48 protein-coding genes (2 of these 48 cut by a window edge) are annotated in these 57,671 nt (G+C 64.1%); 15 read left to right on the top strand and 33 right to left on the bottom strand.

All coding sequences use genetic code 11. The features are described from left to right. Together BRAS3843_RS33910 and BRAS3843_RS39080 are read right to left on the bottom strand one after the other, a co-directional pair. Positions 1–5,245, bottom strand: partial view of a filamentous haemagglutinin family protein gene (locus BRAS3843_RS33910; RefSeq protein WP_139025055.1) — the start only. It extends 6,800 nt beyond the left edge of the window; 5,245 of the gene's 12,045 nt are visible here — the first part of the coding sequence; it begins with the start codon at positions 5,243–5,245; its stop codon lies off the left edge, out of view. Positions 5,246–5,639: 394 nt separating this feature from the next. After that, positions 5,640–6,164, bottom strand: a complete 525-nt coding sequence (locus BRAS3843_RS39080; protein ID WP_008973751.1) for a hypothetical protein — start codon at positions 6,162–6,164, stop codon at positions 5,640–5,642. Between the two features lie 307 nt (positions 6,165–6,471). Between BRAS3843_RS39080 and BRAS3843_RS33920 the strand changes: the two genes are divergently transcribed. From BRAS3843_RS33920 to BRAS3843_RS39085, 3 genes are read left to right on the top strand one after another with little or no spacing between them, the layout of a single operon-like run. Continuing rightward, positions 6,472–8,616: a hypothetical protein gene (locus BRAS3843_RS33920; RefSeq protein ID WP_008973752.1), complete on the top strand. Its 2,145-nt coding sequence runs from the start codon at positions 6,472–6,474 to the stop codon at positions 8,614–8,616. Between the two features lie 48 nt (positions 8,617–8,664). Further along, on the top strand, positions 8,665–11,025 hold the full coding sequence (gspD, locus tag BRAS3843_RS33925; protein ID WP_008973753.1) for a type II secretion system secretin GspD: 2,361 nt from the start codon (positions 8,665–8,667) through the stop codon (positions 11,023–11,025). Between the two features lie 12 nt (positions 11,026–11,037). Beyond that, on the top strand, positions 11,038–11,703 hold the full coding sequence (locus tag BRAS3843_RS39085) for an ATP-dependent Clp protease proteolytic subunit (RefSeq protein WP_008973754.1): 666 nt from the start codon (positions 11,038–11,040) through the stop codon (positions 11,701–11,703). Positions 11,704–11,737: 34 nt separating this feature from the next. Here the strand turns inward: BRAS3843_RS39085 and BRAS3843_RS33935 are convergent, their stop codons facing one another. The 6 genes from BRAS3843_RS33935 to BRAS3843_RS41085 form a co-directional block, all read right to left on the bottom strand. Beyond that, positions 11,738–12,733 carry a FecR domain-containing protein gene (locus tag BRAS3843_RS33935; RefSeq protein ID WP_244425541.1) on the bottom strand — a complete coding sequence of 332 codons (996 nt, stop codon included), beginning with the start codon at positions 12,731–12,733 and terminating at the stop codon, positions 11,738–11,740. Positions 12,734–12,997: 264 nt separating this feature from the next. Then, complete coding sequence (locus BRAS3843_RS33940; protein WP_008973756.1) at positions 12,998–13,540, bottom strand: sigma-70 family RNA polymerase sigma factor; 543 nt, start codon at positions 13,538–13,540, stop codon at positions 12,998–13,000. Positions 13,541–13,726: 186 nt separating this feature from the next. Continuing rightward, positions 13,727–14,413, bottom strand: a complete 687-nt coding sequence (locus BRAS3843_RS33945; RefSeq protein ID WP_175361179.1) for a TonB family protein — start codon at positions 14,411–14,413, stop codon at positions 13,727–13,729. 38 nt (positions 14,414–14,451) lie between these two features. Beyond that, entirely contained in the window at positions 14,452–15,321 is an 870-nt protein-coding gene (locus tag BRAS3843_RS33950; RefSeq protein ID WP_008973758.1) for a secretin and TonB N-terminal domain-containing protein, read from the bottom strand. 524 nt (positions 15,322–15,845) lie between these two features. Then, entirely contained in the window at positions 15,846–16,154 is a 309-nt protein-coding gene (locus BRAS3843_RS41770; protein WP_008973759.1) for a hypothetical protein, read from the bottom strand. 568 nt (positions 16,155–16,722) lie between these two features. Beyond that, positions 16,723–17,202 carry a hypothetical protein gene (locus tag BRAS3843_RS41085; protein WP_008973760.1) on the bottom strand — a complete coding sequence of 160 codons (480 nt, stop codon included), beginning with the start codon at positions 17,200–17,202 and terminating at the stop codon, positions 16,723–16,725. 309 nt (positions 17,203–17,511) lie between these two features. On the opposite strand from BRAS3843_RS41085, the gene BRAS3843_RS33955 reads away from it, so the two are divergent. Further along, positions 17,512–17,826, top strand: coding sequence for a YrhB domain-containing protein (locus BRAS3843_RS33955; protein WP_008973761.1), 315 nt, complete (start codon positions 17,512–17,514; stop codon positions 17,824–17,826). 311 nt (positions 17,827–18,137) lie between these two features. Here the strand turns inward: BRAS3843_RS33955 and BRAS3843_RS41090 are convergent, their stop codons facing one another. Further along, the gene (locus tag BRAS3843_RS41090; protein WP_008973762.1) at positions 18,138–18,452 is read right to left on the bottom strand and encodes a hypothetical protein; all 315 of its coding nucleotides are present in this window, start codon (positions 18,450–18,452) and stop codon (positions 18,138–18,140) included. 286 nt (positions 18,453–18,738) lie between these two features. Between BRAS3843_RS41090 and BRAS3843_RS33965 the strand changes: the two genes are divergently transcribed. After that, complete coding sequence (locus tag BRAS3843_RS33965; RefSeq protein WP_008973763.1) at positions 18,739–19,161, top strand: hypothetical protein; 423 nt, start codon at positions 18,739–18,741, stop codon at positions 19,159–19,161. A gap of 167 nt (positions 19,162–19,328) precedes the next feature. Here BRAS3843_RS33965 and BRAS3843_RS33970 read toward each other — a convergent pair whose 3' ends face one another. Further along, positions 19,329–19,721: a hypothetical protein gene (locus BRAS3843_RS33970; protein ID WP_244425542.1), complete on the bottom strand. Its 393-nt coding sequence runs from the start codon at positions 19,719–19,721 to the stop codon at positions 19,329–19,331. Next, positions 19,718–20,710, bottom strand: coding sequence for an NAD-dependent epimerase/dehydratase family protein (locus BRAS3843_RS33975; protein WP_008973766.1), 993 nt, complete (start codon positions 20,708–20,710; stop codon positions 19,718–19,720). Before BRAS3843_RS33975 ends, BRAS3843_RS33970 begins: the two co-directional genes overlap by 4 nt. 266 nt (positions 20,711–20,976) lie before the next feature. Between BRAS3843_RS33975 and BRAS3843_RS33985 the strand changes: the two genes are divergently transcribed. Continuing rightward, positions 20,977–22,251, top strand: coding sequence for a DUF2130 domain-containing protein (locus tag BRAS3843_RS33985; RefSeq protein WP_008973767.1), 1,275 nt, complete (start codon positions 20,977–20,979; stop codon positions 22,249–22,251). Positions 22,252–22,482: 231 nt separating this feature from the next. Continuing rightward, a complete protein-coding gene (locus BRAS3843_RS39090; protein ID WP_175361180.1) occupies positions 22,483–23,499 on the top strand; it encodes an adenylate/guanylate cyclase domain-containing protein in 1,017 nt (338 codons plus the stop codon). A gap of 31 nt (positions 23,500–23,530) precedes the next feature. Here BRAS3843_RS39090 and BRAS3843_RS33995 read toward each other — a convergent pair whose 3' ends face one another. The 12 genes from BRAS3843_RS33995 to BRAS3843_RS34050 form a co-directional block, all read right to left on the bottom strand. Then, a complete protein-coding gene (locus BRAS3843_RS33995; RefSeq protein WP_008973769.1) occupies positions 23,531–24,433 on the bottom strand; it encodes a hypothetical protein in 903 nt (300 codons plus the stop codon). Positions 24,434–24,623: 190 nt separating this feature from the next. Then, positions 24,624–25,958, bottom strand: a complete 1,335-nt coding sequence (locus BRAS3843_RS34000; protein ID WP_244425543.1) for a hypothetical protein — start codon at positions 25,956–25,958, stop codon at positions 24,624–24,626. Positions 25,959–25,995: 37 nt separating this feature from the next. After that, entirely contained in the window at positions 25,996–27,186 is a 1,191-nt protein-coding gene (locus tag BRAS3843_RS34005) for a glycosyltransferase (RefSeq protein ID WP_008973771.1), read from the bottom strand. Then, on the bottom strand, positions 27,179–28,201 hold the full coding sequence (locus tag BRAS3843_RS34010; RefSeq protein ID WP_008973772.1) for a polysaccharide deacetylase family protein: 1,023 nt from the start codon (positions 28,199–28,201) through the stop codon (positions 27,179–27,181). Before BRAS3843_RS34010 ends, BRAS3843_RS34005 begins: the two co-directional genes overlap by 8 nt. Continuing rightward, positions 28,198–29,718, bottom strand: a complete 1,521-nt coding sequence (locus BRAS3843_RS34015; protein ID WP_008973773.1) for a lipid II flippase MurJ — start codon at positions 29,716–29,718, stop codon at positions 28,198–28,200. The genes BRAS3843_RS34010 and BRAS3843_RS34015 overlap by 4 nt, the downstream gene beginning before the upstream one ends. Beyond that, positions 29,715–31,094, bottom strand: coding sequence for an O-antigen ligase family protein (locus tag BRAS3843_RS34020; RefSeq protein ID WP_008973774.1), 1,380 nt, complete (start codon positions 31,092–31,094; stop codon positions 29,715–29,717). The genes BRAS3843_RS34015 and BRAS3843_RS34020 overlap by 4 nt, the downstream gene beginning before the upstream one ends. Next, positions 31,091–32,245 carry a glycosyltransferase family 4 protein gene (locus tag BRAS3843_RS34025; protein ID WP_035983710.1) on the bottom strand — a complete coding sequence of 385 codons (1,155 nt, stop codon included), beginning with the start codon at positions 32,243–32,245 and terminating at the stop codon, positions 31,091–31,093. The genes BRAS3843_RS34020 and BRAS3843_RS34025 overlap by 4 nt, the downstream gene beginning before the upstream one ends. Further along, positions 32,245–34,494: a polysaccharide biosynthesis tyrosine autokinase gene (locus BRAS3843_RS34030; RefSeq protein WP_008973776.1), complete on the bottom strand. Its 2,250-nt coding sequence runs from the start codon at positions 34,492–34,494 to the stop codon at positions 32,245–32,247. Before BRAS3843_RS34030 ends, BRAS3843_RS34025 begins: the two co-directional genes overlap by 1 nt. A gap of 43 nt (positions 34,495–34,537) precedes the next feature. After that, the gene (locus BRAS3843_RS34035) at positions 34,538–35,692 is read right to left on the bottom strand and encodes a glycosyltransferase (protein ID WP_008973777.1); all 1,155 of its coding nucleotides are present in this window, start codon (positions 35,690–35,692) and stop codon (positions 34,538–34,540) included. A 336-nt stretch (positions 35,693–36,028) separates the two neighbouring features. Continuing rightward, positions 36,029–36,445, bottom strand: coding sequence for a winged helix-turn-helix domain-containing protein (locus BRAS3843_RS39095; protein ID WP_008973778.1), 417 nt, complete (start codon positions 36,443–36,445; stop codon positions 36,029–36,031). A gap of 326 nt (positions 36,446–36,771) precedes the next feature. Then, complete coding sequence (locus BRAS3843_RS34045; protein WP_008973779.1) at positions 36,772–39,639, bottom strand: winged helix-turn-helix domain-containing protein; 2,868 nt, start codon at positions 39,637–39,639, stop codon at positions 36,772–36,774. A gap of 471 nt (positions 39,640–40,110) precedes the next feature. Next, the gene (locus BRAS3843_RS34050; RefSeq protein WP_244425544.1) at positions 40,111–41,070 is read right to left on the bottom strand and encodes a cytochrome P450; all 960 of its coding nucleotides are present in this window, start codon (positions 41,068–41,070) and stop codon (positions 40,111–40,113) included. On the opposite strand from BRAS3843_RS34050, the gene BRAS3843_RS42415 reads away from it, so the two are divergent. Then, on the top strand, positions 41,044–41,331 hold the full coding sequence (locus BRAS3843_RS42415) for a hypothetical protein (protein WP_244425545.1): 288 nt from the start codon (positions 41,044–41,046) through the stop codon (positions 41,329–41,331). The two genes, BRAS3843_RS34050 and BRAS3843_RS42415, sit on opposite strands and share 27 nt — an antisense overlap. Positions 41,332–41,460: 129 nt before the next feature. Here the strand turns inward: BRAS3843_RS42415 and BRAS3843_RS34055 are convergent, their stop codons facing one another. The 7 genes from BRAS3843_RS34055 to cyoA form a co-directional block, all read right to left on the bottom strand. Beyond that, positions 41,461–41,994 carry a response regulator transcription factor gene (locus BRAS3843_RS34055; protein WP_035983749.1) on the bottom strand — a complete coding sequence of 178 codons (534 nt, stop codon included), beginning with the start codon at positions 41,992–41,994 and terminating at the stop codon, positions 41,461–41,463. Next, the gene (locus BRAS3843_RS34060) at positions 41,984–43,327 is read right to left on the bottom strand and encodes an ATP-binding protein (RefSeq protein ID WP_008973782.1); all 1,344 of its coding nucleotides are present in this window, start codon (positions 43,325–43,327) and stop codon (positions 41,984–41,986) included. Before BRAS3843_RS34060 ends, BRAS3843_RS34055 begins: the two co-directional genes overlap by 11 nt. A gap of 114 nt (positions 43,328–43,441) precedes the next feature. Continuing rightward, positions 43,442–44,179: an SURF1 family protein gene (locus BRAS3843_RS34065; RefSeq protein ID WP_050886579.1), complete on the bottom strand. Its 738-nt coding sequence runs from the start codon at positions 44,177–44,179 to the stop codon at positions 43,442–43,444. 56 nt (positions 44,180–44,235) lie between these two features. After that, positions 44,236–44,622 (bottom strand): cytochrome o ubiquinol oxidase subunit IV, encoded by a 387-nt coding sequence (cyoD, locus tag BRAS3843_RS34070; RefSeq protein WP_008973784.1) that lies wholly within the window; start codon positions 44,620–44,622, stop codon positions 44,236–44,238. After that, complete coding sequence (cyoC, locus tag BRAS3843_RS34075; RefSeq protein ID WP_008973785.1) at positions 44,619–45,248, bottom strand: cytochrome o ubiquinol oxidase subunit III; 630 nt, start codon at positions 45,246–45,248, stop codon at positions 44,619–44,621. Before cyoC ends, cyoD begins: the two co-directional genes overlap by 4 nt. After that, positions 45,245–47,251: a cytochrome o ubiquinol oxidase subunit I gene (cyoB, locus tag BRAS3843_RS34080; RefSeq protein WP_008973786.1), complete on the bottom strand. Its 2,007-nt coding sequence runs from the start codon at positions 47,249–47,251 to the stop codon at positions 45,245–45,247. Before cyoB ends, cyoC begins: the two co-directional genes overlap by 4 nt. A gap of 9 nt (positions 47,252–47,260) precedes the next feature. Then, positions 47,261–48,436: a ubiquinol oxidase subunit II gene (gene cyoA, locus BRAS3843_RS34085; RefSeq protein ID WP_008973787.1), complete on the bottom strand. Its 1,176-nt coding sequence runs from the start codon at positions 48,434–48,436 to the stop codon at positions 47,261–47,263. Positions 48,437–48,596: 160 nt separating this feature from the next. Between cyoA and BRAS3843_RS34090 the strand changes: the two genes are divergently transcribed. Beyond that, on the top strand, positions 48,597–49,904 hold the full coding sequence (locus tag BRAS3843_RS34090; RefSeq protein WP_008973788.1) for an MFS transporter: 1,308 nt from the start codon (positions 48,597–48,599) through the stop codon (positions 49,902–49,904). 28 nt (positions 49,905–49,932) lie between these two features. On the opposite strand, the gene BRAS3843_RS34095 is transcribed toward BRAS3843_RS34090, so the two are convergent. Together BRAS3843_RS34095 and BRAS3843_RS34100 are read right to left on the bottom strand one after the other, a co-directional pair. Beyond that, positions 49,933–50,796 (bottom strand): Crp/Fnr family transcriptional regulator, encoded by an 864-nt coding sequence (locus BRAS3843_RS34095; RefSeq protein WP_347379599.1) that lies wholly within the window; start codon positions 50,794–50,796, stop codon positions 49,933–49,935. Between the two features lie 188 nt (positions 50,797–50,984). Then, positions 50,985–51,188, bottom strand: a complete 204-nt coding sequence (locus tag BRAS3843_RS34100) for a hypothetical protein (protein WP_035983716.1) — start codon at positions 51,186–51,188, stop codon at positions 50,985–50,987. Between the two features lie 199 nt (positions 51,189–51,387). Here BRAS3843_RS34100 and BRAS3843_RS34105 point away from each other — a divergent pair, with 199 nt between their 5' ends. Further along, on the top strand, positions 51,388–52,164 hold the full coding sequence (locus tag BRAS3843_RS34105) for a Crp/Fnr family transcriptional regulator (RefSeq protein WP_008973791.1): 777 nt from the start codon (positions 51,388–51,390) through the stop codon (positions 52,162–52,164). 7 nt (positions 52,165–52,171) lie between these two features. Here the strand turns inward: BRAS3843_RS34105 and BRAS3843_RS34110 are convergent, their stop codons facing one another. Beyond that, positions 52,172–53,143: a hypothetical protein gene (locus tag BRAS3843_RS34110; RefSeq protein ID WP_008973792.1), complete on the bottom strand. Its 972-nt coding sequence runs from the start codon at positions 53,141–53,143 to the stop codon at positions 52,172–52,174. Positions 53,144–53,459: 316 nt separating this feature from the next. On the opposite strand from BRAS3843_RS34110, the gene BRAS3843_RS34115 reads away from it, so the two are divergent. The 5 genes in view from BRAS3843_RS34115 to BRAS3843_RS34135 are tightly spaced (at most 9 nt apart) and all read left to right on the top strand, a layout consistent with a single transcriptional unit that may run on beyond the window. Continuing rightward, positions 53,460–54,554, top strand: coding sequence for an inositol-3-phosphate synthase (locus BRAS3843_RS34115; RefSeq protein ID WP_008973793.1), 1,095 nt, complete (start codon positions 53,460–53,462; stop codon positions 54,552–54,554). 9 nt (positions 54,555–54,563) lie between these two features. Next, the gene (locus BRAS3843_RS34120) at positions 54,564–55,160 is read left to right on the top strand and encodes a histidine phosphatase family protein (RefSeq protein WP_008973794.1); all 597 of its coding nucleotides are present in this window, start codon (positions 54,564–54,566) and stop codon (positions 55,158–55,160) included. Then, positions 55,157–56,260: a glycosyltransferase gene (locus BRAS3843_RS34125; RefSeq protein WP_008973795.1), complete on the top strand. Its 1,104-nt coding sequence runs from the start codon at positions 55,157–55,159 to the stop codon at positions 56,258–56,260. The genes BRAS3843_RS34120 and BRAS3843_RS34125 overlap by 4 nt, the downstream gene beginning before the upstream one ends. Positions 56,261–56,262: 2 nt before the next feature. Beyond that, the gene (locus BRAS3843_RS34130) at positions 56,263–57,072 is read left to right on the top strand and encodes a nucleotidyltransferase family protein (RefSeq protein WP_008973796.1); all 810 of its coding nucleotides are present in this window, start codon (positions 56,263–56,265) and stop codon (positions 57,070–57,072) included. Then, on the top strand, positions 57,069–57,671 hold the 5' portion of the coding sequence (locus tag BRAS3843_RS34135; protein WP_008973797.1) for a TIGR04290 family methyltransferase. 165 nt of this gene lie beyond the right edge of the window; only the first 603 of its 768 coding nucleotides appear in the window; the start codon lies at positions 57,069–57,071; its stop codon lies beyond the right edge, outside the window. The genes BRAS3843_RS34130 and BRAS3843_RS34135 overlap by 4 nt, the downstream gene beginning before the upstream one ends.

A 57,671-nucleotide genomic window follows, 5' to 3' on the forward strand; every position in this document is an offset into this window, starting at 1 on the left:
TGCCGCCGGAGATGGTCACGGTCTGGCCGGGAGCGATCGCGTTCGGTCGAACGGCGGAGCTGGCCGAGGTCGACCCTGCCGCCACGGTGACGCCGGAATAATAGGTGGAGGACGCGAAGGTCGGATCGTAGGCCGCAACCGACGCTTCATAGGCCGGGACCAGCGCATACACCTGGCGCCCGTCGGCATAGGTCGACGAATAGGTCGTTACAGTGGCGCCGGGGGACGTCGTCTGCTGAGACGATGTCAGCACGTTGCGGGTGCCGCCATTGCCGGCGACGAATTCGGTGGCATAGATGTCGCCGCCGCCGCTGAGGTCGAGCACCGCGCCGGATTGCGTGGTCACGTTGTTGCCGTTCAGGCTGATCGACTTGTTCGGTGGCGCCGCCAGCGTGCTCGAACCGAAGCTCCAGGTAGTATCGTCGACCGTGGTACCATAGGGGATATCGAGACCGGCGGCGGACACCGAGGTGAGGCTGCCCTTGCCGAGCGTCACGGTCTGGGTCGTTACGAATTGCGGCGGGGTCAGGCCAAACCCGCTGAACAGGTTTGTAATTGCTGTCGGCATGGTCGTGGGTGTGCCCACCACAATGGTGCCGAGCGGCGCCCACAGCGTGCCCTCCTGATCGATGGTCTGCGCGCTCAGGATGATTTCGCCACCGGCGGACAGCGGCGCCGCAGCCGGGCCGTTCGGCAGGATCGTGAGCATGCTGGCTGAGGCAAGCGTCCCTGTGGAGGCCAACAGGTACTGCGTCCCGGTCACCGGATAGATCTCAGCCGCCCGCAGGGTCAGATTGCCCGGCGCGAGCAGGGCCCCGACGAGGTTCGACGTCGTCGTGCTCCCAACATTGCCATAGTCGGGGGAGAGCAGCCGAATGGCGCTGCTGCTCGCAAACGTTGCGTTTGCGATGTTATCAAGCGTGATTCCGCCTTGGAGATCGATCCATTTCGCCGACACGTTCAAGGTGCCGTCCGCGAGCTTCGGTGCGAGGACTTGTCCGTTCGATCCCGCGAAACGGATATAGCCGGCCTTCAGGTTGACGGTCGTACCGCCGATGCTCGGAATGCATGTCGCTCCGCAATTGGAGGCGGTGTACTTGCCCGGATCAGTCACCCCGGCCGGCAGCAGGCCGCTGCTCTGCGGCAGCAGAATGATATGACCACCGAGGGTCAGCGCGCCGGGCACCGTCACGTTCACCGAACCGCCGAACGCGACGGTCGGGGAATTGAGCGTGACGGAATCGAAGCCGCTGTTACTCAGCGTATCGGCGCCGATGAAGCCGCCCGCCGGCGCGCTTGCACCGAGCGCTGTCAGGTTTGCAGCGACGATGCCGGCCCGCTCGATCACGAGCGAAGTGACGCCGCCCACGGTCAGGCTGCCGCCGGTGGCCAGCGGCGCGCCGCCGGCTGCATTGACGGTGCTGGCGAAATACATGCTGCTGGCGGAGAGCTGCAGGCTGCCGCCATTGCTCCAGGCACCCTGCCCGCCGTCGCGCGGCGAGAAGCGGATCAGCCCGCTCGCGGCCGATACTGCGGCTCCCTGAAGATCGAACTGCGCGCCGGGTTGCGCGATGATCGTCCCAGGCGCGAGCGAACTGCTGGCGGCAGTCAGCGTGATGGTGCCGCCGTCGAGCACGGTCCCGGTCGAATAGGCCACGACCTTGGGGTTGGGCACGAACGTGCCACTGACATCGAGCAGCGCCGTGGATTCGATCAGGACATTGCCGCCCGATACGTTGATGGCACCACCCTGTGCGATGATGCTGCCGCGAATGTCGGCCGTCGTTCCGGCGCTCAGCGTGACGGTGGCCTGCGGGTCGGCCTCGATGCCCGCGCCGGCATCGAGCAGCACGCCGGCAGTCGCGGAGGCCAACGTCAGGCCCGCGGGGTGGCGCAGCCCCTCGGGAAGCAGCCCGACCGACGCATAGTCGCGCACCCGCGCCCCCGTCGGCGCGGCGAGCAGGTTGGCGTTCACGATCGCATTGGTCTGGCGCGGCGTCACCTGCGTACCCGACGTCACCGTGGTGCCACTATAAGCACCATTGACGACGATCTGCGAGAAGCCGCTGGTGAAGAACGAATTCGGCAGCACCAGTTCGCCGGCACGTGTGTCGGAAACCGCGTAGCTGGCTGCCGAGGAGGCGCCGGTCCCCGCCAGCGCGGTCGCAGTCGCGCTGGACACATAGGACGTGACCTGCGCGGCGTTGCCATCAACGGTCACAGTCGGCACCTGAAGGGTCAGCGTTCCGCCGCCGTCGAGCCCGTTGGCGTAAATGTTGCCGCCGAGCACCACGTTTGCGTAGTTTGCAGGCTTCAAAGTACCGTCAGCCCCCTGGGGCGGAACGTTAAAGCCATTGTTGTTCCCTGAATTCGGCAGTGCAATCCCACTAGTGAAACCGCCGCTATAAGTCACGACGGACAGGCTGCCGCCTTTGCCGATTGGAAGCCCGTCGGATGCTGCCTTCAGCTTTCCGGTGGTACCGACATTGCCGCCGCCCGAGACATCGACGATGCTTCCCGGCGCCATCACGATGCTCTGCGTGATGTCGGTGAACACGCCTGGGCCACTGCGCGGCCCATTGCTAGCAGCGAGCGTGGAGATACTGATGCTGCCACCATTGGCGAAGCCGGCACCCTGCACCTCGTCACGCGACAGGCCGCTGTCATTGACCCATAGCCCGTGCACGTCGAGCACGGCGTGCGAGCCGATCACCACTGCCGCAACCGGCGGCGCTTGCGGGATATTGGTCGCATAAGTAAAGCCGGTGAGATTGATGCTGCCGGCGGGGGCCGACAGGGTGCCGTCGATAGTGGTGACGCCATCGAGCGTGATGCTGCCTCCCGCGCGCACGGACAGGACCGCCCCTGTCTGCATGCTCAGCGTGTACGCCCCTTTGATCGAGACTGAGCCGAGGCCGACGCTGGAAAGCGTGTCGGTGAAGATCGGCAGCACGCCGTTCGCCAGCATCGGCGTCCAGCTCGCAGCATTCGCGAAGGTCAGCCCCGAGAGGCCATAAGGATCTGCACCGGCATTGGCCTGCGACTCCAGCGTCACATTGAGTGTACTGGGGATGCCGGCTCCGCCGTTCAGATTGATGCTCAGCGATGCGCCATTCGGCATCTTGTCGGCATTGGCAAGATTCGACGATCCGGCCAGCGCGCGCTGGCGTGTCCCGGCGATGACGTTGGCCACGATGTCGCCGTCGAGCACGGGCACCTGTGCCGTCACATTGATCGCGCCGCCATTGGCACCCGCGACGTAGCCCTGCTCGTAATGCGCGCCGTTGCCGGCGAGGCCGGCCCAGGTTTCGGTCACGCCCCAATGGGAATGATCGACCGTGAAGCCATTATAGACCGTATATGACAGGCTCGGATCGGCGCTGCCGATATCGTAAATGCGCCCATTCGAGCCGAGCAGCCGCGTGGTGGTGATGACGCCGCCGGTGTACTGCACATAGCCCGCCGAGACGTTGATGCTCGAGCCCGGCATCTGCACGACGTTCTTGGCTGAGGAGGTGAAGCTCCCGCCCGCGGTCAGGATCTGATCGATGCTTTGCGGAATCAGGCCGACAAAGCCGGCGGCGTCAAGCAGCGGCGAGCCGACCCATTGCAGGCCGTCGGCGCGCGTCCCACCGAGGCGCGCATCAATGCTGACGGTCTTGCCGATCAGCGCGGCGGCGAGCGGCGAGTCCGCCACCTCGGCCTGGGTTACCAGGATGTCGATCTGGTTCATCGACATCGGCAGGGTCACACCGGCAATCCCGGACAGATCGACGGTGCTGCCGGCTTCGAGCAGAACGCTGCCATTGGCGTTGGCGCTGCTGATACTCAGCGCCGCACCCGGCGCCTTGATGAAGGCACCGCCAAGACCCGACCCATGGCCCTGGACGTCCACGCTGCCCTGGGCCTGAATGGTGAGCACCGGCTGCAGGACGGTCTGAAAATATTTCGCGTTGTTGGTGCTGTTCGCATTGGTGGGGGACGTGAGGGTCGATGTCGGCAGCGTTCCACTGCTCTCGTCGGGCAGGATCGTCGTCAGGCTGTCCGCACCGAGCACGATATCTCCGCTGCCGGTCGTGGTGCCGCTGGTGCTGAGCACGATCGAGGCGGTGCGCGTGGTACTGGTGGTCGATGCGATCCCGCCGAGCTGGCTGATCTGGCTGCCGACGACCGTGACCGCGCCGTCATTGGCAATCAGCAGACCGTTTCCGGCATTGGTGACGGGTGCGGGCGCGCCCTGGACCTGAACCTGCAGCGCGGTGTCGACGCCGACCACATTGGAAGGCGGCGTGACGAGGGTGATTGAGTTTCCTCCGCCATTCACTGCGCCCGCGGCCGCCAGGATGATCTGGCCGTTCTGGGTCGTGATCGTGCCGGCGTTGCTGACACCGCCCGTTCCGAGCAGCGCGACAAAGCCGCCGTCGCCGCTCGTGCTGAGATTGCCCGTGGTATCGATCCGTGCTCCCGGCAGGACGCTGACCGTGGCAGTGGCCGAGCCGCCGGTGCCGGTCGCGAAACTCGCAGCGCCGCTGCCGTTGGAGGGCCAGATTTGCGGCCCTATCGATGTCGTCTTGTCCGGCACCGTATCGGAAAACAGCCCGTTCTGAAGATATTGTTGATAGTTGTTATTGCTGAGAACGGTCGAGAGATCGAGCGTGGACGCCACCAGCGTATGAACGTTGATCTGGCTGGTGCCGGTGAAGATGATGCCGTTCTGATTGATGATGTAGACCGCGCCATCCGCCTTGATCGCGCCCTGGATCTGGCTCGGCGCAATGCCCGGCGCAATCTTGTTCAGCGCCGACCAGTCGGTGTGTCCCTGCTGGTTGAACACGACGGTGGTGTCGCGGGACACGTTGAAGGTCTGCCAGTTCAACAGCGCGTGCGATTGGGTCTGGTCGATGCTGACTGTGGTCTGGCCATTGCCGGTGCTCTGGGTCGGGGTGTTCGCGCCGACCCAGGTGGTGACGGGATTGGCCACGCCCGTTGCGGTGAGGCCGCTGTCCGGGACCAATCCGCCGGCCGCCAGACCGCTTGCGATCGCGCTCTGCCCGGCCGCGGCGGCCGCGTGCGCCGCGTTCTGCGCCGCCTGCATGGCCTGAATGGCGCTCAAGGCCCGGGTCATCGATTGCTGGCTCGATTGCGCCGCCTGCTGGGCCTGCTGCGCGGCTGCTGCGGCGGCCGCGGCTGCCGCAGCGGTCGCTGACGCGGATTGTCCCACGGCGCCCAATGGACGCGCGCTCACCCCCGAACTCGCTGCAATCGCGATAGCGATCGTGCTTGCACCCAACAGCAGCAAGGCACGACGTGCAGCGAGGCGAGTACCAAAAAGCGCGGGCATGCAGGGGCCTTTCAAAGCAGATAACGAACCAGACCCACGCACGCAGCCGCCAGCGCAAGCCAGCTATGGCGCTGCCGACAAGTCGACACCGCCAGATCAACGGCAACAGGTCAAATGATCGGCCCTCACCTAACCACCGCCCCCCGCCTGCGCCCAAGCGGAAGCGCCCGATGACTCGGGGATACGCCTCTCCTCATCCCTAAGACGGTTTGACGACGGCTAACGCGCAAGCCCGCGGTGAAAATTCGTCAAATATTCACCTCACCGGGCCGGGCGGAACCGCAACATCACGCGAGCGCTAGCGCCGACCCCGCACCGTGGCATCCGCCGCCCGGATGTTCTTGTCCGCGACCCCGAACAGAACGAAATCGACCGAGCGCTCGCCCTGGGTCAGCACCAGCCGCCGCGGCTCGACCTTATCGACTTTCCAGCCACCAAAGTCGTCGCCCGCCCGCACCCGCATCACTCTGTCGACCGGCCGTTTGCCGACCGAGCGGATGACCGCCCGCCCCTCTCCGTTTTCACTGACGATGCCGAGCACAACCAGGCTGGGCGGCGGCGCCGGCGGTTGTGGTGGCGCCTCCTGTCTCATCACAACAGGAGCTACGATCTTGGGTGGCGGCCGCCGGGTCGGTGAAAACAGCGGACGCTCATGCGTGGCGGTCAGTTCCTGCAACGACTGCAATTCTACCGGATTGTTGACTGCAACTTCGCCACTTCGGGCGGCGCCGATTGTTGCAACCAGCGCAGCGCCGAGGATGAGCACGGCCAACATCGACGCTCGATCGCGCACGCCGTGCCTGCGCGTTGTCAGCCTGACCATGCCATTCTCCATCGCCCGTCGACATCAGCGTCATCCGAAAATGCGACGGTAACCTGCGTCAAATGAATCGGCCAGGCAAGGCTCACGATGCAGTTCCAGCGCAAGCGGATAGCTGTCGCAGCTTGTTTGCGTCAAATCGATGAAGGCGAATCACAACTGAACATTCTCGCTATGCGCGAGAAGCGGCCACCGCCGTTAACAGCGCGTCATCGAAGTCGAACACATTCCGCGTGTTTCGGCGGAAGCCGCGTCGCTGACGTTGCATCCACAATCGGCACCACGACAAGCACCAAAGACAAATCGCGTCATGCGTTCGCGTCGCAATCCCGCCGGCCTCTCGGCCGGCCTCGCATCGTTGCTGCGCGGCGGCGTGATCGTTGCCTCAAGCTTGATGATTGGGTGCGCCGTGGGTCTCGGCCAAGCGCACGCTGCCTGCGAACTGCATTCGCGGACCGGAACGATCACCCACGTGGTGCAGATTCAACTCGACAATGTGCATCTCGCTCGCGACGAGCCGTTGGTCCCCTCGGATCTGGAACAGATGCCGCGGCTACGCGAGTTCTTTGCCGATGGGACGATCGGCAACAATCGGCCGAGCGCTCTCCCCTTGCAGCAGGCGCCCGATATCCTGACTGTCCTGACCGGACTGCTTGGTGACCGCACGGGCGTTCCCGTCGGCGACAGCTACGGCACGTTTCGGAGCGACGGGACCGTCGGCCTTTCCTCATCATTCGGCTACTGGACGGCAAGCGGAGGCGATGGCAGGCCGCTGATGCTGGCCGACACCGGCAGGACCGTCGCGGCGCCGTGGGTCCCGTTCACGCGTGCCGGCTGTGACGTGGGCGCATTCGCGACCACTGGCCTCACGCTTCAAGCGCTCGATGCCACGGTCACGAACATATTGAGCGCCTCGGAAGCGGAAGCAGCGGCACGTGATCCCATCGCGGCCGAGGCGGATCTCTTCGGCATCGCCATTCATTGTGCGCGCAGCAGCCCGCTGTGTAGCAACGCCCAAGCGCGGCCCGACCTGCTGCCTGACGAGCCGGACAGCTATGTCAGCTTCAGCGGTTTGTTTGGCAATGGCCACGTGCAGCCGGTGATATCGCCCGGAGGCCCGGTGAGAGCGCTCGACGGCAAAGTCGTTGCCGACACTGCCGGCCATCCAGGTTTTCCGGGCCCCCAACCTGTCGCAGCACAGGCGCTCGGCTACGCTGCAGCCATGCTGGAGGCCGGTGTGCAGGTGGTCTACATCTCGATCGGCAACGCCCATCATCGCAGCGGCATGCGCGACTCCGGCCCGGGCGACCCGGAGGACCTGGGGAGGCTCGCCGAATATGACGCCGCATTCGGATCCTTTGTCGACCGACTTGCAGCCGACGGACTCAGCAAACGCAACACACTCTTTATAGCGATCTCGACCGGCAATGACCGTTTCACCGGCGGCCCGCCGCAACCGGCGACATGCGACGGATTTCAGCTGCCATGTCGTTACGGTGCAGTCGGCGCAATCGACGCCACGCTCGATCGCCTGCTCGCCTCCGAACGTCGCAACGTGACCAGGTTTGACATTCAGCCGGGCAGCGCACCCGCCTTCTATATCCATGGCGGCCCACAGCCCAGCGATCCGCTGACGCGCACGCTCGCGCAGGACGTCGGCAAACTTACGGTTCAAAATCCCTCGACGGCAAAGACAGATCGGCTCGCGGGCCTGCTTGCCGACCGCGCACAGATGCAAATCATGCATCTGACCACCGGCAGTCCGGCGCGAACGCCGAGCTTCCTCATGTTCGGCGATTCGAACTATGTCTATCGTATTGCGAATAGTCATGCAGATTGCGCCACGCCACCTGCTTGTGTCGCCATCGACTCGGAGGTCCCCCGGGTCGCCGGAGACATCCAGCAAGGCGACGGCGGCGGCTGGTTCGGCCTCGCCGGGCCCGGCGTTGCAAAGCTCGGGCAGGCCGACATCGTCTCCTACCCTGCGGATCTGCGACCGACGCAGCTTGCGCTGCTCGGGCTCAAGGATACCTACGTCCACGATGGCGTCGTGCTGGTCGAGGCGCTCGAGGACCAGGCGCTACCACCGGCAATCGCGAGGTCGCGCGATGCCTACACTAAAATGGCGCAGGCCTACTGGGGTTTGAACGCGCCATTCGGGCCGCTTGGCCGCGCCAGCCTCGCACTTGCCACGCAGGCGATCAGAGGCAGCGACCTTGCCTACGAACGCTATCTCGACGCGATCGGCGCCATCCAGATGAGGCGCGATGCGCTGGCGAGAGACATGAAGACCCTGCTCGATGGCGCTGCATTCGCGCAGCTTCCGATCGCCTCTGCTGATGCGGACAGGCTGATCGGCCGCGCCACCACGCTGATCAACGACGTCGAAAATCTTGCAGGCCGCAGCCTGGGACCCGCGGATCGTCCGTGGAAGGCGGCAAGCGATGTGCACTGACGTCAGACCTGCCGATCTGAACGGCGCGCCATATAAGGGAGAGCAGTGATGCCCTTCACCGAACAGTCCTGCCGAAGCCGCACCGCGACGCTCGGCGCCGCGGCTACCCTTTGGATTGTGGTCGGCGGCTTGCTTTGCGGCTGCATGATCGACAAGAGCATTGACCTGCCGGCGCGCGACCAGGTGACGGATCCGATCCGTGACGCCGACCTTCGTGCCCACTGGAATGGTCCGGTCGACGCGCAAGCCGCTGCGCCTGCTGTGCAACGTCCAATGCAGCCCATGGTGTACCCGGGCATCGAACAGGCTCCCGCCACCCCGTCCACGTTGCGGGAGGCGACAGCATCGACGCAGGTGGCAACCGCCGTCGACAGCAATCTCCCGAACAAAGCCGGCGATGTGGAATTGAATTTCGAGAATGCCGACATTCAATCGGTTGCGAAATCCGTGCTCGGCGACAGCCTCGGCCTGAACTACGTGATCGATCCGCGCGTCCAGGGCATGATCACGCTCGCTTCGGCCCAGGCCATTCCGCGCAAGGATGTGTTGCCGGTATTCGAGAGCGTTCTGCGCATGACGAACGTCGCGGTCCTGCGTGAGAACAACCTGATCCGTATCGTGCCGTTGCCTGAGGCGTCCGGTGCCGGCGCGGCCAGCTACGGTGCAGGACAACCCGGCTTTGGCGTGTCGATCATTCTGCTCCATTATGTATCGGCGGCCGCGACCGCGAAGACGGCGGAAAACTTCCTCTCACGGCCGGGCGCGGTGCGCGCCGATCAGGCGCGTAACCTGCTGTTGATCCAGGGCACCACCTCCGAACGCCAGGCCGTGCTCGGCGTGATCGCAACGCTCGACGTCGAATGGCTGCGCAATCAATCCGTCGCACTCTATCCGCTGAAATCGACCGCGCCCGAGACCATGATCCGCGAGCTCGACAAGGTGTTCGATACGGCCGATGGCGGCCAGGGTCAGGGTGTCATCAAATTCCAGCCGGTGTCGCGCATGAATGCCGTGCTGGCCGTCAGCCGCAACAGCAAGGTCCTCGAGCGCGCGACGCAATGGGTGCAGCGGCTGGACCGCTCCGATCTCAGCGGCACGACGGTGCGGACCTACGGCTTGCGTTTTGGCAGTGCGCGCGCGATTGCCCGGATGCTCAATGAGATGTTCGTCGGCCGTTCGGGGCAGAACGTTGCGGATAGCGGCCAGCAGAGCCCGACCGCGCCCGGTCAGGCCGCGGCAACCTCGCGCATCGACTCCCTCGGCAGCGGGACGATGACCAGTCAGAACAACTCGGGCACGGCAAGCGCCGATAGCTCCGGTACGTCCGGAAACCGCAGCACCCCGATCCAGGCCGCGTTCGACAGTTTTGGCGACCACAAGGATGCGCAGCAGGACGATGCAAACACGCTCGGCGGCTCAGGCGCCGGCGCAATGCCGCGCGGGCTGTTCCAGAATGTCCGGATCACAGCCGACACCACGACCAATTCGGTCATGATCTACTCCAATCAGGAGGACTATCGCGTGATCGAACGCGCCCTGGAGTCGCTCGACCGGCCCAAGCTTCAGGTCGCGGTCGATGCCATGGTCGCAGAGGTCACGCTGACGGACCAGTTGCAATATGGCGTGCAGGCCTATTTGACGAGCTCAAATGCCGGACTGGGCAACGACAGAGGCTCGGTCGGACTGTTCAACGCCGCACAATCTTCGGCGCAATCGGTCCTGCTTGCGCGGGTGCTCCCCGGCTACAACCTTCTGCTCGGCGCCGAAGCCAATCCCAAGCTGATCCTGAGCGCCCTGTCCACGCTGACCACCGTCAAGGTGCTTTCGGCCCCTTCGCTCGTGGTCGCGGACAATCAGCCGGCGATCCTGGAAGTCGGCAATCAGGTTCCGATCTCGACAGGCTCGGCCACCGTGCTCTCGAGTTCGAACACCGTGGTCAACACGATCACGCTGCACAACACCGGCATCATCCTCAAGGTGCTGCCGCATGTGCATCCGAACGGAGCGATCGATCTGGAGATTGAGCAGGAGATCTCCAACGTCGTCAATCCCGGCGGAAGCAGCGCACAGAATCTCACGCCGACCATCTCGCAGCGGCGCATTCACTCGACGATCGGCACCAGCAGCGGGCAGACGGTGCTGCTGGGCGGCCTGATCAAGGAAGACGACGAGCGGACGGTGGAAGGCATTCCGGGGCTGAACGAGATCAAATATCTCGGTGACCTGCTCAGCCAAAAGACCGACAGCAAGAGCCGCTCGGAGATCATCGTGTTCGTCACCACCAAGCTCATTCGCAACAGCGGGGATGCGCAAGTGGTCGCCGAAGAATTCCGCGAACGGTTGGATACGATGCGCCGGAACCCATCGCGCTTCGAGGCAGCCGCACCAGCACCGATCGCGCGCAAATAGCGAAGCCCGCCGATGTATCTCCGCAGATCCCTGTTGGGCGTTCTGGGAGCGGTGGTTGCGGGCCACGCGGTCGCCGCCGCCGAGCTGACCAACGTGACGGCCGAGGACAACGCCGCAATCATTGCGTTGAGCGGAGACATCGAGGAAGGCGATGCCGACGGCACCGAGACACTGATCAAGGCGGTGAATGATGATGGACGGCTGGTAACGGCAATACGGCTCGACTCGCCGGGGGGAAGTCTCGCCGAGGGGATCAAGCTTGCCGAGCTCATTCGCAGAGCCAAGCTGCCGACCGTCGTGGCGGCTGGATCGCGCTGCGCCTCCGCCTGCTTCATCGTGTTCGCAGCCGGCATCGAGAAGTTTGCCAGCCACGCCGCGGCGATCGGGGTGCATGGCGTCTCCGACCGATATGGTCACCAGACCGCGCAAACCGAAGCTGCGACATTGTCGATGGCCCGTATCGCCAGCGCATTCGGCGTTCCGCAGCGCATCGTCGGCCGCATGATCACCACGCGGCCGGACGATATCGCCTGGCTCTCGCCGGAGGACCTCCGTTCCATGGGCGCAATCATGACGGATCGCGCAGAGCCCCCGGCGCTGCCGGTCTTGGCCGGCAAGCCAGCCGGACCGATCCGGCGATGGCTGGTGCGCGCGCCGCATTCCGCCGATGATCCGTAGCGGCCTTCGTTGCAAATGATCATGGCTACGCTACTCAGCTCAACAGCACGACACCGGCGGGCAGCGAGACCACGTGGACGCCGAACAGCTGCTCCACCTGCGCGACGAAATGGTCGAGCCTGTCGACCTGGAACGTGCCGTTGACGAGCCGCTGCCCGAGACCGTCATTCGTGATGATGATCTTGCCCGGACGATATCGGTTCACCTCATCCACGACACTGGCGAGTGGCCGATCGCGGAAGATCAGCAACCCGGTTCGCCACGCCGACACCTGCGTCGTATCGACGGGCGCGGCGGCCTGCAGCCCCGCGGTCGAGTAGCTGACCTGCTCGGACGCCCGAAGCTGCACGAGATGTCCGCCCTGCTCGACGGCAACACTGCCGTCGAGGCAGGTGACCGCGACGACACCGTCGAGGCAACGCGTGTTGAAATCCGCATGGGATGCGCTGATCCGCCCATTGCCGGCAAGAAGCACGACCGGCGCCTGCGATACCAGCTTTGCCGTGATCGAAGCTTCGCCGGCGATCAGTTCGATGCGAACCTCTCCCGGCGCCGACCGCAACGCGACGCTGGTCTGGGTGCTCAGCTCGAGCGCGATGTCGGGTGTCAGCATGAGCTTGCGATGCTCGCCCTTGGCAGTGCGATAATCGGCCGAGAGCTCGCTCATCGACGGCCAAAGGCCGAATGGCGGACGGACGACCAGATAGGCCGCCGCGGCGGCGACCGCCCCGCTCAGGACCAGGCGGCGCGTGATCGCGCCCCCCGGCGATCGCGGTGACTGACGATCGCGAGCGGCCGCCGCCGGTTCGCTTTGCTGCTCATGAGCGAGCTCCCGCGCGGCGAGGCCGGCCTGCCGAAACAGCCGTGCGGCCTTCTTGAAAGCCTCGTCATGCGCCGGGCTTTGCTCGCGCCAGCGCTGCAGCGCGTCCAGATCGGACCGGAGTGGCGCACCCGTCTTCAGACGAATGACCCAATCAAGGCCCTCATCCAATAGCGGATCGAACTCGGAGGTCCACATCGGCACGGTCACGATCGATCGCTCATATCCAATTTCGCCAGCTTCAAGGCTCTGCTCGCGCGGCCAATCCTGCCGATGGCAACGCTTGCGCCGGGAACCGCAAAACGTGTCCAGCGCTTCCAGCGCGATGGGCTCTTATCCGATAGACGGCTTGAGATTCAGTATCCCGCAGAAGAAACACGTCAAAACTGCAAAATTCAGCCGGGGATGACGGAAATGTCACGCTGGCTTACCAAAATACCTGAGCCCTCCCTCCACGAGGCCTCCGGATGCGGCTCACGACCGCGGCCGCGGACCGCCCAGCCGACGGACCAGAGTGTAGTCAAGAAACGTTGCACAATGCTTCAGCGCCAGTCTCAAATCATTGTCGATCGTGCGCGGGCTCACTCCGAGGCGCGAGGCGACCGCGCGCGGCGATTGTCCTTCGATCGCGATGCTGCGCAGCACGTCGCGGGCCCGCGAGGGCAATTCGGCAAGCGCGCGTTTCAAGGCGTCGATGTCGGAGCGCGCCTCGACCACCCGTGCCGGATCCGGCCCCTCGTCGCAAAAATCCAACAGCGCATCGATCTCTGAGGTGCTGACCCGGTAGTTCTGCGCCTTGCGGTAATCATGGGCGATGTTAACGGCGACGCGAAAGATATAATCGGCCGGGCTGCGCACCGTCACGGTGTCCGTCACCCGGTCAAGCCGCAGGAACGTCTCGTGCAAGACCTCATAGGCGAAGTCCGCGGAGCCGAGACACCGCGTCAACCGCTTGATCAAGCCTTCATAGTTATCGACGAGCTGCCCCCGCAGCCTGATATGATTGGCGTCAGCCACGTCCGCCGCCCCCCAAGGACACGCCGAAGGCCACGTCAAGGCCGGCTCGCGCGTTCGCGCGAGCCGTGTCCGCAGCGCCTCTTGAGGTAGCGGCCGCGTACGACACATTTGTGACGTGGGTAGAGCGCGTGTAGAAACACACGTGCAGTGGCCACAACGGGCTCAGTAGTGAGTTCAGCTGGCCGATCATGACGGATCGAACTCGAGCGTGATCCGCTCATTGATCAGATCCGGCATTTCCGGTGGAATCGGCGGCAGCGGCTGAGCACGGCGAATGGCGTCCAGCGCCTCCTTGTCGAGCAGGGCCTGGCCGGAGCTGGTCTTGATCCATACCCCGAGGAGGGTGCCGTCCCGGCGCATCGAAAACAGCACATCAACCGCGCCGTGCAGCCGCGCCGAGCGTGCGGTCTTCGGATAACGCTGATAGCGGGCAACATGACGCAGCAACGTCTGTTGAAAACGCGCGGTGACCCCGCTTGGCGGCGCGTCGATCGGTGCCGGCAGAGCGGCGGCTCCCGGCGCCGGACGCTCGGTCGGGCCCGATGGCTTGGTCGGCGTCAAGGCGGCGAGATCGACCGTGGCGGCATCCGCGTCGCTGATCGAATGATCGACGCGACTAGCCACATCGCCGGCCGAGGGCTGCTCGGTCGCGGCAACGGGGATGGATTCCGGCGACGGCCGGGGCAGCAGCTGGACCTGGATCATTGCGCTTCGTTCGCGGCCCGAAGGCTCGGCCGCCAATTGCGAACGGATCCAATAGATGCCGCCGACGTAGAGCAAGGTGGCAACCGTCGGGACCAGCACCAGCTTGAGCGCCTCGCTTTGGGTCCAGGTCTGGCTCCCCGCAGGGACGACAAAGGGAACTGCGGACATGGCGCGGCTGTCATCCCGTCCAAATCCGGCATTGCTCTTCATTGCATCGACCTCACGACGATGACGACACGGACCGGCTGCGGCGCGCGCGCCGGCGTCGGCCGGCTGACCGCGAAGCCGCGCAGCGCCGCCTCGACCGCCGCGTCGCGGTCCTGATTGCCGGTCGAGCGGACCAGTTCGACCCGCTGAATGATGCGCAGCGGGTCGATCCACAGATCGAGCGTGGCGCGATAGTTGCCGCCGCGAGTGCCGGAATTGTTGTGCAGCACTTTCTGGATGTCGGCCTGCAGACTCTCGCTGTAATCATTCAGCCGGCCGACATCCTCCGCCTCATCGGTCGCACGCACCCGCAACGTGCCCAATGAGAGTTCCGTGGCCGCAGGGGTGCCCATCACGCCGAGATCGGATGGCGTGTTTCGAGACGCCAGCGTGATGGCGTTCGGGCGTGCGTATTGAACCTTCAGGTCGGTTCCGCTCAAGAGCATCGTGAGCGCTTCTGTGGGCGTGTAGTTGCCCTCGACGGCGGCCGACTTGCGCCCGACCGCGGAATGGCTCTCATACAGCACCTGAACGCCGGCCTTTTCGCCATAGATCTGCAGAGCATTGGCAAGCGGCTGCGACGGAATATGAAAGGCGATCAGCACCTGCTTCACGTTCGGAGCTGACGCGTTCTCCGCGGCTGCGGCGGAGATCCCCATCACCGCCGCCAAGCCCTGGACTGCTGCGAGCAGGCGCTTGCACGTGCGGATGGCTGCGAATGGCGGGCGACGGCCTGCGTTCCGCCCCTGCTCCAGCCGCGCCGCTCGCCCGGCGAGGTTTTCATCACCGGCGAGCCGTCTGGTCGATGGCAGCGCCACAATGCCGACCCTGGCGTGCAGGTCTTTGGCACGGAAGTGAAGTCCTGTCATGACAGCGAGGCGCCGTTCTGGTTTTCGTTATGCATGACTTGTGCGGTCGGACGATGCTCCTGCCGAAGCGGCTCGCTTGCCATCGGGGGCTCCCGCTGTCGTATCTCGCAAATGTGACAGCTGTCTAACTGGAGGTATTACGAGGCGCCGGGTGTGGATGAGCGAAAAGGACATGAGTTCGAACTTGACAGGTGATCGTTCACACCGCTCAAGCAATGCGAGATGGAGATCGGCCGCGCAACACGCACGACGCGCATGGGATAGCACGGACATGACTCCGCCTCCTCGCGGCGCATGGCGCCCGAGCTGTGGAGATAGACCCCTCTCGCAACGAGAGGGCGCAGGGAAGGCCGGACCTCGACTGAGGCCCGTGGCCCGCCTGCGAAAGAAAATGCAGGCGGCAGGTACCACAGGTTCAGCCGGACGACCCGGCCTTCCCTGCGCGATGGCTTTCACGGTTGCTCCGCGCTCTCCCTGGTGCACCGGGCTTGTTGGCCACCACATCCGCGCTTGATGCTGACGCATCAGCGCGAGGACACCAGCGTCGGGGTGTCAGGACCACACGGCTTGGCCGTCCGCAACAGCATCGGTCGTCTTGCGCAGAACGCGCCCGACGCCATCGCGGCCACCGCTCCCCGCACTCCACGTATCGTGACGACGCGTACGTCCCTCTTCATCGAGGCGGGATGGCGATAGACAACCACGATTTCTGAAAAATAGAAACAGGAATATTTTTCGCGCGAGGTCTGGACAGGGGTGATCGGGTTGAATGCGCAGATGAATTTCGTTTTTCGGTGGAACTGATTTTGTCGGTCGGGACAGCGCATCGACACGTGCGCGCCGACCGCGCTCGCTCATTCCGCCGACGGCTCGGTGGGCGCAACCCGAACGAATGGGCCACCCGCTCGCCTCGGGCATGGCGTAGGGGCGTGGTTCAACAAACTTCGTCGCGGCAACGTCTCAAACTGGAAATAGCCTCATTGTCAGCAAGGCGATTGCGACCGAACCTATCAAAACGATGGCAACGGTGAACAGGCGATCCGGAATGTTCATTCTCAACCTCATCTGTCCAAATCGCGGATTTTTGAGGCGCGGCGACGCCGAATGTCGATTGCCCCTGAGGACAATGGCGCCACGATTCCGAAATCGACATGATCGACCGCAGGGCTGAGTACGCGACGCGGTGAGGAGGGCGCGTGCTGAGCCAACGCCCCCTGCATGCATGCCCCCCCCAACCCCATGCATGCGGGGGGTATGGAGGCGTGCCAGATCCAGCAGTTGCCACGCAATCACTCCGACCATCGCGCTGGTCCCGCCTGGAGTGGATCAATCTCGATCAGCTCATTTGACGGATTGCGCAGCCGCGACTTCCGCTGTTGGCCCCGAAGCGGAGCTTCGAGCTCAAGACCAACGGCTCCCAGCCAGTCGTTCGTATTTCGGCCAGTCAACGCAAGCGTTGAACAGCTTCAAGAGTTTTCGGTCGATCTCTTCGTTAGGCCCATGCCGATTGAGCGTGACGTGGAGCGCAATGTCCTCTTCACCACTTGGGTAGGCTTCGGCATCATAGAAAAACTCCGCCTCATCTAGTGCTTGAACGCTAATGCGGAGATAAGCGGCTTCAAACGTGCGGATAGAGCGAGAATTTGAGGCCCGATAGCTGGGCCATTCTGCTTTTTTGTAGCTGCGGAGATTGCGTTCTTGCGGGGAGAAACGCTCCAAAGCCGAGCGCAGCGCGACCGCAAGTCCCGAGCCTTGACGCCAATCGGCGACAACTTCAGGGTTATCTTGCTCGAAGCAAATGCCAGCGTTGTTATAATGTAGCGCCGCGACAATCGCTTCCCGTACCGTCGCTCCGATATAAATCTTTGCGCGTCGCAGCATTGAGCATCCTAGTTGCCTTCATAGTTGGACGTTCTTCTATATCAGGCAGAATGAATCAATGTGGCCTGATATGGCGGAAACACCCTGCTAAAAGCCGGACAGATGTCAGCTTCTAGCCCGGCATGTCCGCTAGATGTCCGCTCCCTGGGATGAAGCGGGCTCGATATGCTCCATCTGAATTCTTCCGGGTGCGACCCGAAGGAGCGTAGGACCTTGCGGTCCTATTTCCGTTCGGCCGATCGTGGTTTGCCGCTTGAACCGCGTCGTGAAGCTGATAACTTTTCACAGTACTGACGAGATGTCGATACCATGGACTTCGATAAGGCAGCTGCACTTGCAATCGCTTGGGTGGACATCCTTTGCGGGGGAGAAGCACGTATTGTGCGTGAAGCCACAATCGCGAAGCCATACGGCTGGGTATTCTTCTATCAATCCAAAGAATTCCTTGATGATGGCAACCCTTCAGCGCAGCTCGCCGGGAACGCTCCGATCATCGTGAACAGAACTACGTGTGAATTGCGCCTAACTGGAACGGCGAAGCCGCTGGAATACTATTTGACTGAGTACGAGAAGACGCTCCCTCCAATCTCGCTTCAGCAATCGCCCCAACTTCCAACTTGGTAAGCACATCGGAAGCTTGAGGAATGGTATGGCGACACAACCGCTTTTGGCCCGTCGCGACCTTCCGGTCTGACAGTGTACCTCTCGATGCCATGGGCGGTGATCGCAAAATTCGATTTGGATGTCTTGTGCCGCTATCGCTCCGACAGAAGCATCAATCCGGCCGCAAGCAACCGTAATTTGAAAGCCATCGGCCCCTGACGTCGGTCATAGAATGGGGCGAAAGACTACTATGCTGTTTCGCCCCGGTTTGGGGCCATCTCTACTTCCGGCCGGCAAGGCCGCTTGTGGGCCCGATGCAGACATTGCTTGGCTCAGGTCGAAGTATCCAAAAGAGCCTTATACAGCTTGCCCGTGCGAAAGAAATTGACGAGGGCAAATTGCCCGATCATCAGGCGAGTGGCGGCCAAAAACAAACGGCCTTTACGATGATCGACTTGAACTACTCGGCTCAGCCCATGAAACCGATACATATCTACTTTTTGGATGTCCGTCCTCGGTATGAGGAACGTATCGTCAGGCCCTCTGACGTTCAGGCCCGAAGCATCTATCCACGCCTCTCCCTTTGAGGCGCGCGTTCCTAGACTGAGTTCATTCCCGACATGGAAGAATATTTTACACCGAAACATCCGTTCCCTCGTTTGGTCGCGACTTGCCTTGCTCTACACCGCAATAAAACTGCTAACCATTGGACCAATGGGCTACGGTGGTCCTCAGACATGGTGAAAGGTCCGGCAACGGCCCAGGTCGGACGCCTGGCATTCCAACCATCAAGGTCGGCCGTCCGGGCTAGGACGCAACCTGCGGCGGTTTCGGGTCAAACGGTAGGTTGTGCGCCCGGAGCGGACGTTGTTGGACGGAGGGCGGAACGCTATACTTTGGCAAGCGCGTGAGCTACGGAGAGGATTAGAAAAGGTGCGAGTTTCGCTAAGCCGATTCGGAACAGGTATTGTTGCGACACTCATTCTGGCACTGCTGCTTGATAGCTCGTCGGCGTACGCTGCAGATGAAGCAAACAGCTCTGCGGGGATCACTGTCTATTCCGATATGAATTACATCGCGCTGGAGGGCGAGTATTCTGGTCTTCAGATAGCCCTCGTACCCTACTACGATGGCGAAAAAAGCCATCGCAAAATCCTGTTCCGATCTGCCGGACCGTTCTTGGATCCGCCCTTGCTTCTCGACGCCGTTGAGGAAGGAAAGACTCTCAAAATTGTGGTGCCGCAGGGAAATGAACTCGCCGGTGCCTGGACGCTGACATTGAAAGGGAACCTCATCGAGGCGGTTGGGCCAGGGGCCCATTTGAAATACAGTCTCAAGAAAATTTCCGTTAGATAGCAACGAGAGACCCTCAGGGTGAGGACCGGCAAAGCCGCCCCCTCCCATGAGGCCGGGATGTCCTTGCATAAGCGATTGCCCTGCGTCAGAGAGCAGCACGCAGCGTCGCCCGAAGCAGCCTAGACCGACAGGCTGGATCTGAACTCGGGCTGCTGGCACCCCTTCGATCAGCCCTCGAAACGCGCGAGCGATTGCGACAGCAGATTGATGGTCGCTTCCAGATTGTCACGGCGCGCGCGCAGCGACCTGGCGAGGATCGGGTAGCTGATCGCCGCCACGTCGGAGATCTGGCTCTTGCGCTCCTCGGCCTCGATGTCGGCGGTCATGGCCTCGAGATTAACCCTGAGGCTGTCGATGAGACCGCGGACGCGCGTGGCATCGTTGAACGTCGGCTGGTCGATTGTCGCGGAACGGAGCAAAGGCATCATGTCATTGACCTCGATTGTCCGGCTTTGGCACAGGTCACGAACCACTCCGTGACCCCTGCCCCGAGAACAGCAAACGGGATGCCAGTCAGGATTTTCAGCGATCGGGGTAGGCATTGGGCGGCGCTGGATCATGTCACCGCCTCTCCGCGCCTCGCATGCCAGGCGGCCAACACGCCGCGCTCCTCGTCGATGGTTAATCCATCGACGTGGCCGTTGGCCTGACGGAGCCAGGCCAACGTATCCCGCGCGGTCTCGGCCAGCGGCCGCGCCTGCAGCCCGGCATTGCGGGCCGGCGTGGTGTCGCGCGTGGCAAAGCCGGCATAGTCCGGCAGCGGCAACCACAATGGCAGTGATCGCGGGCCTGCCCACCGCCTGACATCGTGGGTCTCGAGGAAGGCACGATCGGCCCAGGTGAAGGTGCAGGAGGCACTCATCGCCGCTGCGCATTCCGCCAGCAACGCACCGCGCGTCATCGTTGGCCCGATGCCGTCATAGATGCCCGTGAGGCCGACTTCAGCGGCGTAGACGATCCAGCGCGCGAGGTCGCGCACGTCGATGAACTGGACGGCATCGTCGGGCGCTCCCGGCGCGAGCACCTCGCCGCCCCTGGCGAGCCGCGCCGGCCAGTAGCTGAACCGCCCGGTCGGGTCCTCCGGCCCGACGATGAGACCCGCCCTGCAGATGAACGCGTCCTCGCCGACCGCCTGCTCACAGGCCAGCTTGGCGGCGCCATAGGTGGCGTCGCTGCTTTGCTCGACATCAGGCGCGGTCGGCTCGCGCAACGGAGCGGTGTCCGCGCGCTGCCCGGGCGTACGGTTGTCGGCATAGACGCTGACGGTCGAGACGAAGGTCCAGTGCGCGGCGCGCGGCTTCAGCGCGGCCACCGCCCGACGCACCTGGCCCGGATGGCGTGAGACATCCACCACGGCATCGAAGTCCTGATCGACCAGCGGCGCCAAACCATCGACGACATCTCGATCGACGACGACCAGGCGGGCGCCTGCTGCAATCGGGCCTGAAAGCCCGCGCGCAGCGCAGGTGACCTCATGACCGGCTGCGCAAGCATGAGCCGCGATCGCCCGCCCAAGAAACTGGCTGCCGCCGAGAATCAACAGACGCATGCGCCTCATGCTCCCAAACTCGCGTCACATCGCGGCAGCGGACTTCGCGGACTTTGGAGTCCAGCGACACCTTCCGCAAGCCCTGACGTTGCTTGCGCCGCGATTCGCCGGCTGCCGCAGGAGGGATTCTCGGCCCTGGAACAAGCGGCACGCCGTCAAAACCGCCGCATCGTCCACAACTCCTTGGGAGTTCAGGCTGGACATGGGGTTAAACGACGCCGACTCGCGCGATAGACTCGTTAGCCAATGACCACAGGATTCGCATCGTGACCGATCCCCAGATCGTCTGCCCGAATTGTCGCACCCAGATCCATCTGACGGAGCAGCTTGCGGCGCCGCTGATCGAGGAGACGCGGCGCAGGTTCCAGGCCCAGCTCGCTACGAAAGAAGCCGATTTCGGCCGTCGCGAGCAGGTTTTGAAAAAGGCGCAGGACGAGCTTGCGAAAGCGCGCACTGCTGTCGAGGAGCAGGTCGCGAGCCGGCTGAAGGCGGAGCGGGCGGCTATCGCGCAGACCGAGGCCGCGAAAGCCCGCCAGGCGCTGGCGGATGAGATCGGCGATCGCGACCAGAAGCTTGCCGAATTGCAGCAGGCTCTCGCCAGTCAGGACGCCAAGCTGGCCGAGGCGCAGAAGGCGCAGGCCGAGATGCTGCGCAAGCAGCGCGAGCTCGACGAAGCAAGGCGCGAGATCGAGCTCACGGTCGAGAAGAAGGTGCAGGAGGGACTCACGGCCGTACGCGACAAGGCGCGGCTCGAGGCGGAGGACGGGCTGAAGGCGAAGGTCGCCGAGAAGGAAACCCAGATCGCCGGCATGCAGCGCCAGATCGAGGAGCTGCGCCGCAAGGCCGAACAGGGCTCGCAGCAATTGCAGGGCGAAACGCTGGAGATCGCTCTGGAATCGCAGCTGCGCGCGCGCTTTCCCCGCGACCTGATCGAGCCGGTGCCGAAGGGCGAATTTGGCGGCGACGTGCTGCACCGGGTGGTCGCGCCGAACGGCCAGCCCTGCGGGACGATCCTGTGGGAATCCAAGCGTACCAAGAACTGGAGCGACGGCTGGCTCGCCAAGCTGCGTGACGATCAGCGCGCCGCGAAAGCCGAGATCGCGATGATCATCTCGACCGCCCTGCCCAAGGGTGTCGACGGTTTCGACCTGATCGACGGCGTCTGGGTGGCGGAGCCGCGCTTTGCGGTTCCGCTGTCGCTGGCGCTGCGGCAGTCGCTGATCGATCTCGCCAGTAGTCGGCTCGCCCAGGAGGGCCAGCAGAGCAAGATGGAGCTGGTCTATGCCTATCTCACCGGTCCCAGATTCCGTCACCGCATTGATGCGATCGTCGAGCGCTTCACCGAGATGCAGTCCGATCTCGATCGCGAACGCAAGACCATGATGCGGCTGTGGGCCAAGCGCGAGGAGCAGCTGCGCGGCGTGCTCGACTCCACCGCCGGCCTCTATGGCGATCTCCAAGGCATCGCCGGCCGCGCCATGCAGGAGATCGAGAGCCTCGATGTGCTGCTGATTGAGGCGAGCAGCGAGGCGGCGGAGTAGCCCGCCGTCATCAGGACGTAGAGCGGGCAAAGCGCGGAGCGCGTGCCCACGCGTCGTTGATCGCTCCGTCTTGCTGGGCACGGCGCTCCGCGGGATGCAGAGCATCGTCGCGACCGCGCATTCGCCTATCCGACGGTGTCCGCTCCCCTGCCGGTCTGCTAAGATCGGCCATTCACGCCCGTTCCTTTTGGCAGATGGGTCATGGTGGTCGACGAGCGGATACGTCTCCAATTGCCGAGGATCCTGAGCTTCGTCGTGATCGGCGCGGCCGTCGGCGCTGGCTACAGCTATGCGACGACCGTCGGCTTTCCGTTGCGCGGCCTGCTCCGAGGCGCCGTGAGCGGCGTCATCATTGGCGCCGCCGTGAGCTGGCTCGGCTTGTTCGTCCTGCAGGCGCCCGGATCGCCGCTTGCGCGCACACCCTTCATGGTCACCGTCGCGGTGCGCTCAGTGCTCTATCTGCTGGTGTTCTTGCTGGCCATCGCCGTCGGGCAACTGCTCGTGCCCAACCGTCCGCCGGCCCGTGTGGTCAGCATCTCGGGCGACGATATCCTGTTCTGCTTCGGCGCCACTTTTGTGATCACCTTTCTGTTCGAGGTGAACGGTCTTCTGAGCCAGAACGTGCTGCTGTCCTTCATGACGGGACGCTACCATCGCCCCCGGGTCGAACAGCGCATCTTCCTGATCATGGACATGAAGAACTCGACCGCGGCTGCCGAACGACTTGGCGAGGTCAAGTTCCATATGCTGCTGAACCGGCTCATGACCGATCTCAGCGGGCCGATCGTGCTGCGCGGGGGCCAGATCCACAAATATGTCGGCGACGAATTGATCGCCACCTGGCCACTGGTCCGGGGGCTGAAGGACGCAGCCTGCGTGCGCGCTTGTTTCGCTGCGCGCGACCGGCTGGTCGCGCACGGCGCGGACTACGAGCGCGCCTTCGGCATGACGCCGCAGGTTCGCGCCGGTCTGCATTGCGGGCCGGTCGTTGTGGGTGAAATGGGATCGATCAAGAAGGAGATCGCGCTGCTCGGCGACACGCTGAACACTGCGGCGCGCCTGGTCGATGCCTGCCGCGACCGCGGCGAATCGATCATTGCCTCGGCCGACCTTCTCGATCGCCTCAAGCTTCCACCCGGCATTGCCGCGCGCTCACTTGGGCCCGTCCACCTGCGCGGCAAGGAACTGGCCATCGGGCTGTGCGCGCTGGCCGAGCAGCCGCCCGCGACACGCCTTGCGGCGAGCTGAACAAGGCCCACCGAGATGCACCCCGCTGGCCTCAGCCGTCGAACAGCGCGGCTTCGGTGAAGGCGAGGTCGCCGAGCCGCGGCGGATGCGGGCCCTTGGCGTATTTGCGGCCCCGCCGTTCGGAGTACCAGCCGGCCAGGCGAGGCATGGGCGCGTTCGCATCGAAGCGGACCAGGAGTCCACCGCGCCGCGCCAGGAAGCGACCGACATTGCCGGCAAAGCGCACGAGATCGCCGATGTCCCGGGCATAGAGCAGCCGATACACCGGCACGACGTTCTTCACGAGGTGCCTCTGGAACACAAACGGATGGCTGTCCGCGCCGTCATGCACGACCAGGCTCAAACAGCCGAACCCGGCATGGTGCTGCAACAATTCGGTTTCGAAGTCGGAAAGCCCGGCGCTCTCGCCGTCGGCAAACAGCTGCACGCTCGCGCGCGGCACGGGTTTCGACAGCGTCAGCGCCGCATAGATCTGCCCGCGGCAATAGACCTGAAATCCCTGCGCCTCGACTTGCGGCCAGGTATGCGGCGCCGGCGTGATGTTGAAATAGGTCACGCTCTTGTCGCGGGTCGCCGCCCTCACGAGCAGCGAGCCGAAGGCGCGAAACGCGGGCTCGACATACCAGCTCGAGACATTGCACCGGACGATCGTCTCACGCCCCGCAAGCACCTCGGAGTACAAGAGCAGGATGACGCCAACCGGCGTGCCGCCCTGGTCGAGGCAATAGCCGTATGCCGGATAGGCCTGCGGGCGCGGCCGCGCCGCATGGCGCTGCAGGCCGCGCAACCAATAGTGTTCGTCGCGGAACGGAAAGCCGCGGCTCAACAGCGCGGCGATCGCGGCGAGATCGGCTGGCGCGATCTCGCGCACGCGGACGCCGGCGCGCGGCCTCTGCGCGCCATCGGCGCTATCTGCTCCAAGAGCGAGTTGCATTGCAGTGGCGCTCAATTCAGTTCCGCAAAGATCACCTTTGAAATCAGGCGTTATCAGCAATTCTAATCAAAGATGCCGATCTTTCGTGCGCAATCGCTCCCGGCGCTGATGTTTGCGTTAATCCAAGCTTGCGCAGCACCTGCCACTTGTCCTGATCCTGATAACCAGACGTTTACGACGAGCCGGCGCTCTAGCGCCGCGGCACGCGGATCATGTAGGTCTCGTTCTCATTGAGATCGTCGACCACAAAGCGGCCCCCCGTCGCAGGCAGGGCGCGCCGCAGTCCATCCCAGCCCCAGACCTCGATCCGCGTCGCCCATTCCGGCAGCTCGATCTCGACGGCGCGGCCCGGCCTGTCGGTCCATCCGGCGATGTTCTGCCAGACGATCAGCTCGGCGTCGGGACCGGACATCCGATAGAGCCCGCGCGTGCGGTCGATCGATGTGATCGTCATGTCGCCGGCCAGCTTCAGCACCGTCTCGAACACGCGCCCGCGCGCCTCGGGCACCCACGGATTTTCGCCTGCGGCCATCGCATAATGTGGGCCGTCGACGCGCGGCGTATCGCCGAGATTCCACGGAAAGGCCAGGATCATGCGCGGCGAATGACCGTCATTGCCGACCACAGCGATCTGGTCCCACACCGCGCTCAGAAACAGTCTTGCCGCGACGTCGGCCTCCTCCCAGGCGCCGGCGCGCGCCACATTGAATTCGGTGGTGTAGAAATTGAGGTCACGCCTCAGGCCCATCGCCTGCTTGATACGATCGAAGCAGGTCTGCACCGAGAAGGCGCGGCCGCGCGTCATCGGATACCAGCGATCATTGTAGTAAGTATGGAGGTCGATGCCGTCGAGGCGGCCGTCCTCGAGCAGGTCGGCGATCGCAGGTCCATAGCCGCGCAACGTCGCATCGCCATGCGAATTGCAGGTGGCGAAGCCGCCGGGCACCACACGCAAGCCGGCATCGACGCTATGGACGCCGTCAGCGAGGCCGGCGAGCGCGTCGTGATAGGCCTTTTGCGGGATCGTGGCCTGCACGTCCGGCTCGTTGATCGCCGTGAAGATCGTGGCACCGAAATTGGCGATGCCGTTCTCCAGGCTCCAATCACCGTTGGGCCGGAAACGCCGCGCCATTGCCTGGCCGGCGGCGAACCAATCCTGATAGGAGCCGATCGGCTGCGGCGGATCGAGGAACTGATAGCTGCCTTCGTATTCGAGCAGGATCACCGGCGTGATGCCGTTGGCATAGGCCTCGCGCATCGCCGCGTCGAAATCGTGCGGCGTCGGTACGCGCTGGCGCGTCCGCCAGCCATAGGAGTCCATCCGGCCCATTCCGGCGCCGACCCCATGCAGGGCCTCGTAGAGCTGCGCGCTTTGGCCGGCGAGATGGGTCACGAGATTGCCGCCGCCGACGCGGTCGCGCAGCCGCGGCCCGATCATGTCGTTCGCGAAGGCCGTCGGTATCGCCGGCAAAACCAGCCCCAACAGGACCGTACTGATCAGCAGCAGTTGAGAGCGACGTCGCACTGATCGGCCTCACATCGGCAATGCCGGCGCCTGCAGGTTACGACGGACGACCGATGCCGAGCGGCTGCAGCGGCTTGACACGCGTGGCCTCCCTGTCGCTGGCCGCGGCGCGGCAGGCGGTCTCGATCGCGGTTGCGACCGCATCATAGGTGAAACGCGACAGCACGTTGGCGCGCGCCGCGGATGCCTTCGCCCGCAGCGTGGCGGGGTCGGCGGCCAGCTTCTCGAGAAGCCGGCGGAGGCTGTCCGGATCGTGCTCCGGCACGATCCAGCCGCCCTCGCCGACGACGTCGGGAATCGCGCCACAGGTCGATCCGATCACCGGAATGCCGCAGGCCTGGGCTTCGATGATCACCCGCCCGAACTGTTCGCGCACCACGTTGGTGGTGCGGGTCAAAAGCACCAGCGCATCGAGGCTCTGCAGAAAGGCGGCAACCTGTTGCGGCGGACCCCAGCCGCGGAATGTCACGCGATCAGCAAGCCCAAGCGTCTCGACGCGCTGGCGCAGCCGCGCGTGGTCAGGACCCTCGCCCATGATGTCGAGCACCACGGGCGCCGCGCTGTGCGCGATCGCCTCCAGCGCGTCGTCTAACCCTTTTTCCTCGACCAGCCGGCCGACATAGCCGATCGTGAGCGGCCGGGTGCGCGGCGTGCTGACCGGCTCGGCGTTGGGCACGAAGGTTGCGAGATCGACGCCATAGCCGATCGGCGTCACCGGCCCGGCATACCCCCGCGCGCGCACCACTGACGTCGCGTCGGGACTGCGCGACAGGATGTGGTCGGTGCGCGCCAGCACGAAGCGCCTGATGGTCTCGAATGGCGGCGGCAGTCGCTTGAGGATGTTCTGATCGACCTCGAGCACGACGGCCGCGCGGCGCCGCGAGAGCTGCGCCTGGAGCGCGACAATGCTCCACGGCTCCTCCCACAAATGGATCACGTCGGGATCGATCTCGGCCAGCAGCCGCCGCAGCGCCGGATAGAAGTGCAGGTACCATTTCATCGGGCCGGCCTGCGGCAGACGGATCGGCAGCACATGGACTGAGAAGCCGTCGGCGCGCGGCGGCTCGGCGACGATGGTGCGACCGAACTCCTTCCAGACGGCCGGCATCACCAGGTGCAGATCGATATTGGCCTTGGCCGCGAGATGGCGGTAACGCAAGCGTCCGGCTTCGCTGCTCGCGGCCGGATGCGCAATGGAGACGATCCGTAAACGCGCCCGACTAGACACGGCCGATCACCCTGGCTGCCGTGCCGCTCAGGCCGGTGAGATGCATTTCCATGGTTGCGAGATGGCGATGCGCGCCATTGATGGTGTTGCGCGGCAATGAGAACGCATCCTGCCCGTGACGCAGCAGCCCCTTGCGCGTCGTCGCGGCGCTGGCGAATCCCGCCTGGCGCGCCAGCGCGAAATCGCGCGGGCCGCAATCGGTCGCGCGGCCGTATGGAAATGCGAAATGCTGCACCTCGATGCCGAGCCGCTCGTTCAGGCGGCGGCGCGACCGGGACAGCTCGGCCAAGGCCGCTGCCGCGGTCACCGCCGAAATCCGTGCATGCGTCACGGTGTGGGCGCCGATCTCGACCAGCGGATCCCGTGCCAGCTCCTGCAGCATGTCCCAGGAGATCGCGTGCTTCCAATGCATCGCCTCGACATCGATGGCGTTTGCCGCACAGAAATCGGCGTAGAGCCCGCCCGCGTCGGGACCGTCCCAGGACGCCGCGATGCGCGCAAAGGCGCCACGCCGCTGGTCGGGTGTGCCGAGCGCGAGGCTTTCGCCGTCGACCTCGACGCGGTCACGATGCAGCAGCACGTCCTCGAGTCCGGCCGTCCACAGCGGCAGCGTGCCGTCGGGAATTCCCGTGGTCACGAACAGCGTGATCGGCACATTGTGCCGGCGGAACAGTGGCACCACCCTTTCGAAGCTGTCGCGATAGCAATCATCGATCGAGAAATTGACGTAGCGGCTGTGATCATGGCGATCGGCCGCGCGACGCAGCCCCTCGCTGACGGTCACGACGTCCCAACGCTGGGCACGCAGATAGGTCAGGAACTGATCGAGAAAGCCGAGGTCGAGATGGAAGTCGCGGTTCGGCAGCCGCTCCCACACCTCAGACGGAGCGGCGCGATGGAAAGTCAAAAAGCAGCCGCGCGGGCCCAGCACCCGATCGGCCGCCTTGGTGAATGGCAGGACGAAGGCGCTGGAGGCCATCATGGCCTTTGTGGTCGCAACAGCTAGGAGGCTCAACTCAACTGCCCCTTCACGTTGGATAATCTCCGGATCTGCCTGAGCGCAGTGCCGAGTGCGGTCGGCATCAGAAGAGCGACGGCGACAGCGAGGCAAACAAGATAGGTGCAGCCGCCGACCAGCAGACGCGGCAGCAAGCCGGCAACCGAACTCTGAATCAGTTGCCCCAGCGCCATCATCAGCAGGGCCGGCACCAGCGCGGTGCCGATCAGCGTCAGGACCTTTCTGCGCTCGCCGAGCACGAGCACCACGCCGAGCAGGAGAACGATGCTGCGGAGCGCCTCACCGATGCCGAGCAGCTGCATGCCCGCGGCGGGCCCGGGCGCGAACAGCGGGGCGAGCAGGTTGAAGCCGATATTGACGAGGTAGCCGCACACGATGATCAGTGCGGCGGCGCCGTTGCGGCCGGCGCCGTTGAGCAGGCGGATCAGAATCCAGCCGAGCGTCGCGGCCCAGACGCCGCAGGCGATGCCTTTCAGCGCATGCGAGGTCAGGAGCAGCGCCTCGTCGCCGAAGGCACCGCGGAAATAGATCAGCCGCACGATGTCGGTCGAGAACATCAGCAGGAACGCAGACGCCGGCAAGGTCAAGGCCAATAACGGCCGCAGCAATGCGTCGAGCTGGCTGCGCGGATCGCGGGGCGCATGATGCGAAAGCACGGCCATGCCGAGTGGCTGGCTGATCAGCAGCAGCGCGCTCTCGGTCAGCGATCGCGCATAGTCGAGCGAAGCCACCGCGCCGGTGGTCAGCCGCGACGCCGTGAGCCGTTCGATCCAGATATTGCCCTGCTCGGCGAGCGGCAGCGCGAGCAGCACGCGCAATCTGCGGAAGAAGTCGGCGGCCTTGGCGAGAATGATCGGCACCGTGAGGCCGGAGAAGCTGAGCACGCCCTCACGCCACATCGTATACAGGCCCCACAGCGCCAGAACGTTGAAGGCAATGGTGAAGGCGCAGGCCAGGAAGTAGGCGTTGCCCGTGAGCATCAGGAGCGCGATGCCGGCGAGCACGGCGACGTTCAGCAGGCTGGCGCGGAGGTTGGTCAGCCGGGTGCGACCGAGCGCGATTTCGCCTGCGGCCAGCACATTGAGGACGGCAGACGCCGGCATGCCGAACGCCATCATGCGCACAAAGCGCAAGGTCAGCTCACGGCCTTCGACGGAGAAGCCACCGACGATCGCATTGACCCAGATCTCGCCGAGCAACAGAACAGCCAGCATGATCAACGCCGAGATCAGCGCGATGACAGCGGTGAGCGCGCCGAGGCTGCGCGAGGGGTTCTCGCCCTGCAGCGCCTCCCGATGCATCGGGATCATGATCGCCGGCACGCTCTCATTCTGCAGGAATGCCAGCGGGATCAGCACCGCCGTTGTCGCGGAGCGGAAACCGTCGGCGATCAGCGAGGCGCCGAGCACATGCGCCATCATGACCTCGCGCGCGAAGCCGAGCAGCTTGCTTGCCAGCGCGCCGCTGATCAGAAGCGCGCTGAAGCGCCGCAATGACTGGCCGCTCGCGCTCATGCGGCGCCCTCTTTGGGCTGCTTCGGCGCCAGCAGGACGGCAAAGGTCCAGAACAGGAAGCCGCTTTCGCCGGAAGTGATGTTGGCGAGCGGGAATTGCGCCAGCGCGCCGAGCGCGAGCGCACCGACGATGACGGCCTCTGTGGTGCGATCCGACAGCGCAGCGCCCACCGCATTGCCGACCGCCCACAGCAAAGCGGCGAGGCAGACGCCGCCGACCACGATGCCCATCGATACCCAACACGCGATGATCATGCCGTCGATCGGCATGGCGCCGGCCGAGCCGACATCAGTGATGGTGAAACCGGATCCGAACAGCGAGCTGTCCGGCAGATTCCACAGCGTGATGAATTCCTCGAGCCGCTCCTGCGCGCTGCCGTCCTTCGTCCCCTCGCCGAGCGAAGACAGGCGCTCAGCGACCACGTCGCCGAACGGCGTCAGGGTCGCCGCGAGCACGACCGCGACCGCAATGCCGAGCAGGATCATGCCGGCACGCCGCCGGGTCTGCACGAACACGAGGCCAAACAGGATTCCCACCGCAAGCGAGATCCACGCGGTGCGGTACATCGAGAGCAGAAAGCCGAGCACCGCAGGCACGCTCAGCAGCATGGCGGGCCATGGCCGCTTCGAGAAGGCGATCAGCAGCAGCCCGGTCGCGGTGAAGCTCGCATAGACCGCCGGCGCATTCATGGTGCTGAAGGAGCGTACGCCGTAGGGCACCGGCTGGCCGATCGACAGGATCGGCGCGAACTCCATCCAGTAGCGATCCCAATCCGGCGGATCGACATATTGGTAGATCGCGTAAAGACCCGTGACGGGGAGGATGATGCGGAACGCCGACGCGGCCGCCTCGAGCAGTGCGCTGCGATCGGCGCTGAGCATGAGCACAGCGGCATAGAGCAGCGGCGCGAGCCATTTCAGCGGACCGGATGCCGCATTGGTCCAATCGGCCTGGGCGAGCGACAGCAGGCCCGCATAGACGACGCAGGCCGCAACGATGCCGAGCGGCCAAAGCCAGCCTGCCCGCGCCTCGCGCTGCCCTAGCAATCGCGGCAAATGGATCGCCGGGATGAGGATCGCGACCAGCGGTCCGATCAGCATCAGGCCGAGCTGATCAAAGCCTGCGGCAACATCGACCATTCGCCGCACGAACGGGGCGAATGCAAACAGCATCAGCGCCGCCTGCAGATGCGCGGCCGGGCCCTGGCGCCAAGCGTACCAGCCGACGCCGCCGCAGGCGATCACGAAACCAAGCCGCGCCAGGCTGCCGAGCGAACCGCCGAGCACGGCAGTGCCGAGCAGAACGAGCACGGCCACGCCCCATCCGGGGAGCTGCCAGGGCCGTGCGGCCGATGATGCGGCGAGACTTGTGCTCACGCCACCGCTCCCAGGCGGACCTTGGTGATCACCGCCCCGATCGCGTCGAGCATCCGCCCGAGACTGTACTCTGCACGTGCGCGCTGCGCGGCATAGTCGATTTGCGTTGCGACCTGTTCCGGCGTCGTCAGCACGGAGGTGATCGCAGCCGCCAAGGCGCGCGGATCGCCGGGCGGAATCAGTGTGCCGGCGCGACCGCGCTCCAGAATGTCCGGCGCGGCGCCGGCATCGGTCGCGATGACAGGCACGCCCGACAACATCGCCTCCACCAGCGTCCGGCCAAACGGCTCGGGATCGATCGATGGATGCACCATCACATCGACCGCCTGCATCAAGCTCGGCACATCGCTGCGATGACCAAGGAAATGCACGCGATCAACCAGGCCAAGTTCATCGGCCATCGCGCGCAGACGCGCCGCATAGTCCTGCTCGCCAAACAGAGCATCGCCGACAATGATGCAGCCGACATCTGGAAGGCGCGCGAGCGCTTCGAGCAGCACGTGCTGCCCCTTCCATGGCGCGAGCCGGCTGAACACGCCGACCAGCGGACCGGCCGGGAGGCCGAACCGCTGCCTGAGCTCGCTACGCAACGTCCGCTCGGACTGCAGGTCGATGCCGTTGGGCACGACCTCGACCAGACCGCGCCGCCCGCCCGCATCGACAAAGGCCGCCGCCGCCGCCTCCGAGGGGACGATCACCTTCATGGCGCACATGTTCGCCAGCAGAACCTGCATGCGGCGCTGCGCGGCGCCGAAATGCGCGCTGCTGATGATGTCGTGGAGATGCCAGATCAGCGGCCGCCGCACCAGCACATTGGCGATCGCGGCCAGCACAAACGCCTTCTGCGAATTGGCATAGACGAAGTCATGCTCCCGCGCGGCTCTCGCGATCTCCACGACAATGGCCGCAAGCCGGCCAGCGAGCGGCAGCGCCGACAGCACGGAGCTGTCGCGGCGGAAGCGCGACAGACCACTGCCATGCTGTGAGGTGATGAGCTTCAATCCGCGCGCGGCCAGCGCCGCGCTCAACGGGCCGGTCTCGAACAGGAATGCAGAGGCGTTATGCCGGCTCGTGACGACATCAAGCAGGATCAGCTCGGCGCCGCCGATCTGGCCGGTATGATCCACGAACAGCACACGTTCGTTCGACATCACCCTGCCCTGGCATAAGCATCTGTTGCGATGAATGTCGCTTGCGGCGGACAAGCGCGTTCCGCCTCGGTCATCGTGACGACGACGCCCACATGGCCGGCGCCCAACGCCTTGATGCGGCTGATCGCCGAGACCACCGGCTCAATGACCGGCCGATCGTTCCTGACGCAAAGCACCGCCCAATCCATCCCGGAGAGATATTGGCTGTTCGGCGCGGGCAGCACGCTGTCAATCAGGACCACGTCATAGGCCTCGAATCCGGATAGCAGCTCCGCAAACTTCGCACCAAACAGCAGGTCCGCGGTCGGCACAGTCCCCTGCCCCAGCGGCAGCACATCCAGATTCGGATGCTCCGTCCTGGTCACGGCGTCGGTGACCGCGGTCGCTCCGGACAGCACGCCGATCAATCCGGGGCCGGGCGGCAGCGACAACACTTGCGCGACATTCGGGTGGAGCGGCTCGCATTCGACGATCAGCACCCGGCGGCCTGCGGCAGCGAGATGCTCGGCGAGTGCGCATACGATGGTTGTCTTGCCCTCACCGCTTTCCGGCGACGTCACGACGATCCGCCGCGTCTGCCCAGACTCGCGGATCGCGAGTTCCCGCACCAGCGTACGAATGCCCGCCTGAAACTCTGCGTCCTCCGAAGCGAGCCGCAGCGCCTGTGGAATGGCGAGGTTGCGATAATCCTGGAGGATGGCGCCGACGGCCGATAACTGCCGCAACGACTTGAGCCGCGGCAGGCACGCAAGGATCGGCACGCCAGCGATCTCAGGCAAATCCGGCCTTTGCGCATCCGCAGCAGAGGGATCAGGCACACGCGCGGCCTCTTCTGGCGCGAGCGCCGGCCCCTGCGCGATCTCTGCAACCTCGCGCGCAGGCGGTTGCACGGGTTCGGGCACAGCTGGCGCCGCTTCCCCGCTCGCAGGTGGCGCGACCCGGTCCGCCAGCAACGCCGCACCGACGCCGAAGATCAACGCCAGCGTCGCGCCGGCAGCCAGGAACGGGATCTTCTTCGGGAAGAAAGGTTTGTTCGGCAGCTCGGCGAGGCTGACCAGCCGGGTGCTGCCGCGCAAAACCCGCCGCTCGGTCTCGAGCTCGCTCGCCTTCTTGTACAGTTCGGCATATTGCTGGCGCTTGATCTCGGTGTCGCGCACCATGCTCTCGATCGAGGCTTCATCGAGCGTCGCCGAACCGGCCTCGGCCTTCGCGCCGTCCATCTGCCTCTTCAGCGAATTCACCAGCGCATCGTTGGCGTCGTAGGCCTTCTTGGCGCTCGCGGCGATGTTCTGCATCTCGTCGACCAGCCGTTGCTGGACCATCGCCTGTTCGCGGCTCAGCGACAGGATCGAGGGATGTTTCGGCCCGAGCATGGTGGCCGCACTGGCCAGCTGCGCGCTGACCGCAGTGAGCTGCTGCTTCAGATCCGCGATGGTGCGGCTCGCCAGCACCGAGGGCGCATCTGTCGGCCCCCGCTCCTGCTCCGACTTGATCTCCTGCAGCCGCGCGGCAGCTTCAGCGCGCGCGGCTTCGGCCTGCGAGAGCTGCTGGCCGATGCTGGTCAACCGCTCCGACGAGATCGGGGCGTTGGCGCCGCGCATCAGGCCCTTGGTCCTGCGGAACTGCTGGATCTTCTCGTCGGCCGCGCGAAGCTGCTGATCGAGCTGTTTCAGCTCCTGCCAGATCCAGGAGCTCGCGACCTCGCGGCTGTTGGCGCCCTCGTTGCGCTGGTCGTCGAGAAACACCTGGGTCAGCGCGTTCGCGAGCGTCTGCGCCGTCTCGGGAAGACTCGACTGGTAGGAGATGTTGATGACGCGCGAGCGGCCCGCCGACGCGACGCTGAAACGGTTGTCGACGTGGTCGATGAAGGCGCTGGGATCGGTGGCAAGCTTGTCGCAGCTCACGCCACCGCCTATCCATCGGCCACGTTCACACTCCTTGACCACAGCCGGGATGACACCCGGCGCGCTCATCACCAGCCTCAGCAGCCGTGGCGAGCGGATGACGAGCAGCTGGCTCTCGAGGTCTGCGGGATCGCCGACCTTCTGAGCCCAGGCCGGGGACATGCTGGCGGCAGCGCCAGGCTCCTGTTCGGCGACGATGACGGACGCGGTCGCGAGATAGCGCACCGGCAGCACGATCAATGCGAGGACGGCAAGTCCGAGGACCGCCGCGGCCACCGCGCCCAACACGCGACGGCGCCGCCACAGGCTGCCGAGGGCCGCAAGACCGGACAGGCTATCGGACATGCTCGCGTGCCTCATCTTCCTGGTCTCGCTCCGACGACACCGTTTACGCGATCAGCCGTGCGGCGCGACGCTGGTCCCCCGCATGGAAACGCTCGAGCTCTTCATTCACGGCCGCGACGAACTGGCTGCGGAAGCGCTCAGCAGAAAACACGGCGGCCCGCTGCCGGCAGTCGAGCCGCGAGATCGTCTTTTCCTTGCCGAGGAACGTGCGCACGCATTCAGCAATCGAGCTCGGATCGGCGGCGTCGAAGAACATTCCGGTCGGCCGCGCACCATTTGTCAGGATCGACTCGCGTGCGCCGCCGCGGCCGAGCGCCAGCACCGGCGCGCCTTCAGACTGCGCCTCGATGAGAACGATGCCGAAATCCTCCTCCGCCGCAAACACGAAGGCCCGCGCAGTGGTCATGAGATCGCGCAGCTGTCTATCCGGAACGAAGCCGACAAACTTGATATTCGGCCGCGCGATCGCCTTCAGCTTTTCTGCTTCCGGCCCATCTCCGGCAACGATCAGCTCCAGATCGGGCAGCTCGTTGAACGCCCGAACGATCGGCTCGATGCGCTTGTACGGAACGAGCCTGCTCGCGGCGAGGAAGTGATTGCCGACCGGCAGGATGGCATCGCGATTGGCGATGGACACCGGCGGATAGATCACCTTGGCTTCACGCCCATAGGTCTTCTTGATCCGGCGGGCGACGAATTGCGAGTTCGTGAAGATCGCATCGGGGCCGTGGGCGGTGCGCGCGTCCCAGATCCGCATCTTGTGCAACAGCAGCCGCGCCATGATCCCCTTCAGGCCGGTCGCGTAACCGCTTTCGTTCAGATAGACGTGCTGCAGATCCCAGGCATAGCGCATCGGCGAGTGCACATAGGCAATATGAAGCTGCTCCGGGCCGGTCAGCACGCCCTTGGCGACCGCACAACTGCTCGAGATGACGAGGTCGTAACCGGACAGATCGAATTGCTCGATCGCAAGCGGCATCAGCGGCAGGTAGGACCGGTGGTGCTTGCGCAGGAACGGCATCTTCTGCAGGAAGCTGGTGTGCGAGCTCTCAAAGCCCAGCTTGCGACGTTGCTCAGGGCGGAGAAGGTCGAACAGCGTGAAGACGTCGGCATTCGGATAGCAGCGGAGGATTTCGCGCAACACCTGCTCGGCACCGCCCAGGACGTATAACCAGTCGTGAACGATAGCGACGCGCATCGCGGACTCCGAATTCCAGGGCAATTTAACAAAACCCTTAATGGAGGTACCCAAGCGCACAACCCAATCCTAAATTCCTAGTTAATCGCTCTTGGCTTCACATCTGCTTTCTTGGAGTTAGCAGGTAAGGAAATGGAAAGGACTTGAGCAGGCGCTCGCATCATCTTGGAACATTTGTGTGCCGAGAACAGACCGGCGCAAGGAACGGTCCTGTTCTGACACGCCTTGCTCATCATAGAATTTTTAGATTAACGGCCCATTGCTTGCGGTGGACCTTCGGCACACGGACCACGCGCAAGATACACAGACTCGAAGCTCAATGACGCGCCGTTCGTATCAGGCCCGCTCGACTGCCAGAGCGAACCGGTAGCCTGCGCCGCGCTCGGTCAAGATGATCTCCGGTGTCCGGGGGTCGGCCTCGAGCTTGCGACGGAGACCCAGGATATGGACGTCGATACAAGCTTCGCGGTCACAGTCGTGGACACAAATTGCCCGCGCGAGATAGTCCCGCGACAGTGCTCGGTAAGGAGAGTCGAGGAATGCGACCAACAATGAAAATTCTCCGCTCGTGAGCGCAACGGACGCGCCGTCAGGCGCAATCAGATGCTCGCTCTGCAGATCGAGTTGCCAATCGCCGAAGCGGTAGCAACCATGGTCTGAATTCCGGCGAGGCGTCCCTGCTGCAAGCTCGCCCTGCGCACGGCCGACATCGATCGGCACGACCCGGGCCGCAAACGCGTGCACGGTACTCATGATGTTTCTCGCTTTCTCACCCGGCCCTGTCGGATGGCTCGCTTCGCTCTCAAGCTTCGTCATCAGCGGTCGCCTCGCGGGCGCGCGGCCGATCGTCCGTCGACGGGCACAGAATGCAGCCTCAACATGCTCACCTCCACGACACACCCGCCAGCCTCGGTTCGGCCCCATTTAGCGCCTCGACGTGACCGGCGCTCGTTAAGTGTTGTGAAGTGTTGGGACTCGGCTTGGGCCGCAGCGCAAGGGCGGCTCCGCATGAACGAATTGCCGCGGAAAGACGCGAATCGGCGACGCCGCGGCCTCTATTCGATGAAAATCACGCTGCTCTAGGCGCGTCGTGTTCCGATAAACGGAACACCTTCGAGACAATGCCGCGCAGCGCGCAAGTCTGCGGTGTCGAAACCTTCGTCGAAACGTTGCAGGGTTTGGGCAAGAAGTTGCCTGGCCTGCGCCGACGAAGAACGCGACAGCAGGAACAGATCCATGGCCACCCGCAACTCCCATCCGAGCGAGGATTGGCTTCGGGACAGATCGAGCGCGGCGGTGAGGATGGACTCCACCTGATCGACACTGAACGTGCCGTCCGCGAGCAATATCCTTGCTTTGATGCGGAGAAATTCGGGCAGGTCAATGCCTCCGCCGCTCAGTTCCGCCTGACGGATCGCCTCCTCGATCGCTTCGCGCGCTTCGTCGACCCGATCCAGTTGCAGCAGGCCTTCGGCGAGCGCCCGCCTGAATGAGGCATCCTGAACGTGGTGATTCTCCGCCTGCAGGGCGTTCCGTGTTTTCCGGAGCAAAGCGACTCCCAGCGCCGGATTGTGCCTCAACGCCAATTCACCACGGAATCCCAGCCCAACTGCGTGGTAGGGCCGCAGATGATGCTGCTCCGCCTTCGCAATGAGCTGCTCGACCCGATGCGAGGCCTCCGTCCAGTCTCCGCGCCAAAGAAATACCTGGGCCGTGTAGATCAGAGAAATGCACTCATTGACCGGATTGCCGAGTAGCTTGGCTTCCTCGATCGCCTTCTCGGCGACTTCCACCGCGTGCTCGGGCCGGCCACGCAGCCAAAACGTGCGGGCCAGACCGACCATGGCGCGAATGCGATGGTCGTAACCGAACAATTTGGTGTTGATGTCAGGATTGGCTTCGGCTCTCACAAAGCCACATTCAAAATAGACCCGTGCCTTGGCCTGGTTGCCAAGCAGATGATGGGCAACGCCCAGCGTCCAATCGGCCGTGGCCAGGCCGGACTCATCACCCAGGGATTTCGCGATTTCCTCATATCGCTCGGCGATCTTCAACGCACCGCGAAAATTTGCGATCCGGGTGAGAAGGATATGACGCCCCGCCAACAGCCTCAGCTGCGACATCGGATCTCCCGCCGCTTCGGCGAGCTCCAGTCCCCGGCGTACCGCGTGTTGGACATCGGCGCCGTTGCCGCGCGTGAACATCCCGGCGATGGCCAGCGCCTCGCGCAGCTTCAACTCCAGCCGGCTGTCGCGAACGCTGCTGCCGAGGACGTCAAGCGCCCGGGCGCACCAGTGATGACAGTCGGCGAGCAGGGACAGCTCGATAAAGACCGGAGCCGCGGCTGCCGCTATCGGCACGGCGATGGCGGGATCACCGGTGTCGGAGAATGCCCAGCCGAGCGCGGTACGAATATTGCCGAGATTCTCGATCGCCACCTCACGCCCGCAACAGAGCGTTGCGTCTCCTTCGCGTCCGTTCCCGGAATTCAGCAAAGCTTCGATGTAGACCGCATGACGCCTCTGGATCGTCGCGTCCTCTCCCTGCTGGACCATCCTCTCGAAGGCGAAGGCGCGCGTGGTTTCCAGCAACCTGTATCGGGGCGAGCTCCATTCCGTCGACATCGTCAGCAGGGATTTCGCGGCAAGGCTTTCGATCAGACGAAGTGTCGTGGCCTCGGCATCGCCGGGTTCGGCGACTACGGCATGCGCCGCAGCGAGATCAAAACTGCCGACGAAGGCTGACAGCCGCCAGAAACAGCGGCGCTCTTCGTCAGACAGCAGATCGTAGCTCCACTCGATCAGCGCGTTCAGCGTCTGGTGGCGCTGGCTCGCGGTCCGCCGTCCGGGCCACGCCAGGCGGAAACGATCGTCGAGCAGCCTGGTCAGGCCGCGCAGGCCGTGAATCGCAACCTGGCTGGCGGCGAGTTCGGTCGCCAGCGCGTTGCCGTCGAGACGACGGCAGATCCCGGCAATCATCTCCGCGTTGTCGTCCGACAGCTCAAGCTCTGCGCCGGCCGCCACCGCGCGATTGACGAACAACGCGATCGCGGAAAATGTCTTGGCCTGCGCCGCCGTCAACCGCCTCTTGCCATCCGGGACATCGAGCGGCAGCAACCGATGAACATGTTCGCCTTCGACCCGAAGCGCCTCCCGGCTGGTTGCTAGAATGTGCACCTCGGTCGACTGGCTTGCGATCTGCTCGGCGAGCGCGGCGACCGTGGAGATCACGTGCTCGCAATTGTCGAACAGCAGGACAAGGCGCTTCTCTGCGAGGTGCGCGAGCAGCGCGTTGGTGACATCCGGTTCGTGGATACGGAGCCCAAGCGCCGAGGCGACGCTGGCCGGCACCAGTTGCGGCTCGCGAAGCACCGAGAGGTCGACAAACACGGCGGCGTCCGCGAACGTCCGGGAGAGCGCATGAGCAACGGCCAGCGCAACGGTCGTCTTTCCTGCGCCTCCGGGACCGACCACGGAAACGAACCGTGTCGCCAGCAACTGGTCGGCGAGAGTTTTGACGACGGCATCCCGGCCGACCATGCGCTTGACGGCCGCCGGCAGCCTGGCCGCCTCGAGCTGGCGTTCAGGCGCAGATTTCGGTCGGGCCTCGATCGGCTTGATCAGAGCGACGAAGCAATAACCGCGACCCGCAACATTGGCCACGTACCGCGCTTCGTTCTGGCCATCACCGAGCGTTTTGCGCAGGCCCTTGATGTGCACGCGGAGCGAGCTCTCATCGACGGCAAGGCCCGGCCAAACCTTCGCGATCAGCTCCTCCTTGCCGACCACCTCACCGGAGCGTGCGACGAGCGCAACGAGAATGTCGAGCGCGCGGTCACCGATCCGAAGCGGCACCCCTTCTTTGAGCAACAGCCGCCGCGCCGGATACAGGCTGAACGGGCCGAATTCAATTCCCGCATCCTCCTTGAGCTCGTGCGGCCCGATCATGGATGGTCCTTGAATTCCCCGGTCTGCTGATCTCATGCAGGTCCGAACGCGCAAGGCGGTTGAAGACAGAATACGACACGGTCACATGTAGTCAGTCCGTCGCGCCAATGCTCGGACAAAGCATTTGGAATGTGACCACAAGACGGTGCTATCGCGTGCTTTGGCACGAGGCGATCAAACTATCGTCGGATTTCTGCCTATCGAGGCAACTTATCTGTTCACAATATCGGCCGCGGCGGCGCCGGACCACCAAAACCATTCGATATCGACCAATCGACGGCCCACTTCATATCTGCAGCGGAGCTTGTGGGGACGGCATCACGACAAGATTTCGATCTGTCAAATTCCGGTTACAACCGTAACGAAGCATCCATCAACGACGCGAAGCTGACGCAGCTCGCGCGTTGATATTCACTGCTTGACCTGGAGCTTCTCGACGACGGCAAATGCGGCTTCCAGCCCTGGCTGCGCCTAATGCGGCCGCCTCACCCGCATGGCTCCGACCCGGCGGATGCCGAAATGTCCACGCAGGCTGAACGGCTCGCCCACCATCTCGAGCTCCGGCACGCGCGCGGCAAGCGCCGCCAGGCCTTCCTCCAGCTCAGCCCGCGCCAGCGCCTCCCCGAGGCAGCGATGCGGGCCAGCGCCGAACACCGGATGCAGGCGGACATGATCGGTGCGGTGGATGTCGAATACGTCAGGATCTTTGTAGACGCGTTCGTCGCGCAATGCCGAGATCAGCGCGAACGTGATGAGCTGTCCAGCCGGCAGCTTGACTCCGTCGAGATCGATATCCTCCTGGGCGAGCCGGCTGGTCGAAGCGACGCTCGGTTCGTAGCGGAGCGCCTCGTTGACCGCGGGGCGCACGAGCGCAGGATCCCGACAGACGGCCTGCCACTGGGCTCGATGCTGCAGCAGCGACGCGAGCTGAGACGCCATCGCACCACGCGTCGTGTCGGTGCCGCCGATAATCATCGTGATGACTTGCACGACGATTTCCGCCGGTGAAAGCTCGCCCTCCTGCTCCGCATCATGCAGGAAGGTGGAGAGGAAATCGTCCCGTGGTGCGGCTCGACGGTCGGCCAGAAGCTCTTCGGCATAGGTCCTCAGGCCGGTCATGTCCGCCTCCATGCCCGGAATATCCTCGGGCGCGTAGCTGAAGCTGAGCAGGCGGGAAGCACTGTAGGCGAGCTCGGTGAAGCGCGGGATGTCCCGTAGCGGCAGGCCGAGCAGGCCGGCAATGGCTTGCGCCGGCAACCGGCTCGCGAAGCCAACCACGAAATCGATCGTCTCGCCCGGCTCCCAGGCCTCGATCAGGTGCTCTGCGCTTCGACGCAGCTGTGGCCGCAACTCCGTCATCAGACGCGCGGCAAAGGCGCGGGTGAAGGGTGAGCGCCGGCGGCGATGCACGGCGCCGTCGGCGGTCAGCATGCCTTCGCTGAAGAATTCGAACAGCGTGCCCTCAGTGATGCCGCGCAGGCGCGCCAGCTCGGTCCCGAGAGGCCGCAGCCGCGCATCATTTATCAGGCGGTCGACATCCGTCGCGCGCAGGACCAGGAACCCGTATCCGTCGTGCGGGATCGCCGGTGTGAGCGCACGCCAATGCCGCATCACACCATGCGGATCCGCCTCCAGCTCGGCGATGGTGGGCGGCGCGCCCGGGGAAAGAGAGACGGTGCTGTTTGCGTGTGACATCGGCGGCCTCGCTTCATCTGGGCCTGCGAGCTTGAGAAAGTCGTGTCACACAATGATTTCGATGAGCGAGATTCCCATTACGCCCGTAACAAGGACGTCAGGGCTGTCGCGGCGCTATTTCGCCTGCTATTTGACTTGGCGTTTCTCAAGTTTGCGGGCCAGGGTGCGGCGATGCATGCCGAGCCGCCTTGCGGCTTCCGAGATGTTGAAATCGGTCTCGATCAGGGTCTGATGAATCCGCTCCCACTCCAGCGTCTTGATCGAGGTCGAGCGATCTCCGAGCGCGACCTGCGGATTGCCCTGCGCCTTGCGAAACGCCTCCTCGATATCGTCGGTGTTGGAGGGTTTCGCCAGATAGTGGCAGGCACCGAGCTTGATGGCTTCGACCGCCGTTGCGATGCTCGCATATCCCGTCAGTACGACGATCAGCATCTGCGGGTCGTGTGCGTGCAGCATCTCGACACAGACGAGCCCCGATGCACCACCGAGCTTGAGGTCGACGACGGCATATTCGGGTGATCTGAGTTTCAGGATCTCGCCGACCTCGTCGTACGACGCGGCGACCACGACGTCGTAGCCGCGTCGTTCGAACGAGCGCTTCAGGGTGCGCGCAAAACCTTCATCGTCTTCGACGATCAGCAGGGATCGGTCACTCACCACCACGCTCTCCAATCGCAAGCATCGACAGCGGCAGGGACAGCCGCACGGTGGCGCCGCGGCCGCGATGGTTCCAGGCCGAAACGACGCCGCCGAGCTTGCGGATCACATTGACGACCAGGAACAGGCCGAGCCCGCCGCCCGGCCGTCCCTTGCTGCTCTGATACGGGCGGCCGAGCTGGGCGAGGATCGCCCGGTCGAAGCCGGGGCCGCGATCGCTGATGCTCAGAAGCAGCATGTCGCCGTCGCGCTCGACCACGAGTTCGACCCAGTCGCGCGACACCTCGTAGGCGTTGTCGAGCACATTGACGATCGCCTGTTTCAGCGCGACGTCGGAAACGATCGCAATGTCGTCACCGAACTCATTCCGAAAGATCAGATTGCGCGCTGACCGCGCCCCGCGCCATTCGTCGACCAGGCCCGCAAGGAAGGTCTTCAACGTGGTCGGTGCCGATCCCTCGCCGCGCGCCTGCCCGGCCGACACCAGGATATCCGTGACGATGGCTTTGCAGCGCTGCACGGAGGCTTCCATGTCGGCGAAATCATCGGCAAGCGCCGGATCGGACGCGATCGCCGGCATGCGCCGCCAGTCATTGAGGATCACCGAGAGCGAGGCCAGCGGCGTACCGAGCTCATGCGCAGCGCCCGAAGCGAGCAGGCCCATCCGGATGATGTGATCCTGCTCAGCGGCATGCTGGCGCAAGGCGGCCAGCTTGGCGTCGCGCTCGCGCAGGTTCCGATTGATGCGGGTGACGAACACGACGAGCAGAACCGCATCGAGCACGAAGCCGACGAAGGTGCCGGTGATATAGAGGCTGAAGACATCGCTGGCGCTATGATGCGGCAGCAGCAGCGGCCGATAGGAGACGATCAGCCAGATGAAGCTCACGCAGCTCAACGCCACCAGCGACCAGGTCGAGCGCGCGTCGAGCAGCACGGCGCCGAGCGTCACCTGCAGCAGATAGAGGCAGGTGAAGGGGTTGGAGGCGCCGCCGGCGAGATGAAGTTCAGCCGTCAACGCCACCACGTCGAGCATCAGGGCGATCAGGAGGTGACGGTTGCTGACGTCATCGCGATATTGCAGCCAGATCTGGCTCGCCACATTCAACGCGATCAGCGCGCCGATGACAGCAGCCATCGGCGGGAGCGGCAGGGTGATATCGAACCACCAGGAGACGAACGCGATGGTCGCCACCTGTCCGAGCACCGCCATCCAGCGCAGCTGGATCAGCAGCGCCATGTTCTTGCGGTTGGTCGCATCCGCCGCCAGCGGCGGTGGCCCGAATGCATCTGCGGCATTGGCTGCAGCCGGCAAGGCCGCGGCTTCGTTCCTCATGACCATTCCCGAAATCGGATCGTGTCGACAACATGTCAACCCGAGAGCTGGCCTAGCAGAAGACACTGAGCTTGTCCCAAGAGTCCGTTCCAAGCCTCGTCCTACGGCTGTTGGCTAGCTTACGCCCTGCGCGGCACGGTCGGGAGAACCGCGCGTACCGAAAACACGGTGCAGTCCGGCACCGCCCAGCATGACGGCAAGCGCAAACCAGGTCAGCGCATAGACCAGGTGATTGTTCGGAAAGGAAACGACGGTCAGGCCGCCCCGCGGCCAGCCGCCCGGATTGGGTGTCGCATCGGCATCGATGAAGAACGGCGCAACCTGCGGCAGGCCGCGCGTCGCGGCGATCGCCGCGACGTCACGCGAGTACCATCGATTGGCGGCGGGATCGTTCCGGCGCAGGAAGCCGCCGCCGGGCTCGGAGATCCTGAGCAGCCCCGTGATGTCCACCGCCCCAGCCGGGTTCCCCTCGCCTCGCGTGGCCGGATGGCGCCGTTCCACCGGGACGAAGCCGCGATTCACCAGCACAATGGCGTGATCGGGCGTCTCAAGCGGGGTGACGACCCAATAGCCAGGGCCATCGACTGTCAGCGCCTGCACCAGGGTCTCGCGCTCTTGCAGGAAACGCCCTGTCACGGTGACGCGCCTGTATTCATCGTCGGCGCGGTTGACCGCCGGCCAAGCCGCCGGTCCCGGCATCGGCGATGGATCGGCATGAACGCGGTGCTCGACCCGGTCGATCAGATCGAGCTTCCAGACCCGTCGCTCGATCTGCCAGACGCCCAGCGCCAGCAGCAGGGCAACACAGGCGACCCACGCGAGACCGAGCAGCAAGGACACCGGCCGGCGCATCTTGCGGCGGTCGCGATCGGTCCCCTCTGGCTCGGCCCCCTCCGTGGGAGGCTCGGTCACGGCGCTGGGCTCATCTCGTGCATCGGCATCATGTTGGTGGTCAGATGCTGCATCACCCACAAGGAACCGCTCAGCGCGATCACGACCACGATGATGGTGAAGATCAAAGCCATCATGCTCCAGCCGCCTTCCGAGCGGGTGTTCATGTGCAGGAAGTAGACCATATGGACCACGACCTGCAGAGCCGCCACCGCCATGATCACCAGCGCGGTCACCTGCTTATCCAGGGTTCCGCTCATCACCAGCCAGAACGGCAGCGCCGTGAGGACGACCGAGGCGGCAAAGCCGATCCACAGATCGGAACGCGTGCCGTGGCTATGGTCCCCCGCGGTGCCATGGCCGTGGTCGTGAACCTGGGCTTCGGCGTGGACATCCGTGCTCATCGCAGCATTCCCATGAGGTAGACAACGGTGAAGACGCCGATCCAGATGACGTCGAGGAAGTGCCAGAACATACTCAGGCAGAACAGCCGGCGGCGGTTGCTCTCGATCAGCCCATGCAGCCGGACCTGCACAATCAACGTGACCAGCCAGATCAGGCCGAAGGTGACGTGCAGGCCGTGGGTCCCGACCAGCGTGAAGAACGACGACAGGAACGCGCTGCGCTGGGGCGTCGCGCCCTCATGGATCATGTGGGCGAATTCGGAGAGCTCGATGCCGAGAAAGCCGAGGCCGAACAAACCGGTCACGACAAGCCATGCCATCATCGCCCCGACGCGGGATTGCCCCATGGCCAGCATCGCCAGGCCGTAAGTGAGCGATGACAGCAGCAGGAACGTGGTGTTGACCGCGACCAGCGACAGGTCGAACAGATCCTTCGGCGCCGGACCCGCGGCATATTTCCCGCCGAGCACGCCATAGACGGCGAACAGCATCGCGAAGATGAGGCAGTCGCTCATCAGGTAGATCCAGAAGCCCAGCATGGTGCTGTGGCCTTCCGCGTGCTCGTGCTCGTCGACGACGTAGAAGACCGGCTCGCCGGCCTTCATCGATCCCATGGCAATGGTCATGACTTCGCTCCTGCCAGCAGCTCGGTGCGGGCGCGCTCGGTGCGCACGACCTCGTCGGCGGGGATGTTGAAACTCTGGTGATAGTTGAAGGTGTGGCGGATCGCGACCGCGAGCAGCGCGATGAAGCTCACCCCCGCCAGCCACCAGATGTACCAGATCAGGCCGAACGCCATCGCGGTCGCAAGCCCGGCGAGGATGACCCCGGTGCCGGTGTTGCTCGGCATGTGGATCGCCTTGAAGCCTGCGAGCGGCCGCGCATAGCCGCGGCGCTTCATGTCCCACCAGGCATCGTTGTCATGCACCACCGGCGTGAAGGCGAAGTTGTAGGCCGGCGGCGGCGACGACGTCGCCCATTCCAGGGTGCGGGCGTCCCACGGGTCCCCGGTGACGTCGGCGAGCTTCTCGCGGCGGAGCACGCTGACCGCGATCTGGATCAGGAAGCAGGCGATGCCGCAGGCAATCAAAAGTGCGCCGATGCCGGCAATCACGAACCAGATCTGCAAGGACGGATCGTCGAAGACGCGCAAGCGCCGGGTCACGCCCATCAGGCCGAGCACGTAGAGCGGCATGAAGGCCAGGTAGAAGCCAACCACCCAGAACCAGAACGACAGCTTGCCCCAGAACACGTCGAGCTTGAAGCCGAATGCCTTCGGGAACCAGTAGCCGATGCCGGCGAACAGGCCGAACAGCACCCCTCCGATGATCACGTTGTGGAAGTGCGCGACCAAAAACAGGCTGTTATGCAGCACGAAATCGGCCGGCGGCACCGCCAGAAGCACGCCGGTCATGCCGCCGATCACGAAGGTCAGCATGAAGGCGACCGTCCACATCATCGGCAGCTCGAAACGGATGCGGCCGCGATACATCGTGAACAGCCAGTTGAACATCTTCGCGCCCGTCGGGATCGAGATGATCATCGTGGTGATGCCGAAGAACGAGTTGACGCTCGCGCCCGATCCCATCGTGAAGAAATGGTGCAGCCAGACCAGGTAGGACAGGATGGTGATGACGACCGTGGCGTAGACCATCGAGGTGTAGCCGAACAGCCGCTTGCCCGAGAAGGTCGAGGTGACTTCGGAGAAGATGCCGAAGGCCGGCAGCACCAGGATGTAGACCTCCGGATGGCCCCAGATCCAGATGAGGTTGACATACATCATCGGATCGCCACCAAAATCATTGGTGAAGAAGTTGGTGCCGACGTAACGGTCGAGCGACAGCAGCGCGAGCACCGCAGTCAGCACCGGAAACGAGGCCACGATCAGCACGTTGGTGCAGAGCGAGGTCCAGGTGAACACCGGCATCCTCATCATGGTCATGCCGGGCGCGCGCATCTTCACGATGGTGCAGATCAGGTTGATGCCGGATAATGTCGTACCGACGCCTGCGACCTGTAGTCCCCATATGTAGTAGTCGACGCCGACGTCCGGACTGTAGGCGAGATTCGACAGCGGCGGATAAGCGAGCCAGCCAGTGCGTGCGAACTCGCCGATGAACAGGGACGCCATCACCAGCACCGCGCCGCCCACCGTCATCCAGAAGCTGAAATTGTTGAGGAACGGGAACGACACGTCGCGCGCGCCGATCTGCAGCGGCACCACAAAGTTCATGAGCCCGGTGACCAGCGGCATCGCCACGAAGAAGATCATGATCACGCCGTGCGCGGTGAAGACTTGGTCGTAGTGATGCGCCGGGAGGAAGCCTTCCGAGCCGTTGAAGGCCATCGCCTGCTGCATGCGCATCATCAGCGCATCGGCAAAGCCACGCAGCAGCATGACAATGCCGAGCACCATATACATGATGCCGATGCGCTTGTGATCGACGCTGGTGAACCATTCGCGCCACAGATAGGCCCAGAGCCGGAAGTAGGTGACGGCGCCAAGCAGCGCGATGCCGCCGAGCGCGACCACGGCGAAGGTGCCGACGATGATCGGCTCGTGCAGCGGCAGCGACTCCAGCGTGAGCCGTCCGAAGATCAGCCTGGTGAGATCGTGCGTATCAACCATGGTGCTATCTCACGAATCCGATTTGGAGCTGCGTCCGAACAAGAATGAGGTCGAGGACTTCCGCGCGGAGCCGGGACGCGCCAGGCCGTAACCGCGCAGCGGCGTTCCATCGACCGGCGCGGGAACGATCGTCGAGGCGTCCGACATCCGGCCGACCTGGTCACCCGGCAGGCAGACGCCGCCGGCGACATAGCTGGGCTCGAGTCCGAACACGGCGCCGCGCGCCGCCAACTTGTCGTAGGTCAGCGGCAGCGTGTTGCCGATGCCGGCAAGGCCCATGCCGCCCTTGGCGTCGATCGCCATCATCTCACTGGTGCACATCTTGCCGGTCTCGACGCACATGTTGAGGATCGCCGGGAACAGCTCCTCATCGACAGGCGTATAGAAGCGGACGGGCTCGTTCTCGCTGGGACGCTCGAGCGCCAGATATTCCTGTCGGCCGAGCCGGCTGGCGCCGGCGGACTTCGCCTTCGCGATCCACTGGTCGAAATCGCCGTCGGCCAGCGCCTGGAAGGTGAAGTGCATATGCGAGAAGCCGGCGCCGGAGTAATTGGCGGAGAATCCGCGATAGTTGCCGGGCGCGTTGATGACGGCGTGCAGCCGCGTCTGCATGCCCGGCATCGCATAGATCTGGCCAGCCAGCGCCGGAATGTAGAACGAGTTCATCACCGAAGAGGCCGTGATCTTGAAATCGAGCGGCCGATTGACCGGCGCTGCGAGTTCATTGACGCTGGCGACGCCGTATTCGGGATAGATGAACAGCCACTTCCAGTCGAGCGCGACGACATCAACTTCCAACGGCTTGAGATCCGGGTTGGTCGGACGATCGGCGGCAATGCGGCCGAGCGTGCGATAGGGATCCAGCAGATGCGTGCCCATCCAGGTCACCGCGCCGAGGCAGATGATGATCAGGAGCGGCGCCGCCCAGATCAAAAGCTCAAGCTGGGTCGAATGATCCCAATCCGGCGTGTAACGGGCTGTCGTGTTCGACTGCCGGTAGCGCCAGGCGATCAGGGCGGTCGCAACCATGACCGGCACCACGATCAGCAGCATCAAGACGGTAGCGATGACCACGAGATCACGCTGTTGCGCCGCCACGTCGCCCGCCGGCGTGAGAACGACGAAGTCGCACCCGCCAAGGGCGAAGCCAAGCGGCAATAAAGCCAATAGTTTCAGATAGCGCACGCTTAACCCCATCAAGCGACGGATTTTTTTCGCCCGAGAGGTACCCATGCTGCAGCGCATCCAACATTGGACAATTTGTCCAATACCGGGCCGATGGCCGCGCGGCCAAACACAGCTTGGGCGCAAGGCCCGGCAGGACCACTTCAAGGCAGGAATCGTGATGACACAGGCGGCGGCAACGGCTGATGCGATCCCCGGCGCTTCCCATGGCCACGGGGCCAATCCGGGCGAGATCGCCATCGGCGTCATCGTCGGACGCACATCGGAATTCTTCGACTTCTTCGTCTACGCCATCGCCTCGGTGATCGTGTTCCCGCGGCTCGTGTTTCCGTTCGCCGACGATCTGCACCAGACTCTTTATTCCTTCGCGCTGTTTGCGCTGGCCTTCATCGCCCGGCCGGTCGGCAGCGTGATCTTCATGGCGATCGACCGCCGGCACGGCAAGAACGCCAAGCTGATCACCGCGCTGTTCCTGCTCGGCACGTCGACGGTCGCGATTGCCTTCCTGCCGAGCTACCACACCATCGGAGCTGCCGCGATCTGGCTCCTGGCGCTGGCGCGCATCGGCCAGGGCCTCGCCTGGGGCGGCAGCTGGGACGGCATGGCCTCGCTGCTCGCGATGAACGCGCCGGAAAGCCAGCGCGGCTGGTATGCGATGATCCCGCAACTCGGCGCGCCGCTCGGCCTGATCGTCGCCAGCACGCTGTTTGCGTTCTTCGCCGGCTATCTGTCCGCCGCCGACTTCTTCGACTGGGGCTGGCGATACCCGTTCTTCGTCGCCTTTGCGATCAACGTGGTCGCGCTATTTGCGCGGCTGCGCATGGTGGCGACGCCTGAATATGCCGGGCTGTTCGAGAGCCGCGAGTTGCAGCCGGCCCGCGTCTCCAACACCATCCGACATGAGGGTCGCAACATCGTGATCGGCGCGTTTGCACCGCTCGCGAGCTTCGCCCTGTTCCACATGGTCACCGTGTTTCCGCTCTCCTGGGTGTTCCTGTTCACGCGCGAGAGCCCGACGCGCTTCCTCGTGATCGAGACCATCGGCGCCATGGTCGGCGTGATCGCGATCATTGCCTCCGGCCTGCTCGCCGACCGGATCGGACGCAAGCCGCTGCTGATGGGCTCGGCAATTGCCATCGCGGTGTTCTCGGGCTTTGCCCCGCAGCTGCTCGATGCCGGCACCATCGGTGAGTCCATTTACATGGTGCTCGGCTTCATCCTGCTCGGGCTGTCGTTCGGCCAGTCGTCGGGTGCGATCGCCTCCAACTTCGCGCGCGCCTATCGCTACACCGCCTCGGCGCTGACCTCCGACCTCGCCTGGCTGTTTGGCGCTGGATTCGCCCCGCTCGCCGCGCTGCTGCTGGCTGCCAATTTCGGGCTGATGTCCGCCGGCGCCTACCTGCTGTCGGGTGCGATCTGGACGGTGCTTGCGCTGTGGCTCAGCGGGCCGGAAAAAATTCAGCGCTGACGCAACGCCGCGGATGGCTTTCGCTGGCCTACTCCGCGGCCGTCAGGCGATCCGCGAGGCTTTGCGCATCCAAATTTCGCGCAGGCGGTTCGTGTCGCCCAAGCTGAAGGTAGCTTGCATCGAAGCCGCTCAGTTCGGACAGCCGCTCCGCGTCGAGGATGCTGAGGCTTTTGCCGTCGAAGCTGATCAGCCCGTCCGAACGAAGGCTTTGCAGCACCCGGTTGACATGTACCGATGACAGGCCGGCCGTATCAGCCAGGTCCTGCTGCGTCAGCGGCAATTTGTAGGAGTCCCCACTCGTCAGGCCTGCCGCGCGCAACCTGATCAACAGTTCGCAGAACAGGTGAGCCAAATTGCTGCGGGCGTCACGTGCGCCCAGATTGACCAGCCATTCGAACAGCACGGCTTCATCCGCCAAGGCCGCCGACCACAAGGCGCGCGCCAGCAGCGGCCGGGCCGCCATCCGCTCGATCTGTTCGCGCGGAATGCGCGCGACCCGACACTCCGACAGGGTCGCGACCGAATGATCCATTTCGGACAGAAGCCCCAGACGAAGATCGCAGAAATCGCCTGGCAGGAGAAAGGCCACCACCTGGCGCCGGCCCTCGGATGTGATCTTGTAACGGCAGGCCATGCCTTCCACGATCACGTGCACATGGTCGGAATTGTTGCCTTCGCAAACAATATCGCAACGGGCGCCGATCCGATCGACTGATCTTGTCACTTGATCGAGGAGCACCCTCTCCTCAGCTCCGAGCCTGACATAGCGCTCGAGTTTGCGCGTGAGACGATTCACAGTGTCCTCCCGCCGTGAACCTGTTGAAGACATTGGATGAGGCGGATCGGCAAACGTTCGAGAACGCTCCGTTCGATATTTCAGCCGCCCCGACATTCGGCCGCGACAGTTCCAATTCGACGCGCATAACGCCCGAGGGCAGAAAAGGTTCGACAAGAGGTTCAAAGAAACTTGGGAGCCTCCCCCGGACCGGAGGCATGGCGGGTCATGGAAGTTCCCTTCAAGAACGCGAACAAACTCATTGGGAAAGTCAGGTCGGCCGCGCTGGCGCGGTGCCGTCCTGGCTAATGTCCAAGCGCGGAGCCACCCGCCTCGCGACCCGGGACGGTCAAACGAACCGCATGACCCTGGCGGATCGCAAGCGAAGCCGCAGCGGCTGCCGTTTCAAAGGCGGCTTCTTTCGTCGCGTACTCTCCCTTGATCTCGCCGTCGTGCAGCACGCCCCATTGGTCCCGAACCGACACGATCGCGTACTCAGCGACACCCATTCCGACCTCCTCGGGCTCAAGCCGAGTGCAACTCGAGCAACCCGGCGAAGTTCCAGAGATGTTCCGGATCATGGATGTAGTCAGTTCCCACCGTGAAAAGGACGCGCTGCAGTGCGCCATCTAACAAAGGTTAAAGACGAATCGTACTTACCCCTTAGCATCTCGGTCGGGCGGGACATCGCATCAAACAGGTCCGAGTATGCAAAGTGGGTTTCCATTCACCAAATTCGCAGACCGACTCGCCAGCCTTGTCGAACTCTCCTCCGACGACGTCGATCTGCTTGCCAAGATGCCCGCCACCATCGGCCATTTCGGGTCCCGTGACATCGTGGCCCGCAAAGGCGACCGCCCCACGGTCTGCTGTCTGCTGTTGCAGGGCTATCTTTGCTGGACCGTCGACTGTGAAAGCCAGCAGCAGATCACCTCGCTGCACGTTCCCGGCGACATACCTGATCTTCAGGCCCTCTCCGCCCCGCTGCTCCAATTCGATCTGACCGCGTTCGGGCCAGTCGTGGTCGCCTTTGTGCCGCACCGATTTTTTCGCGAACTAAGCGAGGCCTCGGCGCGGCTGTCCCGCGCCTTGTCGCTCCTGATGCTGACGGATGTCTGGTGTCTGCGGAACTGGATCTGCAATCTTGCGACGCGGGATGCGCTGGCGCGCGTCGCCCATCTGCTTTGCGAGCTGACAGTCCGACTGCAAGCCATCGGCCAAGCCCGGGATTTTCGGTTTCTCTCGCCCTTCACGCAGACCGACCTCGCCGCAGCTTGTGCGATCTCGGCCGTCCATGCCAATCGGACCATTCAGGAATTGCGGCGCCGGAAATTGTTGCAGTGGAACTCGCGAACGATCGAGATCACCGACTGGTCCGGCCTCGTGCGACTTGCCGGATTTCAGCCGGACTATCTCGGCCTGCGCAAGCCGTCGCTGCAGGAAGCGAAGGATTTCAACGCATCCTTGGCTGAAATCCGCATCTAACACGGCGTCAAAGCTGGTAGCGGCCCAGCCGGTCCTGCAGTGCCACACGGATTCGTCCGACGACGCCGCTCCAATCTCCTGCGACATCCTGATGAAACAAGCGCACGCTGGGATACCAATAGGTCCGCTCGCCGATCACCGGCCAGCGCCAATCGCACTCCGAATGCAGCATCACCCAGGCCTCGACACCCAAGGCTCCGGCCAGATGCGCTGCCATCGTATCCACTGAGATCACGAGGTCGAGCCGTCGCATGCGGCAGCCGAGTTCGTTCAGGTTGGCCGTGCTGATGTCGATCGCGCCGATATCGGAAGCGGCCGTGGCCGCCTCGCCGCGCTGAAGCGAATAGAGCTGGACGTCCGGCGCCTGGATCTCTTTGAGCAGCGCGGGCGGTACCGCGCGCCTGATGTCCCAAGCTCCTCCTTCCCAGACCAGCCCCACCGCGAGCCGCTCTTGCCTGGGCACAAATCCGGCATCTTCGGTCATGAGGTCCGTCTTAGGCCTCAGATAAGGGCGCGGCATCGCGGCCTCGCGCATACTGGCGCGCAGCGCGTGCGGCGCTTCCATGATCTCGATATCCGTGTCGAACTCCACCTCCGGCGTCCCATCGTGAAGGGCGACGACCCGATCGACGCCGTGCACGTTCGCGACGAGGCTGACCAGCTCGGGCTGGCACCAGACGGTCACCTCGCGCGCCATCCGCCGCAGCGGCGCCATGAAGCGAATGAATTGGATGGTGTCACCGAGACCATGATAGCAGCGCACGAGCACGCGGCGCCCCCTCAACTCTTCGCCCCGCCAGATCCGCTGCAGATGGCGCGGCCCGACGTGCTTGTCAGCCCCCGCCTTCGGTAGCGCTGAGAGATCGGCATCGGAAATCTCCCAGGCCCGCGCAAAGTCTCCGGCGCGCATCGCTGCGACCCAATCGCGTGCATTCGTCTCTTCTGAGACCGACTGTTCGATTGTGTTGGCGATCCCCATCTCAAATGCCAGGTGATTTTCTGATCATGCGGTAGTTCCTCTTTATGCGTGCTCACCGGGGCGTAATCGTTGCGCTCAACGCGCCTAAGCTTGGTTCGTTCGCAAGAGCGATGAGAACCGCCATCTTCATCATCTTCTTCTACTTCTTAGGTCGTTCCATCAACGCAATGCGATACGTTATACTATGTTAGGTGTTTTGCTTGTTTGCACGCCAAGCTGCGCCTTCCGTGCACCCGCGCCGCCTTTCGCCAGGAACAAACCCATCCCTGTCCACGTTCGCGAACGTACTTACGTTTAGGTGAAAGGACAGCGCGCGATGCATTCACGTCTTCAAGATCGACGCCGCATTCGCGTCGGCATCGTCGGCGTGGGAAACTGCGCGAGTTCTTTCGTCCAAGGATTGACCTATTACCGAGATGCAAAATCCAACGAACCCGTCCCTGGGCTGATGAATGCCGAGATCGGCGGCTATCATATCGGCGACATCGAGATCTCGTCGGCCTTCGACGTGAACGCCAGCAAGGTCGGACGCGACATTGCGGAGGCGATCTACACCACGCCGAACAACACGCACCGTTTCGCCAATGTTACCGAGACCGGCGTCATCGTCCAGCGCGGCCCCGTGCTCGATGGGATCGGGCAGTATCTGAAGGATGAAATCCCGATCGCGCCGGTGGACCAAGCCGACGTCGCGGACGTGCTGACGAAGTCGCGGACCGATATCCTGGTGTCCTATTTGCCGGTCGGCTCGCAGCAAGCCACCGAATGGTATGCCGAGCGCGCCATCGAGGCCGGCTGCGGTTTCGTCAACTGCATTCCAGTCTTCATCGCCTCCGATCCCGCCTGGCGCAGCCGCTTCGAGCAGGCCGGACTTCCGATCATAGGTGACGACATCAAGAGCCAGGTCGGCGCCACCATCGTGCACCGCATGCTTGCCAATCTGTTCCGGGAGCGTGGGGTGCGGCTGGATCGCACCTATCAGCTCAATGTCGGCGGCAATACCGACTTCAAGAACATGCTCGAGCGGGAGCGGCTGACCTCGAAGAAGATATCGAAGACGCAGGCCGTGACCAGCCAGTTCGATGTGCCGCTTGCGGCTGATAACATCCATGTCGGGCCGAGCGACCATGTGCCGTGGCTGACGGACCGAAAGCTCGCCTACATCCGGCTGGAGGGAACAACTTTCGGCGGCGTCCCCCTGTCTGCCGAACTGAAGCTCGAAGTCTGGGATTCGCCGAACTCGGCCGGCGTCGTCATCGACGCGGTGCGCTGCGCCAAGCTGGCAATGGACCGCGGCGTGGCCGGCGCGCTGACGGGACCCTCCAGTTATTTCATGAAATCGCCGCCGCAACAATTCACCGATGAGGAAGCGCGGCGGCGGACGCGCGCCTTCATCGACGACAAGGCGTGAGGCCTGAGGATGGCCGACATCATTCATCTCATTCGTCACGGTGAGCATGCCCTGCTCGGCCGCATGCTGTGCGGCCGGATGGCCGGGATCGGGATTGATGAGTTCGGTCGGCAGCAGATGGCGGCCTGCGCAAGCCGGCTCTCGCCCCAGCCGTCCATGATTCAATCGAGCCCGCGGCTTCGCGCATTGCAGTCGGCAAACATTCTCGCCGAGCCGTTCCGGCTGCCCGTCGAGGTCGTCTCGGACATGGACGAGATCGACGTCGGTGACTGGACTTCCGCGTCGTTCGTCGAGCTCGATCGCGATCCGCACTGGCTGCGCTGGAACGCCCGGCGCGGCTCGACTGCTCCACCGAACGGAGAGAGCATGCAGGCGCTGCAGGCACGGGTGGTGCAACATCTCATGAGTCTTGCACGGGAGACACCATGCCAAGTCGTGGCGATCGTCAGTCACGCCGAACCGATCCGCGCCGCGCTGTTGCATTTTGCGGGCGTTCCGCTCGACGATTTCCTCTCGATCGAGGTTGCGCCTGCGAGCATCAGCACGTTGATCCGAGACCGCGAGCGCCTGCGCGTCGCGGAAATCAATCAGAAGGTGCCGGCGTGAAGATCGTCATTTTCGGCCTCACCATCTCCTCCTCCTGGGGCAACGGCCACGCCACGCTGTGGCGCGGGCTCTGCAAGCATCTGATCCGCGCCGGACATCACGTCACCTTCTTCGAACGGGACGTTCCCTATTATGCCGGTGCGCGCGATCTCCATGAGCTGGCAGGCGGCCGGCTGGAACTGTTCTCGCGGTGGCAGGATATCAGAACGACCGCGCGCGCCGAGCTGCGCGACGCCGATGCAGCGATCGTCACCTCCTATTGCCCTGACGGTATCGATGCCACGGACCTCGTCCTCGATCAGGACCACGCATTGCGCGTGTTTTATGATCTCGATACACCGGTAACGCTGCAGGCGTTGCGCGCTGGAGAGCCGGTTTCCTACATCGGGCCGCGCGGGCTTGGCGAGTTCGACCTGGTCTTGAGCTTCACCGGCGGGGACCGGGTGCGGTGCGAATTCGCCGAGCGGCTCGGCGCGACCGATGTCGTCCCCTTCTACGGCCATGTCGACCCGGATGTTCACCGTCCCGGCGAGCCGCAGCCGCACTATCGCGCCGCGTTGTCCTATCTCGGAACCTATGCCGCTGATCGTCAGGACACGCTCGAACGCCTGTTTGTCGAAGCGGCGCGACGCCGCCCCGAGCTGCGCTTTCTGATCGGTGGCGCGCAATATCCGCCGGACTTTCCCTGGTCGAACAACATCTATTTCGTCAGGCATCTTCCGCCCGCAGAACACCCGGCTTTCTATGCGTCCTCCCGATTGACGCTGAACGTGACGCGGCGGGCGATGGCGGAGATGGGCTGGTGTCCGTCGGGACGCCTGTTCGAGGCCGCGGCCTGCGGCGTACCGATCCTGAGCGACCGCTGGGAGGGCCTTGAGCACTTCTTCATCCCGGGCGAGGAGATTCTGCTCGCAGAGGACACGGATGACGTGCTCCGTGCCATCGATCTGAGCGACGCCGAACTGCACAGCCTCGCGCGGCGCGCGCGCGACCGGGTGCTCGCGCAGCATAGCTCGGCGCAACGTGCAACGGAGCTCATCGCCCTGTTCGCACAGACGCGATCGCGTCCATCGCCTATGCGCGCAACCTTGGAGGCCTGATCATGTGGGGCGTCGTTCCCGCGGCCGGTCGCGGCAGCCGCATTCAGCCATTGGCGTTCTCGAAGGAGCTGCTGCCGGTCGGCAGCCGCAGCGATAACGGTGTCGACCGGCCCTGCGCCGTCTCCGAATATCTGCTGGAGCGGCTGATCCTCGGCGGCGCCAAGAAGATCTGCTTCGTCATTTCTCCGGGCAAATCGGACATCCTGGAATATTTCGGCGACCGCTATCAGGATGCCGAGCTCGCTTATGTCGTCCAGCCGCAGGCCGCGGGACTGTGTGACGCGGTCTTTCGTGCTGGAACCGTGGTTGGCGACACCGATGACGTCCTGGTTGGCCTTCCGGATACGGTCTGGTTTCCCAATGATGCGCTCGGCGCACTGCCCTCGGCGGCGTTGTCATTCCTGCTGTTTCCGGTCGAGCATCCGGAATTCTTCGACGCCGTCGTGCTCGACGGCACCGCAGTCCGTGAGATCCAGGTCAAGCAGCACAATGCGCGCTCGAACTGGATCTGGGGTGCCTTCAAAATGTCGGCCCAAGGCTTTCGCGATCTGCACCAGCTTTGGAGGCAGCGCGACTGTCGCGACGAATATTTCGGCACGCTGGTCAACTTCTATCTCGCATCCGGCGGCCGCGGCATCGGCGTGAAGGCCGGCGAATCCTACGTGGATGTCGGCACCATCAACGGCTACCGCACCGCCATTGCGCTGCTCGCCGCGCGCGATGCGGACGCGCAACGCGCCAGGCTGTGGGCGGCGTCGCCAACGGAGCTTCAGGATGCACCGGCTCACGAACTGGCCGGAGGTGCGTCATGAGCGCGGACAGGTTTTCGACCGAGGAAATCCGCGCGCGGGTCGATGCCCTTGGACCGTGGTTTCATAACCTCGATCTGAAGGGCGTGCCGACGGCGCCGCGCCATTTTCTCGGCGACTATCCCAATGTGAAATGGCGGCGCTTTTCATCGGTCATCCCGGCCGACCTCAACGGCATGACCGTGCTCGACATCGGCTGCAATGCCGGCTTTTACGCGATGGAGATGAAGCGGCGCGGTGCGAAGCGCGTGCTCGGCCTCGATACCGAGGACGAGTATCTGGCGCAGGCGCGCTTCGCTGCCGAAGTGGAAGGATTGAACATCGAGTTTCGCAAGATGTCGGCCTATGACGTCGGCGATCTCCACGAGACATTCGATCTCGTGATCTTCATGGGCGTCCTCTATCATCTGCGGCATCCGCTGCTGGCCCTCGATCTGATTCACGAGCACGTGGCCCGCGACCTCCTGCTGTTCCAGTCGATGCAGCGCGGCCAGAGCCGGATCGATCCGCTCGAGGATGATTACGACTTCTGGACCACCGAACCGTTCGACAGTCCCGGCTATCCCCGCCTTCATTTCGTCGAGCACAAATACGCCGAGGAT

Origin of the sequence: Bradyrhizobium sp. STM 3843 (assembly GCF_000239815.1) — a bacterium.
GTDB lineage: Bacteria > Pseudomonadota > Alphaproteobacteria > Rhizobiales > Xanthobacteraceae > Bradyrhizobium.

Bases quoted from the DNA above. Each gene is read 5' to 3' on its own strand.
- BRAS3843_RS39080 (WP_008973751.1), bottom strand. From the start codon at position 6,164: ATGGTCAGGCTGACAACGCGCAGGCACGGCGTGCGCGATCGAGCGTCG.
- BRAS3843_RS33920 (WP_008973752.1), top strand. From the start codon at position 6,472: ATGCGTTCGCGTCGCAATCCCGCCGGCCTCTCGGCCGGCCTCGCATCG.
- gspD (WP_008973753.1), top strand. From the start codon at position 8,665: ATGCCCTTCACCGAACAGTCCTGCCGAAGCCGCACCGCGACGCTCGGC.
- BRAS3843_RS39085 (WP_008973754.1), top strand. From the start codon at position 11,038: ATGTATCTCCGCAGATCCCTGTTGGGCGTTCTGGGAGCGGTGGTTGCG.
- BRAS3843_RS33945 (WP_175361179.1), bottom strand. From the start codon at position 14,413: ATGTCCGCAGTTCCCTTTGTCGTCCCTGCGGGGAGCCAGACCTGGACC.
- BRAS3843_RS33950 (WP_008973758.1), bottom strand. From the start codon at position 15,321: ATGACAGGACTTCACTTCCGTGCCAAAGACCTGCACGCCAGGGTCGGC.
- BRAS3843_RS41085 (WP_008973760.1), bottom strand. From the start codon at position 17,202: ATGCTGCGACGCGCAAAGATTTATATCGGAGCGACGGTACGGGAAGCG.
- BRAS3843_RS33955 (WP_008973761.1), top strand. From the start codon at position 17,512: ATGGACTTCGATAAGGCAGCTGCACTTGCAATCGCTTGGGTGGACATC.
- BRAS3843_RS41090 (WP_008973762.1), bottom strand. From the start codon at position 18,452: ATGTTTCGGTGTAAAATATTCTTCCATGTCGGGAATGAACTCAGTCTA.
- BRAS3843_RS33970 (WP_244425542.1), bottom strand. From the start codon at position 19,721: ATGATCCAGCGCCGCCCAATGCCTACCCCGATCGCTGAAAATCCTGAC.
- BRAS3843_RS33975 (WP_008973766.1), bottom strand. From the start codon at position 20,710: ATGCGTCTGTTGATTCTCGGCGGCAGCCAGTTTCTTGGGCGGGCGATC.
- BRAS3843_RS33995 (WP_008973769.1), bottom strand. From the start codon at position 24,433: ATGCAACTCGCTCTTGGAGCAGATAGCGCCGATGGCGCGCAGAGGCCG.
- BRAS3843_RS34015 (WP_008973773.1), bottom strand. From the start codon at position 29,718: ATGAGCGCGAGCGGCCAGTCATTGCGGCGCTTCAGCGCGCTTCTGATC.
- BRAS3843_RS34025 (WP_035983710.1), bottom strand. From the start codon at position 32,245: ATGTCGAACGAACGTGTGCTGTTCGTGGATCATACCGGCCAGATCGGC.
- BRAS3843_RS34030 (WP_008973776.1), bottom strand. From the start codon at position 34,494: ATGTCCGATAGCCTGTCCGGTCTTGCGGCCCTCGGCAGCCTGTGGCGG.
- BRAS3843_RS34035 (WP_008973777.1), bottom strand. From the start codon at position 35,692: ATGCGCGTCGCTATCGTTCACGACTGGTTATACGTCCTGGGCGGTGCC.
- BRAS3843_RS39095 (WP_008973778.1), bottom strand. From the start codon at position 36,445: ATGAGTACCGTGCACGCGTTTGCGGCCCGGGTCGTGCCGATCGATGTC.
- BRAS3843_RS34045 (WP_008973779.1), bottom strand. From the start codon at position 39,639: ATGATCGGGCCGCACGAGCTCAAGGAGGATGCGGGAATTGAATTCGGC.
- BRAS3843_RS42415 (WP_244425545.1), top strand. From the start codon at position 41,044: ATGCACGGCGCCGTCGGCGGTCAGCATGCCTTCGCTGAAGAATTCGAA.
- BRAS3843_RS34050 (WP_244425544.1), bottom strand. From the start codon at position 41,070: ATGCTGACCGCCGACGGCGCCGTGCATCGCCGCCGGCGCTCACCCTTC.
- BRAS3843_RS34060 (WP_008973782.1), bottom strand. From the start codon at position 43,327: ATGAGGAACGAAGCCGCGGCCTTGCCGGCTGCAGCCAATGCCGCAGAT.
- BRAS3843_RS34065 (WP_050886579.1), bottom strand. From the start codon at position 44,179: ATGCGCCGGCCGGTGTCCTTGCTGCTCGGTCTCGCGTGGGTCGCCTGT.
- cyoD (WP_008973784.1), bottom strand. From the start codon at position 44,622: ATGAGCACGGATGTCCACGCCGAAGCCCAGGTTCACGACCACGGCCAT.
- cyoC (WP_008973785.1), bottom strand. From the start codon at position 45,248: ATGACCATTGCCATGGGATCGATGAAGGCCGGCGAGCCGGTCTTCTAC.
- cyoB (WP_008973786.1), bottom strand. From the start codon at position 47,251: ATGGTTGATACGCACGATCTCACCAGGCTGATCTTCGGACGGCTCACG.
- BRAS3843_RS34090 (WP_008973788.1), top strand. From the start codon at position 48,597: ATGACACAGGCGGCGGCAACGGCTGATGCGATCCCCGGCGCTTCCCAT.
- BRAS3843_RS34095 (WP_347379599.1), bottom strand. From the start codon at position 50,796: ATGTCGGGGCGGCTGAAATATCGAACGGAGCGTTCTCGAACGTTTGCC.
- BRAS3843_RS34100 (WP_035983716.1), bottom strand. From the start codon at position 51,188: ATGGGTGTCGCTGAGTACGCGATCGTGTCGGTTCGGGACCAATGGGGC.
- BRAS3843_RS34105 (WP_008973791.1), top strand. From the start codon at position 51,388: ATGCAAAGTGGGTTTCCATTCACCAAATTCGCAGACCGACTCGCCAGC.
- BRAS3843_RS34110 (WP_008973792.1), bottom strand. From the start codon at position 53,143: ATGGGGATCGCCAACACAATCGAACAGTCGGTCTCAGAAGAGACGAAT.
- BRAS3843_RS34115 (WP_008973793.1), top strand. From the start codon at position 53,460: ATGCATTCACGTCTTCAAGATCGACGCCGCATTCGCGTCGGCATCGTC.
- BRAS3843_RS34120 (WP_008973794.1), top strand. From the start codon at position 54,564: ATGGCCGACATCATTCATCTCATTCGTCACGGTGAGCATGCCCTGCTC.
- BRAS3843_RS34130 (WP_008973796.1), top strand. From the start codon at position 56,263: ATGTGGGGCGTCGTTCCCGCGGCCGGTCGCGGCAGCCGCATTCAGCCA.